We start from the raw sequence: 55,705 nt of genomic DNA, 5'->3' as shown, positions 1-55,705 counted from the left end.
CTTGTCGCGCTTGAGCGCCTTGAAGCGGCCCAGGTCGGAGAACACTTTTTCTTGCGCTTTTTCGCGCACCGAGCAGGTGTTCAGCAGGATGACATCGGCGTCTTCGGGCGAGTCGGTACGGACCAGTCCATCGGATGCGCCGAGGACGTCCGCCATCTTGTCCGAATCGTATTCGTTCATCTGGCAGCCGAAGGTCTTGATGAATACTTTTTTCTGCATAAAGTGCTGTGCTAAAAGGGGAGCTAGTGCTTTGACAAAAGACGTGTCCAGTTTACCGTAAATCGCCATGCGGCCTTGGAATGGGCCTGTGCGCAGCATATTTCAATGCTTACTGGAATGATAAATTTCTTAACTTAAAGTCGTTGCCAAGCTGCTCAGATTGTTAAATGATGGAGAGCAAAGAAAAGTGTTCGATCCATTGAAGATAGTCACAACGGAATCGAGTCTTTCTTCTTGTAAATCAATGGGTTCTGCTCAACTTCTAACTAGGAAAATTTATTGCAGAAATCTCTTGCGTGCGCCACAAATAATCCCCATGTGCTGAAATGCCTATGTGACAAGCTTTCCGCACGATAGCTTGATTTCTGACAATGAGTCACATGCGCCGCTCGGATGTACTGTGGACGTATGAGCCTGATAATTTGTTTGAAAGACAAGTACGCATGCGGAGAGGGTACGCGGGAGCATGCAATCCGGTACGTTTCTTAAGGAGATCTTCAGGCTCGACCTGTTTAATTTCCAGACGTTAGTCCGGGAACTTATGTTAACGAAATGTAGTCTTTAACAAAAGTTCGTAAAGGAACTATTTTAACCAAACTGAAGAGGTAAACATCATGGCACAACAGCATCATGCTCTGTCTTCGCAAGAAAGCTACAACCCGAACCATCTGCTGGACATCCTGCTCGGTAAAATGCAGCTGAAGAATGACGCCGCGCTGTCGCGCATGCTCGAAGTTGCGCCGCCAGTCATCAGCAAGATCCGTCACCACCGCCTGCCGGTCGGCGCTTCGCTGCTGATCCGCATGCACGAGGTGACCGGTATGAGCATTCGCGACCTGCGCGACCTGATGGGCGACCGCCGCACCAAGTATCGCCTCTCGGACGCACAAGGCCGCCCGAAGCCAGAAGAGAAGGCAGCCCAGGCAGCCGCCGCAGCGGCAGCCCAGCAGCAACAGCAGCAACCTCAGCAACAGCAGCAAGGTAACGAAGCAAATCCGTCGACCGGCAATTATGCTCACTGATGCCGTAGGCATGGCAGCCGCGCCTGTCATGCCTTCGGTACCAGCGGGCTGCGGCGCCGCGTGCTGAACGCAGTGCCGCACCGGTTCGGCCGTGCCGGTTCGTCCGGTATCCTTCCTGCGCATCTCGGCTGCGCAGACTTTTCCTTCCTTTAGGCCATCAGGATGGCCGACATCTCTCCATACTGCAGCTCGGTTTCGTGGAAGACCTGGAGCCATGCTTCTTCGCCCATGCCCAGTGCCGTCCAGGCTACCGACGATACGCGCGGCACCAGCTCGTCCGGATTGCCGGCCAGGTCCAGCGCATGCACGATCGCGCTCGCCACGTGCACGATCGTCGCCAGGAAACCGGCGCCGGCCGCTTCCGGCGCGTGATGCCAGGCGATCGCCTGGCGCATGGTGTCCGAAAAATTCCAGTGCTCCGCCAATGCCACGCCGGCGTCGACATGGTCCACGCCCAGCAGGGCGCGTTCGGCATCGATCAGTTCGCCGTCATGCTTGTCGCGCAGCGACAGCACCGCCTGGTAGCGCTCGGGGAAGCGCGCCACCAGTACCAGCCGCCCGATGTCGTGCAGCAGGCCGGCGGTGAACGCGTAGTCCGCATTGAAGCGCACGCGCCGGGCCAGCGCACGGGCACAGGCGGCGGTGGCGATCGAATGGCGCCAGAAAGCCTTGTCGTTGAAGCCCGGGCAGCGGCCTGCCGGGAAGCAGCCGGTCAGTGCCGCCGCCGTGATCAGGTTGCGCGTGGCCTCGAAGCCGAGGTAGGTCATGGCCTGCTGGATCGTGGTCGCCTTCACCTGCAGGCCGAAGGCCGAGGAGTTCGCCAGACGCAGGGTCTTGGCAGTCAGTGCCGGATCGCTCGACACTTTTTTCGCCAGCACGGCGATGTCGATGTCCTCCTGGTCGATGCTGCCAAGCAGTTCCATCACGACGGCCGGCAGCGAGGGCAGGTCCTCGACGCCGCCGAGGATGTCCGTCGGGTCGTTCCTGTCAATCTTTCCAGCATCTGCGTTCATGGCGCCACCTCGCGCCGCAGGCGGTAATCCTCGACGTAGCGGCGCAGCAGGCCGGTGGCCCAGTCCGCATGGTCGTCACGGTCGTTGCGGCGGAACAGACGGTCGAGGCGTGCCTGGACCACGGACGAATCGGGCTGGTCCCGGGGGGCGGTGCGGCGAATCGGGGCTGCACCAACGCCATGCCGGGACAGCGACAGGAGCGCCGCCTCGCTCAGTACCGTGCCTTCGGCCAGCAGCACGTTGCCGCGCGCGTCGAGCAGCGCATCGGCGAGCACCATGCCTGGATACAGGTGCGCCAGCGGCACCAGCTCGTAGCTATCGCTCATTCTTCCTCCACTCATTTCTTCACATAATTGCTTGGCGATCTTAACACCCATGACTTCGTGCGGCTCGGTCTTGCACAGGAACCGTGGTGTTCATGCCGCGGCGCAAAAGAAATGTTGTACTCTTGCAATCTTGCGACGCGATCGCCCCTGATTCAAGAAAGGATAAGCATGAAACTGTATGTCAGCCCTGGCGCCTGTTCCCTGGCCCCGCACATTGCCCTGATTGCCGCCGGCCTGCCGTTTACGATCGAACGCGTGAGCATCAAGACCAAAGCCATCGCCAGCGGCGGCGACTTCCGCGACATCAATGACAAGGGTTCGATCCCAGCCCTGCAACTGGACGACGGCAAGGTGCTGACCGAAGCCGCGGTCCTGCTGCAATACATCGCCGACCAGGCGCCCGGCGCCAACCTGGCCCCGGCGGCAGGGACCTTCGAACGCTACCAGGTCATGGAATGGCTGAACTACATCGCCACCGAAGTGCACAAGCGCTTCACGCCACTCTTCACCCCGGGCTGTACCGAGGAAGGCCGCGCCGCCGCCTGGGCGGCGCTGGCGCGTCCGCTGGATTACCTGGCCGGCAAGCTGGCAAGCCGTGAGTTCCTGGTGGGCAGTGGGTTCACCATCGCCGACGCCTATTTGTTCACCGTGCTGAACTGGGCGCTGTTCGCCAAGTTCAAGCTGAACGATTGGCCGGTCCTGCAGGCCTACCAGGCGCGCATCGGCGCCATCCCGGCCGTGCAGGAAGCGATGCGCGCCGAAGGCCTCGCCTGAGCTGCCCAGGGCAACACGAGCAATGCGCCACGCCGGGCCCGCCTCGGGTAGGATCGCGCCCATGAACAGCCGGTACTACGTCGCACTTTTACGAGGAGTTAACGTCGGGCGCGCCAAGCGCATTGCCATGGCCGACCTGCGTATGCTGGTCGAGGGCCTGGGCTATACCGGCGTGCGCAGTGTGCTCAACAGCGGCAATGTCGTGTTCCAAGCAACCGGCACCACGGCGCAGGAAGCCGCCCGGGCGATCGAGGACGCCCTCGTGCTCAAGCTCGGCGTGGCGGCGCGTGTCTTCGTGCTCGGCCGCAAGGAGCTGGGCGCGATCATTGACGGCAACCCGCTGCTCGAGGTCGCCACCGACTACTCGCGCCTGATTGTGTTCCTGCTGGGTACGGAAAGCCAGCGCGACGGGCTGGCCGCGCTCCACGGCCGGGACTGGGGCTGCGAGCGGCTCGCATTGGGCGAGCGTGCCGCCTATGTCTGGTGTCCGGAAGGGATGTTGGATAGTGCTGCGGCTACGTCTCTTGGGAAACTACTTGGAGACGGGAGCACGTCCCGTAACTGGAATACGCTGCTGAAGCTGCACGCCCTGTGCGATGAAGCCTGATGGGCCATTGTCCAGTTAGCCTAGACAATGGCACCGCCAACGACGCGCCGACTACTTGAATTTCTCGCTGCTGTCGCGCCCCGCCTTGTAGCCGATCAGGATCAGCCCCAGCAACATCATTGCGAACACCTCCGGCTCGGGCAGTTCCGACATGTTCGACGGCGGCGCCACGATATCCTGGCGCTGGGTAACCGACAGGTTGCGTACCGGCGGTTGTACGCGTACCACGGCATTGCTGGTGGTGACAAGATCGATCAGGGCAGCTTGCGCGGGACTGCCGACGCAGAACGCCAGTGCTGCTGCCAATGCGTATCTATTCATAGCCGTTCCTCTTGCAGTTGCTCGTTTTGTTGCGTGCTGTTGCTTGCGCTTCGACTTGCATCCGGGCGCGGCAACCTCATATGGATAAGGTCACACTGGACGGAATCAGCATATCAAAAGCGGGCAAATTGCTGCGCTCAATTGAATTGCTGAGTTGCACAAAGAAGTCAACAGTTTGATGACAGAAGGGTGCATGTTGCGATCAATCAAAGAGTTCTCGCTGTCGCAAATTAGCCTCGCACCGCTCCTGGCATTATTGCAAGCCGATGCTTGATATGACATGCCGTTATTGCAATAAAATCGACTATATTTAAAAGTTAGATAATTTTTCCTGATAATCTGACAACGATTTTCATTATTAATATATTCACTATCGTTGTGATCGCTATTTTTTTCGTCGCACGGTATACACCTCGGTTTTTTTTGCAGGTATAGTCTTCTTATCCCATTGCCTTCGGGCATCAAAACAATACCAAACGTACATGTTTGGACACGGCGTGTAACGCCACATAGCGGCCGCCATGCGCCGCACCGCCGATCCCGCGAGAGACCACGCCGGCACGGCATCCAGAAGTACCTGCTGTCCGACAACTTTGCTAAAGATCAAACGATGCCGAATTTCGCCCAACTTCAGGTTGCATTCAAGAACGCATTCAAGAGCACGACCGTCCGCCTTTCCCTGGCGGCACTGATCGGTGTAATCGTCGCAATCGCAATCTGGAAATCGACCGTGCCGCAGGATCCGACTCCTGTCGTGCAGTCGCAAAATATTGCCGAGATCACCGAACTGGCCGCCCAGAAGGGCCGCCTGGAATACCTCCTGATCGCCAAGCCGCTGTCGGAGACGCCGCGCTACGTCTACAAGTTCAAGGACGCGAACGCGATCCACGTGGTCAAGGTGCCGAGCACCTCGCACCTGTCGCTCGAGCGCGAAGTGCTGCTGAAGAATGCCATTCCGTACTCGATCGCCAAGGACGACTACCTGGCCAGCCACAAGGCCGTGATGGACGATGGCGCGAGCGCCCTCGACACCGCCGGTACCTTCCTGAAGAACCATGGCCTGACCATCGCCGTGCTGGTGCTGGTGCTCTACCTGCTGAAGTTCGGCGTGCCGGGCATGGGCGCAAGCGCCTCGGTCATCACCCCGGACAAGCTCAAGGGCAGCATGGACGACCTGATCGGCATGGAGGACATCAAGCAGGAAGTCCTGCACCTGGAAGACATGATCCGTAACCGCGACGAATACCAGTCGCACAACATCGACAAGCCGTTCAACGTGATGCTGACCGGTCCGGCCGGTACCGGCAAGACCAAGCTGGTCGGCTACCTGGCCAAGCGCCTCGACATGCCGCTGATCTCGGCTTCGGGTTCGGCACTGGAGTCGGGCTACGTCGGCGGCGGCTCGAAGGCGCTGAACGCGCTGTACAAGAAGGCCTGCGCCAAGGGCAAGTGCATCATTTTCCTGGATGAGGCCCAGACCCTGTTCATGCCGCGCGGCCGCAGCGAAAAGAAGTGGGAAGACGACACCGCCAACACCCTGCTGGGCCTGCTGGACGGCGTGAAGAGCGACAAGGGCCAGGGCGTGATCTGGGTGGTTGCCTCGAACTTCGACGACTCGAACACCGAGATGGACGAAGCAATGCTGCGCCGCTTCTCGGTCAAGATCAATTTCCGCCTGCCGAACAAGGGCGAGCGCAAGGAATTGCTGCGCAGCTTCCTGGCGCGCAAGAAGGAGGGGCTGGTCGACTGGAGCGACACCAACCTGGACCAGGTCGCGGAAATCACCCAGAACCTGAGCCCGGCGCTGCTGGAAACCGTGGTCGAGCGCGCCAGCATGATCTCGATCCAGGAAAAGTCGATCATCAACACCAACCTGCTGTTTCGTGCCTACGAGCGCGCCACCATCGGCCTGACCGACCGCGCGACCACGGCCGAGAAGACCAAGCAGCGCGAGCGCATCGCCCTGCACGAGCTGGGTCACTTCTTCATGCAGATCGATCCCTACCTGCGCGCCGGCATGAGCCTGGCCGAAGTGAAGGAAAAGTCGCACCTGCTGAAGATCAGCACCGAAGCGGTGTCGAAGATCGGCGCGCTGGGCTACGTGCTGCAGTCGGGCCAGGACATGTCGCTGCGCACCCTGGAAGAGCTGGAGCGCGACGTGATCGGCCTGTACGGCGGCGTGGCGGCGGAAGAGCTGTTCTACGGCCCGCGCGGCATCTCGGTGGGCAGCCAGAACGACATCGAGAAGATCACCAAGATGCTGAACCTGATGGTCGGCCGCCTGTCGATGTACTCGCGCTCGAAGCTGGACTACAGCCAGTTGCAGAAGGACATGGGCGGCGAGCACACGCTGCGCCTGGTGGAAGAGAAGGCAGACGAGCTGTACAGCTACACCCTGAACGCGATCCGCGACTACAAGCTGGTGATCGAATCGCTCAAGGACACCCTGATGGAAGAGTATGTGCTGTCGAAGGATGCGGTGTTCGCGCTGCTGGAAGAACGCAGCGAGCTGATCCACTCGCAGCTGCACGGCCGCCATGCGAACCTCAAGCTGTGCGTCGAGGAAGTGGTTGCCGCTTAGGCTTTAACGTTTTTTCCTTGCTGTTCTTCAACCCGCCAGGTGCAAGCCCGGCGGGTTTTTTTATGGCTGGCGTGGGTGTCGAAGGGGGGCGGCTCGTGATTCGGGCCACCGGCCCGAATTACCCCACGCGGTGGTAGGCAGTAGTTGATCTGCTGCGGTAGTGCTGGCGACAGTTGACCGCGTGGGCAGGAAATCTGCCCACCCTACAAAACCGATAGCCTGCTTAGTGCGTAGCCGCCCGCTCCTTGAGCGTCTCCAGCACGTGCCGCGTCATGCTCGCGGCCAGTTCCTGCTCGCCGACGAACACCTTGCCGCCGGTATCCTCGCGCAGCAGCGCCGCCTCGCTCTCGTTGTGCGTGCGCACCACGACCTTGACCGAGGGGTTGAGCATGCGCGCGATCTCCACCATCCGGCGCACGTGGAAGGTATCCGGCGTCGCGATCACCAGGAGCGCCGCATGCGTGATGTGCGCCTGGATCAGCACCGCCGGCTCGGCCGCGTTGCCCACCACCGCCGGGATGCCGCGCCCGCGCAGCCCCTCGACGATCTCGCGGTTCTGTTCCGCCACCACGAAGTGCACGCCGCGCGCCACCAGGTCGTCGGCGATGCGGCGGCCAACGCGGCCGAAGCCCACCAGCACCACTTGGCCGCTGAGTTTTTCGTGCGCCGTTTCCATCGGCAGCTCGGCCAGCGGGTCGGCCGGGCGTTCCAGCCTGCGCGCCAGTTCGGGCTTGGAACGCAGCCACTTTTCCAGCGGCGCGGCCAGGCTGAACATCAGCGGGTTGACCGCGATCGAGATGATGGCGCCGGCCAGGATCAGGTTCTGGCCCAGCACCGGCAGCAGTTCGAGCTGCATGCCCAGCGCCGCCAGGATAAAGGAGAATTCGCCGATCTGCGCCAGGCTGGCCGACACCGTGACCGCCGTATTGATCGGATAGCGCAGCGCCAGCACCAGGACGAAGGCTGCCAGCGATTTACCGAACAGGATGATCGCCACGGTCGCCAGCACCTCCAGCGGATACTGCACCAGCACCATCGGGTCGAACAGCATGCCGACCGACACGAAGAACAGCACCGAGAACGCGTCGCGCAGCGGCAGCGATTCCTCGGCGGCGCGGTGGCTCAGCTCCGACTCGCGCAGCACCATGCCGGCGAAGAAGGCGCCCAGCGCGAACGACACCCCGAACAGCGCCGACGAGCCGTAGGCGATACCGACCGCAGCGGCGATCACGGACAGCGTGAACAGCTCGCGCGAGTTGGTCTTGGCCACGCGCCAGAGGAACCAGGGGAAGACCTTGCGCCCGATGATCAGCATGAAGGCGACGAAGGCGCCGACCTGCAGCAGGGTCTTGCCCAGCGCCGGCCACAGCTCGGCGCCGGCGTCGCCACGCCCGCCGAGCGGACCGCTGAGTGCCGGCAGCATCACCAGCACCAGCACCATCACCAGGTCCTCGACCACCAGCCAGCCCACCGCGATGCGGCCGTTCAAGGAATCGAGCACGCCGCGCGCCTCGAGCGCGCGCAGCAGCACCACGGTACTGGCCACCGACAGCGCCAGGCCGAATACAAGGCCCGCCCCCAGGCTCCAGCCCCACCAATACGCCAGGCCGATGCCCATGGCCGTGGCCACGCCGATCTGCAGCAGCGCGCCGGGCAGGGCGATCTTCTTCACGTCAAGCAGGTCGCCCAGCGAGAAGTGCAGGCCGACGCCGAACATCAGCAGCATCACACCGATCTCCGCCAATTGGGAAGCCAGCTGCACGTCGGCGACGAAGCCTGGCGTTGCAGGCCCGATCAGGACGCCTGCAGCAAGGTAGCCGACCAGCGCGGGCAGTCTGAGGCGAATGGCGAGCATGCCGAACAGGAGGCCAAGGCCCAGTGCGGCGGCAATGGTGGTGATCAGGCTGATTTCATGGTGCATCCGTGCGGCCTCCGTGACAGGTTGACAAGCCTACGAGTATAAGCGACGGATGCCTGCCCATCGGCATTTTAATTGTCGACTTTACGTCAATTGGCGGCAAATCACAGCACGGTCGCGAGCGATAGCAGTACTTTGTGCAGAGATGCGCGCACCGCCGCGTATTGTTCCGGACGGGCATGGCGGTCGAGGCGGAACAGCATCAGCCCCTGGATCTGCGCCACGATCAGCACCGCGCGCTCCATGCACAGGTCGTCGTCGATGGCCGGGTTCAGGCCCTGGATCAGGCCATAGACGGCCTTGCGCTCCCGTCCCATCATCTTGCCCATCAGGCTGGAAGCGAAGGGATGGCGCGAGGCCAGCGCCCAGATCTCGAAGAAGATCGCATGCATGGTCGGTTCGGTGATTTCGTCGAGGAACATGTCGACCGTGGTGAGGAAGCGCTCCACCTGCGGCCGGCCCGCCATCGCCACTGCGATCCGGTCCATCTTGGCCTGGAACTCGTCCATCGTGGTCAGGAGCAGGGCTTCGAGCAGCTGCTCCTTGCTGCCGTAGTAGTGCTGCAGGTTCGACAGGCTCATGCCGGACGCCGAGGCCACGCGCCGCATCGACAGCCCCGCATAGCCCTCGGCGGCCAACAGGCGGCGCGCGGCCAGCAGGATGTCGGCCGCGCGCCCGAACCCTTTTTCGGTCGTGGTCGAGGCCTTGTTGCGCAGGGAGCGCGGCGGCTTGGCAGGGGAGTTGTCGGAAATGCGGGCCATTGCACGATTATCGCAGAGGCATACACTAAATAGTACGGCTGACCTATAATCGGCCAATAGTAGGTCGCTCGACCTAGTCAAGAATACGGAGACAGGACGATGAGGAAGGTATACGTCAGCGGCGTGGGAATGATCCCCTTCGCGAAGCCGGGCGCGAGCCGCCCCTACCACGAGATGGGCGCGCAGGCGGCGCGCGCCGCACTGGAGGATGCCGGCCGCGACGGCGGACCGGTGCCCTACGACCTGGTGGAACAGGCCTATGCGGGTTACGTCTACGGCGACTCGACCAGCGGCCAGAAGGCCCTGTACGCGGTCGGCATGACCGGCATCCCGATCGTCAACGTCAACAACAACTGCTCGACCGGCTCGACCGCGCTGTTCCTCGGCCGCCAGGCGATCGCCAGCGGCGCCGCCGAGTGCGTGCTGGTGCTGGGCTTCGAGCAGATGAGCCCGGGCGCGCTCGGCTCGGTCTTCACCGACCGCCCGACCCCATTCGACGCCTTCGACGAGGTCACCGATCGCCTGGTCGGCAAGCCGGACATCCCGCTGGCGCTGCGCTACTTCGGCGGCGCCGGCCTGGCCCACATGAACAAGTACGGCACGCCCCTGGAAGCCTTCGCCCGCATCCGCGCCAAGGCCAGCCGCCATGCCGCCAACAATCCGCTGGCCCTGTTCCGCAAGGAGGTCACGGCGCAGGACGTGCTCGACGCGCCCGAGATCTGGCCGGGCGTGATGACCCGCCTGATGGCCTGCCCGCCGACCTGCGGCGCTAGCGCGGCGCTGCTGGTGTCGGGCGAATTCGCGCTGCGCCACGGCCTGCGTCACGATGTCCACATCGCCGCGCAGGCGATGACCACCGACCGCCCCGACACCTTCGAGGCCGGCGACATGATGCGCCTGGTCGGCTACGACATGAGCCGCGCCGCCGCGCAGAAGGTCTACGAGCAGTCCGGCCTGGGGCCGGAAGACCTGGACGTGGTCGAGCTGCACGACTGCTTCGCGCACAACGAACTGATCACCTACGAAGCCCTGGGCCTGTGCCCGGAAGGGGGCGCCGACCGCTTCATCCGCGAGGGCGACAACACCTATGGCGGACGCGTGGTCACCAATCCGTCCGGCGGCCTGCTCTCGAAAGGGCACCCGCTGGGCGCGACCGGCCTGGCCCAGTGCTACGAACTGACCCAGCAGCTGCGCGGCAGTGCCGAGGCGCGCCAGGTCGAGGGCGCACGGGTGGCGCTGCAGCACAACCTGGGCCTGGGCGGCGCCTGCGTCGTGACCATGTATCGAAACAACTGAGGCAAGGGCCGAGGAGGAACGCGTGGAACTCACCTCACCTTGGATGAACGAGGAACTGGCCGCTTTCCGCGACGCCGTACGCCGCTTCGTGGCGGGCGAGATCACGCCGCACCAGGATAAATGGCGCAAGCAGCAGCACGTCGACCGCGAGCTGTGGCACAAGGCCGGCGCGATGGGCCTGCTGCTGGCCGACATCCCGGAAGCATACGGCGGCGCCGGCGGCAGCTTCGCCCACATGGCGGTCGTGTTCGAAGAGCTGTCCTACGGCGGCGACACCGCCTTCGGCATCCACGTCCATGCCATCGTCGCGCACTACCTGCTGAACCAGGGCACCGCGGAGCAGAAGAAAAAATACCTGCCGCGCCTGGCGAGCGGCGAGATGATCGCGGCCATCGCCATGAGCGAACCGGGCGCCGGTTCCGACCTGAAAGGCATCCGCACCACGGCCGTGCGCGGGCGAGAAGGCTACCGCGTGAGCGGCTCCAAGACCTTCATCTCGAACGGCTACATGGCCGACCTGGTCCTGGTGGTGGCCAAGACCGACCCGGCGGCCGGCGCCAAGGGCGTGTCCCTGCTGCTGCTGGAAACGAGGGACAACCCGGGCTTTCGCGTCGGCCGCATCCTGGAGAAGGTGGGGCAGAAGGGGCAGGACACCTGCGAGCTGTTCTTCGACGAGGCACACGTCCCGCTGGAGAACGTGCTGGGAGGCGAGGAGGGCAGGGGCTTCGCCCAGCTCATGACCGAGCTGCCCTACGAGCGCACCATCCTCGGGGTGTGCGGCGTGGCCGCCATCGAGCGCGCCCTCCAGCTGACGGTCGAGCACACGCGCGAGCGCAAGGCCTTCGGCCAGGCCCTCATCGAGATGCAGAACACCCGCTTCGTGCTGGCCGAGATCAAGACCGAGGCGACGGTCGCGCGCATCTTCATCGACCGCTGCATCGAGGACATGATTGCCGGGCGCATGGACACCGTGCGCGCCTCGATGGCCAAGTACTGGATCTCGGACCTGCAGTGCAAGGTGGTGGACCAGTGCGTGCAGCTGTTCGGCGGCTACGGCTACATGCTGGAATACCCGATCGCCCAGATGTACGTGGATGCCCGGGTCCAGCGCATCTATGGCGGCGCCAACGAGATCATGAAAGAGATCATCGCCCGTTCGCTGTAAAGGAGCTTCAGGAATGGCAGGACCATTGGCAGGAGTGCGGGTCGTCGAGATGGTGGGCATCGGCCCGTGCCCGTTCGCGGCGATGATGCTGGCGGACATGGGAGCGGAGGTGATCCGCATCGACCGCAAGGGCAATCCGGGCGCGGACAGTCCGTATCCGGTGCTGGGTACCCGCCACGACGTGATGGCACGCGGACGCCGCTCCCTGGCGCTCGACCTCAAGCAGCCGGCCGGGCGCTGCGCCGCGATGCGGCTGATCGAGCAGGCCGACGTGCTGCTCGAAGGCTTCCGGCCGGGCGTGATGGAACGCCTGGGACTCGGCCCGGACGATTGCCTGGAGTGCAATCCGAAGCTGGTCTACGGCCGCGTCACCGGCTGGGGCCAGAGCGGGCCGCTGGCGCAGGCGGCGGGACACGACATCAATTACGTGGCCCTGTCGGGCATGCTGTACTCGACCGGTCGCGCCGACAGCCCGCCGCCGCCGCCGCTGAACCTGGTGGGCGACTTCGGCGGCGGCGGCATGATGCTGGCCTTCGGCGTGGTCTGCGCGGTGCTGGAGGCGCGCAAGTCGGGGCAGGGCCAGGTGGTGGACGCCGCCATGACCGATGGCGCGGCCCTGCTCGGCGCCATGATGTACGGCTTGCGCGGCGCCGGCAGCTGGAGCGGCCAGCGCGAAGGCAACCTGCTGGACGGCGGCGCCCCCTTCTACGACACCTATGCCTGCAGCGACGGCAAGTTCGTTGCGATCGGCGCCATCGAGCCGCAGTTCTTCGCCACGCTGCTCACCCTCACCGGCCAGAGCGATCCGCTGTTCATGAAGCGCTGGAACAAGGCGCACTGGCCAGAACTGCACGAACGTTTCGCGGCGCTGTTTGCCACCAGGACGCGCGACGAATGGTGCCGCCTGCTGGAAGGCACCGAGGTGTGCTTCGCGCCCGTGCTCGACCTGGAAGAAGCGCCGCGCCATCCGCACAACGCGGCCCGCCGCACCTTCGTCGAGATCGACGGCGTCACCCAGCCGGCGCCGGCGCCCCGCTTCAGCCGCACGGCGCCCGCCACCCCTGGCGTGCCGAGCAGCCCCGGGGCGGACAGCGAAGCGGTCCTGGCCGACTGGGGCTTTACGGCCGAGTCAATCGAAGCGCTGAGAAACGGCGAAGTCATATAGCATTTGTAGGGTGGGCGGCTATGCCGCCCACGCGGTGATAGTTTGCGGATGCCTCACGCAACACGATGATCTCACCGCTGGTTGAGCGCGTGGGCAAGGAACTTGCCCACCCTACAAACCCCAGGAGCCTATGACGAAAGAAGCCGAACTGCGGCAATCGAAAATGCTCGCGCTCGCGTTTTTCGCGGGCGCGGCCTCGCTGTTCGTGCTGACCCTGTTCCTGCCCCAGAACTGGTGGACCGGCCTGCTGCGCGCCTTTTCCGAAGCCGCCATGGTCGGCGCCCTGGCCGACTGGTTCGCGGTGGTGGCCCTGTTCAGGCGCGTGCCGATCCCCATCGTCTCGCGCCACACCGAGATCATCCCGAAGAACAAGGAACGCATTGCCGACAACCTGGCGCTGTTCGTGCACGAGAAGTTCCTCGACACCGAATCGATCATCCGCCTGATCCAGCGCCACGACCCGGTGCAGAAGGTGGCCGACTGGCTGGTCAAGCCTGCCAATACCGAGCTGCTGGGCCAGCACCTGGTGCGGGTCGGCATCTGGATGCTCGACTTCATCGAGGACAGTGCGGTGCAGGGCTTCATCCGCCGTGCGGTGCACGCGATGGTGAACAGTGTCGACCTGTCGAAGTCGGCCGGCACCATCCTGGAGAGCCTGACCCGCGACGGGCGCCACCAGGAACTGCTCAACGAAGGCATCACCCAGCTGGCGCGCCTGCTCGACAACGCCGACACCCAGGCCACGATCTCGCAGGGCATCGTCGACTGGCTCAAGGAGGACTATGCCTTCATCGAAAGCATGCTGCCGTCGGAACTCATTGGCCGCAAGGGGGCCGGCCTGGCGGTGCGGCTGGCATCCAGCATCCTGAACAAGGTGGCGGCCGACCCTCAGCATCCGCTGCGGCAGCGCTTCGATGTGTTTACCCAGGAATTCATCGAGCGCCTGAAGGCCGACCCCGCGTTTGCCGCCAGGGCGGACGAGATCAAGGCCTACCTGCTGGGCGACGAGACGCTCAACGGCTACCTGGCCTCGCTGTGGGGCGAGCTGAAAGGCTGGGTGAAGAAGGACTTGCACAGCGAGGAGTCGAGCCTGCGCCGGCGGCTGGTGGCGACCGGCGCCTGGGTCGGCAAGGTACTGGCCGAGGATCCCCAGCTGCGCGCTTCGCTGAACGACAACCTGGAATCGGCGGTGCGCGGCGTCGCTCCGGAATTTGCGGGCTTCCTGACCCGCCACATCGCCGATACGGTGAAACAGTGGGACGATCGCGAGATGTCCGAGCAAATCGAACTCAACATCGGCAAGGACTTGCAGTACATTCGCATCAACGGCACCATCGTCGGCGGCCTCATTGGGGTTACCCTGTACCTGCTGTCGCAGGCGCCTGCGCTGTTTTGACCGGGCAGTAAAATTTGCCAAGAGAGGCTCGCATGGAACAACTCGCACTGAATGCCTGGCTGGCAGCGAACCCGGACGTCGTCCAGATTCCCGGCCGCGACCTGTTCGTCATCGCCAAATACCTGATTCCCATGGACGCGACGCTGGCCCAGGGCTGCCTGGTTGCGGCCGGCATCCCGGCCGTGCTGGCGGATGCGCACCTGATGCAGACCGACCTGCTGCTGGCGCCGGCATTGGGCGGCGTGCGCATCCTGGTGCCGTCGGAATACCTGCAACAGGCCGGCGCCGTCCTGGCGGGGCTGGCACGTGGCGATTATGCGCTGGACGAGTCTTTTACTGCTGAGTAGAACGTCTCTTTGCGTAAGATACCGAACATTACAGAAGCAGGCAGGAGCGTAGGCTGAGGGCGGTGGACCATCCCGCCATCGAAAGGAGAACCATCATGCCTCAAGGTGATAAATCGTCCTACACGGACAAGCAGAAACGCCAGGCCAAGCACATCGAGGAAGGCTACGAGAAGAAGGGCTTGTCGAAAGAGGAAGCAAAACGGCGCGCCTGGGCGACCGAGAACAAGATCTCGGGCGGTGGCAAGAAGCATTGAGTACGCATGGCAGTCCAGCATTGGCCGGGTTTGCAAGAACCCGGTCATTGTTGCATTTGCGTATTAAAAAATTTCACAATTGGCGATTATTGCTCGCCGGTCGACCGAAGGACGGTAGAATGGATAGTCAACCGGACATTTGCGGTTCAGTTTGCTTGTAGAAGCGATACATCGTCCGCATCCGCTCTTCCCACCCTTAATCAATTGATTCGTTTATGAAACAGTTATCCTTGGCCGGAACCGAGATGGAACATTTCCATGTTTGCGCGTTCTTCGACAGCCGTGAACAGGAATATGATGTCCTGGCACCATTCTTCCGCGAGGGACTGGAGCAGGGCGAGAAGGTGTTGCACATTGTCGATCCGAACGTGATGGACGAGCACCGCGCGCGCCTGTCGGAGAACGGCATCGATGTCGACCATTGCGAAGCCTGCGGCCAGCTGGAACTGACCTCGTGGTATGGCGCCTACCTGGACGACGAATGCCGTTTCGACCGCGAGCGCATGCTCGCGACGCTCCAGCAGGTGTGCCGCGACGCGGCCGAGGCCGGTTACGGACGCGTACGCATCATGGGCAATATGGACTGGACTCTCTCGAATACCGGTCTCGAGCGTGAGCTGCTGGCCTATGAAGCCGAAGTCAACGAAGTCCTGTCGCAGCACCGCCAGCCGGCGATCTGCGTATACGACACCGCCAAGTTGTCGGGCGCCATGATGATGGACCTGCTGCGCACCCACCCGCTCACCCTGGTCAACGGCGTGGTACAGGAAAACCCCTTCTATATCCCGGCTTCCTCGATGCTCGCCGAGCTCGAGCGTCGCGAGCTTGCGCGCGCCGGCCAGGCTGCCTGAGACGGCCGTAGAAGCACCAGCCGATCCAGTGAAGAACGACATGCCGCCCCGGACTGATGCGCCGGTCCAGGACAGCGCCGAGCAGGGCGTGCGCGACCTGATGGGCCTGCTTGCATTGCCGGCCTTGTGGGCCGGCCGCGACGGCGAAACCATCCTGCAGCTGATGCTGCAGGCGGTCGAGCGCGTCGTGCCGCTGCGCCTGTCCTACCTCGAGACCGTGGGGCTGCCTGAGGACCCGAGGATCGTCCGCATGAACATCGATGGCCTGCCGGTGCAGCCGGCAACCCAGGCGCAGTTGGCAGCAGCCTGTGAAGCCTTGCTGCGCACGCCCGTGGCGGACGGTCGCGTGTTCGAGGCCGAGACGCCGCTGGGACCGATGCGCCTGCTGCGCCTGAGCATGGGCTATGGCCAGCTGGGTGGGAAGATCCTGTTCGGAGCGGCCGACCCGCAGTTCCCGAACTTCAACCAGATGGCCTTCCTGCGTGGCGCCACCTCGCTCGCCGTGACCGGCCTGCATGCGGCGCGCGCGAACCACGAGCGCGAGCAGGCCAGCCGCGCGAAAGACGAATTCCTGGCCATGCTCGCGCACGAACTGCGCAATCCCCTGGCGCCGATCAGCGCGGCGGCCGACCTGTTGTCGATGATGGCCAACAGCGAGTCGGTCAAGCGTGCGAGCGGCGTCATCACGCGCCAGGTGCGCCACATGACGGGCCTGATCGACGACCTGCTGGACGTGTCGCGCGTGACGCGCGGCCTGGCGACGCTGGACCGGACCAGTCTCGACGTGAAGCACCTGGTCGCGCTGGCGCTGGAACAGGCCCAGCCCTTGATGGAAGCAAAGCGCCACCAGGTCAGCGTCGAGCTGCCGCCGGAGCCCGCTTGTGTGGACGGCGATGCCAAGCGGCTGGTGCAGGTACTGGTCAACCTCTTGAACAATGCTGCCAAATACACCCCCGATGGCGGCCGGGTCGCGGTCCAGGTGGCGACCACGCCGGACACGGTGGCGATCGACGTTGTCGACAACGGCATCGGCATGGATCCCGGCCTGATACGGCGCGCGTTCGAACTGTTCGTGCAGGCCGAGCGCACGCCGGACCGCAGCCAGGGCGGCCTCGGCCTGGGACTTCCGCTCGTCCGGAGCCTGGTGGAGCTGCATGGCGGAAAGGTCAGTGCGCATAGCGAGGGCAGTGGCCGCGGCAGCCGCCTGCGGGTGCTGTTGCCGCGCATCGCGTCGCCGCAGCAGAAGCAGCCCCGGGCGCGCGGCACGGATGTTCCACCTCCGGTACGCAGCCTGCAGACCCTGGTCGTGGACGACAACGTCGATGCCGCCACAACCCTGGCCATGTATCTCGAAGCCAGGGGGCACGTCGTCACCGTCGAGCACGATCCGGTACGCGCCGCCGCGACTGCAGAGAAGGGCCCATTCGATGTCTTTCTGCTCGATCTCGGCCTGCCGGGCATGGACGGTTACGAGCTGGCCCGCCGCATCCGCGGACGGCCGGGCGGTGCGCCGGCCTATATCATCGCGATTACCGGTTACGGCAGTGCAAGCGACCGCGAACGCAGTGCCGCGGCCGGCTTCGACCATCACTTCGTGAAGCCGGTCGACATGGACCGGTTGGCGGCCTTGCTGTCGCAGTTGCACGACGTCAGGCGCGCGCCCGCCGTGGACTAGGCTGACTTCGCCAGTACAAAGAAAAACGGCCCGGTTCGTGAGAACCGGGCCGTTTCCGTCTGGTGGTGATAGGTGGACTTGAACCACCGACCCCAGCATTATGAGTGCTGTGCTCTAACCAGCTGAGCTATATCACCGAAAAAGTGCACCGCAGGGCGGTAAAACAAAATGGCCTGACTGCGCGAGCCAAGCCATCCGTTTGGAATTCTGTGGTGGTGATAGGTGGACTTGAACCACCGACCCCAGCATTATGAGTGCTGTGCTCTAACCAGCTGAGCTATATCACCGCAACGGCAGGCATTATCGGGGGCGGCGCGTCGCCTGTCAAGGCTGGACTACCTTCCGTGACGCAAAAATCTCGCGCCAATGTCATTTTTTCAACTGGTTCAGCCGATCCATCAGCTCGCCCGTCGGGTCCGTACCGAGGCAGTCTATCACGATCCGCTCCGGCATCGCGCGCAGCCAGGTGATCTGGCGCTTGGCCAGCTGGCGCGTGGCGATGATGCCCAGTTCGCGCAGCTCGGCGCGGTCGATCTTGCCGTCCAGGTAATCCCAGGTCTGGCGGTAGCCGACGCAGCGGATCGAGGGCAGGCTTGGGGAGAGGTCGCCGCGCGCACGCAGGCGCGCCACTTCGGCCACCAGGCCCTCGTCGTCGCGCTCGCCCAGCATCTGGTCGAAGCGCAGCGCAATGCGCCGGTGCAGCACGGCGCGGTCGGAAGGCTCCAATGCGAACGAGATCAACTCGAACGGCAGCTCGGGCTTCTCGCGCTTGCCCAGCAGTTCGGACATCGGCTTGCCGGTCAGGGCAATGATCTCGAGCGCGCGGTTGATGCGCTGCGCGTCGTTGGGCTTGAGGCGCTCGGCGGTCACCGGGTCGAGCGTGCGCAGTTTGGCGTGCATGCCGGGCCAGCCGATCTGCGCCGCCTCGGCATCGATCTGTGCGCGTACTGCCTGGTCGGCGGTCGGCAGCTCGTCCAGGCTGTCGGTCAGGCCCTTAAAATACATCATCGTGCCGCCGACCAGCAGCGGCAGGGCGCCGCGCGCGCTGATCTCGCCCACCAGGCGAATCGCATCCTCGCGGAACTGCATCACCGAATAGCTTTCCAACGGGTCGATGATGTCGATCAGGTGGTGCGGCACGGCCGCCAATTCTTCTGGATTCGGCTTGGCGGTGCCGATGTCCATGCCGCGGTAGACCAGGGCCGAGTCGACCGAGATGATCTCGACCGGACGGGTCCTGGCGATCGCCAGCGCGGCCGCGGTCTTGCCGGACGCGGTCGGACCCATGATGGCCACGGCCATCGGTTTCTTGCTGTTCATCGTCATGCTTACTGGCCGCGCAGGAAAAGCTTGTCGAGCGCGGCAATCTCGAGCTGGACCCAGGTCGGGCGCCCGTGGTTGCACTGGTCGGAGCGTTCGGTGATTTCCATCTGGCGCAGCAGCGCATTCATCTCCTGCACCGAAAGGATGCGGTTGGCGCGCACCGCCGTGTGGCAGGCGAGGGTGCCGAGCAGCTCGTTGCGGCGCTCGACCAGCACGCGCGAGCCGCCGTATTCGCGCACGTCGCGCAGCACGTCGCGCGCCAGCGTCTGGGCGTCGGCGTTCTTGAGCAGGGTCGGCACGGTGCGCACCGCCAGGGTGGTCGGCGACAGCGCGGCGATGTCGAAGCCGAGGGTCTTCAGGGTCTCCCCATGGTCCTGGGCGGTCGCCACTTCGATGGCGTCGGCGTAGAAGGTCACCGGGATCAGGAGTTGCTGCACCTGCAGCTCTGCGCCGTCGGCACGCGCATCGAGCGCGTTCTTGATTTGCTCGTAGAGGATGCGCTCATGGGCGGCGTGCATGTCGACCAGCACCAGGCCCTTGGTGTTCTGCGCCAGGATGTAGATGCCGTGCAGCTGGGCCAGCGCGAAGCCGAGCGGGAAGTCGTCGTTCGACAGCGGGCGCTCAAGGGCGGACAGGGGCACGCCCACGGGCGCCTCGGCCTTGGCCGGGCCGCCAGCGGCGAACAGGGCGCCGTAGGCTTCGGTACGCTGTGCCACGCCGCCGGTGGACGCGCCGTTGATCGGACCGGGGCGCGGATCGTCCCAGCGGCTGCCCGGCGCGAACGGCGACGGCGAGAAGCTCGGCGCCAGCTGCGCACCGAAGGAAGTCTGCTCGTGCGGGCGCGGCGCCCACACCGGCGTACCAGTCGGCTTCACTTCGGCGGCGGAAATCGGCGCCGGCGCGCTGCCATGCGCGGTCGCCGAGGTTTGCGCCAGGGTGCGCTGCACCGCATGGAACACGAACTGGTGCACCGCGCGGCTGTCGCGGAAGCGCACCTCGATCTTGGACGGGTGGACGTTGACGTCGACCAGCGCCGGATCGAGCTCGAGCGACAGCACGTAGCAGGGGAAGCGGTCGCCGTGCAGCACGTCCTGGTAGGCGGCGCGCACCGCGTGCACCAGCAGCTTGTCGCGCACGAAACGCCCGTTGACGTAGAAGAACTGGCCGTCGGCGCGCGCCTTGGAGGCGGTCGGCAGGCCGACGTAGCCGTGCAGGCGCAGCGGGCCGGCCGCTTCGTCCAGGGGCAGGCGCGCTTCGGCGAAATCGTTGCCGAGGATCTGGGCGCTGCGCTTGGCGGCCTCGCTCACGTTCCAATGGTCGATGGTGCGGCCGTTGTGCGTGAGGCTGAAGGAAACGTCCGGGCGCGCCAGGGCAATGCGGCGCACGACCTCGGCGCAGTGGCCGTATTCGGTCTGCTCGGACTTCAGGAACTTGCGGCGCGCCGGGGTGTTGAAATACAGGTCCTGCACGTCGATGGTGGTGCCGAAGGTGCCCGACGAAGGCGCCACCGTGCCCTCGTGCGAGCCGACGATCTCCCAGGCGTGCGGCGCGCCCGGCGTGCGCGAAGTGATGCGCACCGCGGCCACCGAGGCGATCGAGGCCAGCGCCTCGCCGCGGAAGCCCAGCGTGCCGACGTGCTCGAGGTCGTGCAGCGAGGCGATCTTGGACGTGGCGTGGCGCGCCAGGGCCAGCGGCAGCTGGTCCGGCTCGATGCCGCGGCCGTTGTCGGTGATGGCGATGCGCTTGACGCCGCCTTCTTCCAGGCGCACGGTGATCTGGGTCGCGCCCGCGTCGAGTGCGTTTTCCAGAAGTTCCTTGACCACGGCAGATGGCCGCTCGACCACTTCGCCGGCGGCGATCTGGGAGATGAGCTGGTCAGGGAGCTGTTGGATGGGACGGTGGGTCGGGGCGGGCGCGTTCATGTGCAGATTATAGCCCGGCGCTTTTCTGTAGGGTGGGCGGGTTCCCCGCCCACCCTGCAAGGACGAGGTCCTTACTTTTGTTCACGCACCGGGATCGGTGCATTGCACAGGTCGATCTTGCCGGCCGCGACCTTGGTCCATGGCCCGCCGCGGTTGCGCTGCGCCTCCACCACGGCCTGGTAGGTGGCGCTGTCGGTACGCATCACTTCAAAACGGCTGCGCTCGGCTTCGGGCATGTCAGCCATCATGCGCACCAGCTTGAGCGGCATGCGCTGCTCCGGTTTCTCGTAGAAGCCGGCGGCGCCGGTGCCGCGCGGCTGGCTGGAGAGCAGCGGCATGCCGTGCACGACCCGGCCGACCACGGTGATGTTGCGGTCGAGGTGGCGCGGCGCGTGACCGGTGACCACGTACAGTTGCGAGCCATTGCCGCTGTCGGCGCCCGTATCGCGCGCCACGCCGATCATGGCGGGGCAGTGCACCAGCCAGGCCTGGCCGCTGGCAGGGTCGCGCGCAGCCGGGAAGCCATTCACGTGGCCGACCTGCGGCGCGTAGACGTCGCCATCCTTCAACCGGGTGAAGCTGCCGACCGACTTGGCCGGCACGGTGAATTCGGCCTTGATGGTCTTGGCAGCCTTGAACGGCTTCGGGTTTTCCTCGTCCGGGTCGCCCCACTGCACCACGAAGCCGTCCTGCGAGCGGATGATGAACAGGTCGTCGAAATACTTCTCGCGCACCAGGGCGCGGATGTTGGCGGCGGTGTTCGGTGCGAACGCGGGCGCCAGTTCGATGATGACGCGGCCGGTCGGCAGGTCCATGACCATCGTGTTTTCCGGGTCGAGCGGGCGCCAGTCGCCCGGCTTGGAGGCCTTGACCACGTCGGCCATCGAGGGCTTTGGCGGCAGTTCCTTCTCTGGTTTGGCAGCGGCGGCGCAAGCGGCGCCGGCAGTCAGCATGGCAAGGACGGCGACGGCCAGGCTGGATGTTGTGAATGATGCGGTCATGCAGTCTCCAGGTTGTTATCCGGTCGATTGTGCGGGAATGTGGTCGGAAGGTAAAGCCAGGCCCGCTCTGCCGGGATGGTGACTGGTGGTATGATGCACGGCTAACCCTCTAGGAAGATGATGGATCTGATGCAGTTATTCGACATGCTGCTGCATGTCGACAGGACGCTGGGCGCGCTCCTGGCCCAGTACGGAACCTATGTGTACATCGTGCTCTTCGCGATCGTGTTCTGCGAAACCGGGCTCGTCCTGTTCTTCTTCCTTCCGGGCGACACCCTGCTGTTCATCGCGGGCGCCTTCTGCGCCACCGGCCAGATGAACTTGGCGCTCCTGATGGCCCTCCTGATCACGGCCGCGGTGACGGGCAATACCGTGAACTACTACGTCGGGCGGGCCATCGGCCACCGCGTGTTCACGCACAATTACCGGTGGATCAACAAGGATGCGCTGCGCCGCACCCACGATTTCTTCGAGAAGCACGGCGGCAAGACCATCATCGTGGCCCGCTTCGTGCCGGTGGTGCGCAGCTTCGCCCCCCTCGTGGCCGGCGTGTCCGAGATGACGCTGGCCCGCTTCCAGCTGTTCAACGTGACCGGTGCGGTCTTGTGGGTGGCCAGCCTGGTCACTGCGGGTTACCTATTCGGCAATGTCCCGGTGGTCAAGGAACACCTGACCGAGATCGTGCTGGTCGGCATCTCGGCGGCGATGGTGCCGCTGGCGATCGGCGGGCTGGTCAAATTCGGCCGCAACATGCTGAGCCGGTAAACACAGCTGTTGCCGTCCTTGCAGCGCCCCGAACTTTTCGGGGCGTTCTTGTTTTAGCGCACTCAAGTTTGCGGCGCTTATTGCCGATAAGCATGAAGACAGACACTCCCTGGATTCTCATGCGCCACCTCATCGCCCTGTTAGCTTGCAGCCTTGTCATGGCGTCCGCAAGCGCGAGCGACCCCGCTCCGAAGTCATCCGCCGACAAAGCGACCGATGGCAAGACGGCTACCGTCAAGGCCATCCTCGAAGGCAAGCCCGTTGCCGCCAAGACGGACATCAAGGCCCTGGCCGCCGCGGCCGATACGCGCACCGCTGCCGCTGCTGCCCGTCCTGCGCCAGCGGCCGCGAATTCGTCCGCGGGCGAAGAGCAGTCCGAAGTCGAGCTCTCGGTGCGCATCGCCGAACGCCTGGCCCAGCTGCGCGAGCAGCAGGCGGCCCGCGCCGCCGCAGCCGCCAAGGCGCGCAAAGCCGCCGAGGCGAAGCGCCGCAAGGAAGCCGAGGCCGCGATCGCCGCCGCCAGCAAGCCGAAGAACGGCACCCACTGGACCTACGAAGGCGAGTACGGCCCGGCCAACTGGTCGAACATCAATTCCGCCTGGGCCAAGTGCAATACCGGCAACCGCCAGTCGCCGATCGATCTGCGCGACGGCATCAAGGTCGACCTCGAGCACATCGCCTTCGACTACCGTCCGAGCTCGTTCAGCGAGATCGACAATGGCCACACCATCCAGGTGACGGTGGGCGGCGGCAACTTCCTCACGGTCGGCAACATGACCTACGAGCTGCAGCAGTTCCACTTCCACCGCCCGTCGGAAGAGCGCATCAACGGCAAGGGCACGGAGATGGTGATCCACTTCGTGCACCGCAGCTACGAGGGCAAGCTGCTGGTGCTGGCCGTGCTGCTCGAGCGCGGCAAGGCCAATCCGCTGATCCAGACGGTGTGGAACAACCTGCCGCTCGAAAAGCACCAGGCCGTGTCGCCGTCGATCCTGCTCGATCCGAGCGAGGCCCTGCCGGAGAAGCGCGAATACTTCACCTACATGGGTTCGCTGACCGAGCCGCCCTGTACCGAGGATGTGCTGTGGATCGTCATGAAGCAGACCATGCAGGCCTCGCCGGCGCAGATGGCGCTGTTCTCGCGCTTGTATCCGCTGAATGCGCGGCCGATTCAGCCGAGCAACGGCAGGATGATCAAAGAGTCCCACTGATCCGCAGGGTGGTCGGCGAAGCCGACCACCCTGCGGCTTTTTCATCAGCTGACGCGGTAGGTACCGGTCCAGCTTTCGCCCGCCTCCAGTGTCACCGGATCGAGCACGGCCGGCTCGATGCACACGAAGCGCTTGTACTCGTCGTTCTCCATGTCGGACAGCGCCGCCGCATCCACCGCGCCCGGGTTCCACACCACCGCATCCGTAAAGCCGGACTGCTCCAGCACCAGCGTCCCCGCACTCGTCGCCAGCTGGGCCCGTCCCGCCACGTGCGGATAGACCTCGTCCAGCTTGTCGATGATCGAGATCTCGTCCGAGGAAATGCCTTCGATGCGCACCTCGCACACGTCCGGCACCAGGTGGTAAGTGTGCAGCGCCGCCAAGAAGGGGAAGGGCGCCGCGCCCAGGTTGCGCACGGTGAGCGTCATGCTCAGTTCATTCGCGCGCACCGCCACGCGCAGGCACAGGGCGAAGGTATGGGGCCAGGCGTCGGCGACGCTGGTGGGCAGGTCGCCCGCCGCCAGGTCGAAGTTCGCCCAGGCCGCACCGTCTTCCAGCCCGCTGTCCCCCAGGCGCCAGTTGCTCACGCGCGCGAAGCCGTGGCGCATCCCCTTGCCGCGTTCCGCGAACTGCGGAAAGATCACCGGCACGCCGCCGCGGATGGCCTTGCTACCGTCGAGTACCGACTTCCCGCTCATGAACATGCGCTCCTTGCCGTCCGCCCCCTTCCACGACACCAGGTGGGCGCCGTACAAGGTGATGGTGGCTTGGGCGCCGTCCGGAGCCTCGATGCGGATCGCGGGCAGCTGCCCGATGGTGGTGTGGGTGGCCAGGGTCATGGTTGAAGAATGGTAAAGAGGCTCAGGTCTGACGGCTCTTGGCCATCGGCGGGTTGTCGGCGAAGTAGCGCTTGATGCCCTTGGTGATGGCGTCGGCCAGCTGGTTCTGGTAACCGTCGTCCTTCAGCTTGGCTTCTTCGTCGGGATTCGAGATGAATGCAGTTTCCACCAGAATCGAGGGAATGTCAGGCGCCTTCAGCACTGCGAAGCCGGCCTGCTCGACCGCGGCCTTGTGCAGGCGGTTGATGCCGCCGATCTCGCTCAGGACGGCCTTGCCGAGCTTGAGGCTGTCGTTGATCTGGGCCGTCGTCGACAGGTCGAGCAGCACGCTCGCGATCTGCTTGTCCTGCACCGCGAAGTTGGCGCCGCCGATCAGGTCGGCCTTGTTCTGGCCGTCCGCCAGCCAGCGCGCCGCGCTCGAGCTGGCGCCTTTTTCGGACAGCGCGAACACCGAGGAGCCGCGCGCGGTCGGCGAGATCCAGGCATCCGCGTGGATCGACACGAACAGGTCGGCCTGCACCTTGCGCGCCTTCTGCACGCGCTGGCCGAGCGGCACGAAGTAGTCGCCGTCGCGGGTGAGCATGACGCGGGTGTTCGGCAGCTGCTCGAGCTTGGCCTTCAGGCGCTTGGCCACGGCCAGCACGATGTCCTTCTCGCGCGCGCCGGAGGCGCCGATGGCGCCGGGGTCTTCGCCGCCATGGCCCGGGTCGAGCGCGATGGTGACCATGCGTACCACTTTCGGTGAAGCCGGTTTGGCTTCGCCCTTGGACGGCGTCGGCTGCACCGGCTGCGGCGGCGGGGTGCCGTTCAGGGCCGACATCTCGGACTCGAGCTTGGCAATGGCATCCGTGCCCGCTTCGGTCTGGGCCGGCGGCGTGGCGGGCAGGGGCGAGGCCGGGTTGGCGCTGCTTGCCGCCGCGGCCGGCCGGCTGCCGAACCAGTCGCCTTTTTCGATGAGCGCGGCGATCGGATCCACCGGGCGGGTGGGGTAGAGGTCGAAGATCAGGCGGTGCCGGTAGCCCGCCACCGGCGCCAGCGTGAACACTTCCGGCTTGATCTCCTCCTTCAGGTCGAACACCAGGCGCACCACGTTCGGGCGGTTCTGGCCGACCCGCACCTGCTTGATGTAGGGGTCGTTCGGCTCGATCTTGGCGACCAGGCTCCTCAAGGTGTTGTTCAAGCCGAGCCCGTCGATGTCCACCACCAGCCGCGGCGGGTCGGGCACGAGGAAGTGCTGGGTCTTCAGTTCGCTGTCGTTTTCAAGCGTGACCCGCGTGTAGTCGGGCGCAGGCCAGACACGGACGGCCATGATCTGCGCGGCGCCGGCGGGCAGCGGAGCGACCACGGACAGCAGCAGCGTGCCGCCGGCCTTGAGCAGGGTGCGGCGGCGCGCGGCGGCGGGACGCGCAGGAATCAGGGAGTCGGTGGAGGGTAGGCGAGGCGGTCGAGACATAGCAGGCCTGGTTGAGTCAACGCTTGCAATTCTACCTCACGGCCGAGACCGCTGACGTTAAGCAACACGCGGACGTCGGGTGCCGGCAACACCGGCTCGCCTTTTTCCGGCCATTCGACGATGCAGACATTCCTGCCGTCGAAATCTTCGCGGAAGCCTGCGTCGAGGAATTCCTCCGGGCTCGACATCCGGTAGAGGTCGTAGTGAATGATGTTGACAGCCTGATCATCGATCTCCACCCGGTAGGGCTCGGACAGCGTGTAGGTCGGGCTCTTGACCGTGCCCCTGTGCCCGGCCGCCTGGATCAGGGCCCGGGTGAGCGCCGTCTTGCCTGCGCCGAGGTCGCCGTGCAGGTAGATCACCAGGCCGGGCCGGAGCGCGCGAGACAGTGCCGCACCCAATGCGGCGGTGGCGGATTCGTCGGGGAGATAGGCTTTGAAGGGCTGCATCGAATAAAATACGGGGTTGATTTGCGCTTTGCGCCGCATTGTTCCATCCTGCCATGTTGACATCCCCACCAGACCTGCACGAGCTTGCACGCACCATCAAGACATGGGGCGCGGAACTCGGTTTCGCCGACGTGCGCATCGCGGACGTCGACCTGGCGCATGCGGAAGCCGGGTTGCAGGCCTGGCTGGATGCCGGCTGCCATGGCGAGATGGATTATATGGCAAGCCACGGGATGAAGCGTGCGCGTCCTGGCGAACTGGTGCCGGGCACGGTGCGCGCCATCGTGGCCCGCATGGACTACCTGCCGATGTCGCGCGGGGAGGATTGGCGTTCCGAAGAGCAGGCACGCCAGCTGGAACCCGGCGCCGCCGTGGTCTCGGTGTATGCGCGCGGACGCGACTACCACAAGGTGCTGCGCAACCGCCTGCAGCAATTGGCCGAGCGCGTGAAGCTTGCTGTCGGCGAGCTGGGCTACCGCGTGTTCACCGATTCGGCGCCGGTAATGGAACTGCCGCTGGCGGAAAAGGCCGGCCTGGGCTGGCGCGGCAAGCACACGCTGCTGCTGTCGCGCGCGGCCGGCTCCACCTTCTTCATCGGCGAAATCCTGGTCGATTTGCCGCTGCCGGTCGATCCGCCCACGGGCGCCCATTGCGGGCAATGCCAGGCCTGCATCGAGGTCTGCCCGACCCAGGCCATCCTCGGCCCCGGCCGGCTGGATGCGCGGCGCTGCATTTCCTACCTGACCATCGAGCTCAAGGGCAGCATCCCGGAGGAGCTGCGTCCGCTGATCGGCAACCGCATCTACGGCTGCGACGACTGCCAGCTGGCCTGCCCGTGGAACAAGTTCGCGCAGCGCGCGTCCTTGCCCGACTTCGACGAAAGGAATGGCCTCGGCGATTCCGGAATGGTCGAACTGTTCGGATGGGAAGAGGAGGAGTTCAACCGCCGGATGGAAGGCAGTCCGATCCGGCGTATCGGCCACGAGCGCTGGCTGCGCAACCTGGCGGTGGGGCTGGGGAATGCCGCCGCCAGTGCGGCCGGCAAGGGCGATGCGGCGATCGTGGCGGCCTTGCGCGCCCGTGCCGACCACACCTCAGCCCTGGTGCGCGAGCATGTGGCCTGGGCGCTCAGCCGCCACGAGCAAGCGGCTTAGACCTCGATGCGCTTGAGGCGCAGGCCGGACCAGTCGCCGTCGATCGAGATCATCGCCACGGCGGTGATGCCGTTTTCCTTGGCATAGGCGTTGATCGAATCGCGGTGGATGTCGGTGGCCTTGGATGCGGTCTGCTTGAGATAGGCGATCCACAAGGAACCCTTCTCGCCCAGGCGTTCCTTGGCGATCGGCAGGTACTGCTCGAGCTCCTTGCGGTTGAGCGCGAACATCAGGATCACGTCGAAGGGACCGTCGCCTTCCTTGACGAGGTGCTGGGGCATCTGGGCCACGACACCGGGGTTGGCCTGGCCGTTAAGGATCAGCATCGATTTCGCCGTCCTCAGGAACATCTTGTCTGCAACTGTCTTTTCGTTCATGAGAATTCCTAAATGCAATAGCTCCGCGACCGCTACAGAATGCGGAGGTCACGAGGCGTTCCGGTTCATTTTACAAGGCTTCCTTCAAATCGCAGGGACGCTTGCCGCGCGAAAAAGAAGGAGAACGGAGGGCAATTGAGGGCAGTTCAGGAAGTTCCAAGTGGCCGCTTATTTCAGCAGCCCGGCGAGCTCGACGGCCGTCTTCACCTGCATCTTGTCGAAGATGTGCGCCCGGTGCACCTCCACCGTGCGCATGCTGATGCCGAGCTTGTCCGCCACGACCTTGTTCATCATGCCTGCCAGGATCAGGTCCAGCACTTCGCGCTCGCGTGCCGACAGGGTCGCCAGGCGCGCCTGCACGACGGCGCCCTCGAGCGCCTTGCGCGAGGCCGCCAGCGCTTCCTCGACGCGGTCCATCAGCACGTTGTCGTTGAAGGGCTTCTCGAAGAAGTCGAAGGCGCCGCGCTTGAGCGAGTCGACCGCCATCGGCACGTCGCCGTGGCCGGTCAGGAAGATCACGGGCAGGCGCGCGCTCAGGCCATTCTTGACCAGTTGGTCAAAAACGGCGACGCCGTTCATGCCGGGCATGCGCACGTCCAGCAGTACGCAGTCGCCCTGGGCGTCCTGCGCACCCTGCGTACCGTTCGCGGCGGGAGCGACGGACGAGCCGACGGCGGCGAGAAATGCTTCCCCGCTCGCGTAGCCGCGCGCTTCCAGCCCGCGCGATTGCGCCAGCCAGGCGAGCGCGTCGCGGATGACGTCTTCATCGTCGACGATGTGCAGCATGTAATGGGTCTCCGGGGCGTGCTTGTTCTGTTGATCGTTCGGCCGCAAGGGCCGTACCCGGATTTTAGCCCAGCGCCCCGCTCGCCGCTTGCGCAGGCAAGGTGAAAGTAAAGATGGTGCCGCCGCCCGGGTTCGGCGCATGGGTCAGGGTACCGCCATGGAACTCGATCGCCGTGCGGCAGATCGACAGGCCCATGCCCATGCCGTCAAGCTTGGTCGAGTAGAAGGGCGAGAACAGCCCGGCCGCCACGTCGGGTGCGATGCCGTGGCCGCGGTCGATCACCGACACCGAGAGCGTGCTGTCCTCGCTCCCAGTGCCATGCTCGGCCGTAATGCGCAGCACGCGCTGGTCCAGCCCGGTGTCGACCATTGCTTCGATGCCGTTGCGGGTCAGGTTGAGCAGCACCTGTTCCAGCATCACGCGGTCGGCCAGTACCGAGGGCAGGGCCGGCGGCAGCTCGACGCGCAAGGTCACGCCGGCCTGGCGCGCCTGCAGCTCGATCAGCGCGCGCACGCCCTCGACCACGCTATGGATCGTGACCGGCTCGCGGCGCGGCTCGCGTTTTTTCACGAACTCGTGCACGCTGCGGATGATCTGGCCCGCGCGCTGCGCCTGCTGGCGCGCCTGCTCCAGCGCATGCCTGAGCATGCCCGCCATTTTCACATCGTCGGCGTCCCCGGACTTGCCAGTGCGCTCGAGGACATTCAGGGCGCCCACCGTATAGCTGGAGATGGCCGCCAGCGGCTGGTTCAGTTCGTGCGCCAGCATCGACGACATCTCTCCCATGGTGGCCAGGCGCGCGCTGGTTTCCAGCTTTTCCTGCTGCTGGCGGTTGAGTTCTTCGGCGCGCTTGCGGTCGGTGATGTCCTGGATCGAACTCATCCAGCCGGTCTGGCGGCCGTCGGCATCCACCAGCGGCGCCTCGTACACCAGCACCGGAACGCGTGTGCCGTCCGGGCGCTGGAACACGGTCTCGAACTGGGGCGTGATGTTCCCCGACAGGACGCCGCGGAAGCGTTCCTCGTACTCAAGCATGACTTCCGGCGCCCAGTAGGGCATGGGCGGTTTCTTGCCGACCAGTTCTTCTGCCGGCAGGCCGACGATCTCGCAGAAGGCGCGGTTCACGTAGGTCACGCGGCCTTCCAGGTCGCGCGCGCGCAAACCGGTGATCAGCGAGTTCTCCATGGCCGTGCGGAAAGCCATCTGCTGGCGCAGTGCCCGTTCCGCCGCGAGCGTGCGCGAGATGTGGCGCCACAGCGAGGCGAGGCTCAGCACCAGGCCCAGGGCCAGCACGATGACCGAGCCCACCAGCAGGTTCGGCAGCAGCTCGGGCGCGCGCTTGACGCTGTCGGTGGACAGCACCACCAGCGCACCCGGCAGGTCGAGCTCGCGCCGGTGGGTGTAGATGCCGCGGCCGGGGCCGCCGGCAGCGCGCCGCGCGACGGGACGGTCGTCGCGGTCGAGCAGGGTCAGCGCGTTGTCCTGCGCGAACCACCAGGGCACGGTTTCGTCGAGCAGCACCTGCAGGCTGTAGGTGGCGACCAGGCTGCCCGCAGGCTTGCCGCCGGCGTACAGCGGCAGGTAGTAGTCGAGCAGGCCCGGGGTGGCTTCGCTGGCGCCGTAGGCTTCGCTGTAGCGGCCGCGCCGGGAGGGGATGGCCACGCTGGCCGCCAACCGGGTCGGCGCGGGCAGGGCGCCGGGTGGCTCCAGGCCATGGCTGGCCCGCACCGTGCCGTCGGCGCCGTACCAGACGATGCGCACCAGTTCGGGGCCGTTCTCGAACATCTGCCGGAAGCGCGCCTGCAAGGCTTGCGCCGAAGGTGGACGCGATGCGAGATCGCTGCCCAGCCCGGCCAACGCCTCTTCGCTGCGCGCCAGCTCGAAGCGCAGGGTCTGTTCGACCCAGAGCGTATCCGCGATCAGCTGTTCCTGGCGTTCGGTCGCTTCCATCTGGCGCGCCTGCCATGGCAGCCAGATCAGCACGGCCAGGAACAGCAGCACCAGCAGCACCGGCACCAGCCAGCGCCAGGAGCGGGCGCGCTGGGCGTCTGGCTGCTGGGCGAAAGGAAATTTCATTAATGCTCCGTACTTCGTTACACTGTCGGCCAACGTACTCGACAAGAAATAAACGTGAGTCTTGGCGCGCAGAACCGGAGGTGCGGCTTGCCGATGCTGTGCAAGGCGGCGAGTGCGCCGCTCATGGCAGCCAAAACACATGTATTTCTGGGCGAGTATCTATTATTGTGGAAGTCCACGATGGCGCTGCAGGCGCCTGCCGCGCAGACTGGTCTTACCCATCATATTCTCTTCAATCAGCAGGATGAACCGAACCGCCTTCCCGATCCGCGCCGTACAGGTCCGATTCTTCGCCGCCGTGCTGCTTGCCGCCGCAGGCAATGCCGCATGGGCGCAGGCGCCGATCGTCATCAAGTTCAGTCATGTGGTCGCGCCGGATACGCCCAAGGGGCGCGCCGCGGAGCGCTTCAAAGCGTTAGCCGAACAGATGACCGGCGGCCGGGTGAAGGTGCAAGTCTACCCGAACAGCCAGCTCTACAAGGACCGCGAGGAGCTCGAAGCCCTGCAGCTGGGCGCGGTGCAGATGCTCGCGCCCTCGCTGGCGAAGTTCTCGCCGCTGGGCGTGAAGGAATTCGAGGCTTTCGACCTGCCCTACATCTTCCCATCCAAGGCGGCGCTGTACGCGGTGACGGAGGGGCGCATCGGGCGCGGCCTGCTGCGCAAGCTGGAGTCGAAGGGCATCACCGGCCTGGCCTACTGGGACAATGGTTTCAAGGTGATGTCGGCCAACAAGCCGCTGCTGCAGCCGCAGGACTTCCGCGGCCTGCGCATGCGCATCCAGGCATCCAAGGTACTGGACGCGCAGATGCGCGCCTTGGGCGCCCAGCCGGTGGCGCTGGCCTTCTCGGAAACCGCCCCGGCCCTGCGCGACGGCGTGGTGGAGGGCACCGAAAACCCGCCCTCGAACATGTTCACCCAACGGATGCACGAGTCGCAGAAGCACCTGACGGTGTCGCACCACGGCTACCTGGGCTATGCCGTCATCGTCAACAAGAAGTTCTGGGACGGCCTGCCTGGCGGCATCCGCAGGCAGCTGGAGCGGGCGATGCGCGAGGCCACCGCCTACGAAAAAACCATTGCCCAGCGTACCAATGACGAGGCCCTGGAGGCGATCCGACGCGCGGGCACCACCACGATCCATACGCTCAGCCCGCAACAGCAGGCCGAATGGCGGCGCGCGATGCAGCCCGTATATGCACAGATGGAAGCGCGCATCGGCAAGGATGTGGTGCAGGCGATCCGGCGCGAGGTCGCCAACTGATGGCCAATCCATGGCCAACAATGCAGCTACCTATGACAGCTGCATGACACGATTGCGAACGCTCATGCGTTTACTTCATATCTAAAAATAATTTTTTGTAATGTGGTCAAAAAGATACGCTTGTAGGGAAAGCTTGCGTTATGATGGGGCCTCGACGCACTCACATGGTGCGTACGCGAACAGAACACATACGGTTTTGGGGAGCATAGAGAAAATCACGGTAATCCATACCGGAGAACAATCGAGGAGACACACGTTTTACAGAAGCCGTTAGCACAGCTAAACGGCCGGGGACGTGACCCGAATTGGAGCGCACCTTGGGGTGCGCTTTTTTTTGTCCTTGTGCGCGTTTTTTTCGCCGAGGCCCGCCGCAAAAGCTGGCAGGGGCGCATCCCAGCGGTTAAGATGCGGGGATGAAGACTGACCAGGCAAGCACTTTGTTCAACGCCATTGTTCCGGCGGCATTTGGCGCCATCGGGATCCGCACCCTCGATGGCCGTGTCCGTGAACTGGTCTACCTGCCGCCCTCGTTCGAGGAAAAAACCGGCGACAGCGAGGTGGCCGAGCGGGCCGCCCGGCAGGTCGCGCACTACCTGCAGGACCCCGATTTCCGCTTCGACCTGCCGCTGGTCGAGGCCGGCACCGAGTTCCAGCGCCGCGTCTGGTCCGAGATTTCCGCGATACCGCGCGGCAGCGTCAAGACCTATGGACTACTGGCGAAGACGATCGGCTCGGCCCCGCGCGCGGTGGGCCAGGCCTGCGGCGCCAATTGGTTCCCGCTCATCATTCCCTGCCACCGCGTGACGGCATCCGGCGGCCTGGGCGGCTTCTCGAACCAGGACGACGAAAACGGTTTCCACCTCTCGGTCAAGCGCTGGTTGTTGCGCCACGAAGGCGCCACCGCATCCCCATGGCAGCAGCAATCGATCTGGGACTGATCGACGAGTTCTGCGACACCCTCTGGCTGGAACAGGGGCTGGCCAAAAATTCGCTCGACGCCTACCGCCGCGACCTCAAGCTCTTTGCCGGCTGGCTGGAAGCCAAGCGCCCGCAGCGCGCCAGCCTGCTCGCCGTGCAGCCCGAGGACATCGCCGCTTATTTCGCCGAGCGCCATCCCGAGACCCGGCCCAGCTCGGCGAACCGGCGCCTGTCGGTACTCAAGCGCTTCTACGGGCTCGCGCTGCGCCGCAACCAGATCCCGCACGACCCCTGCCTGAAGATGGCCTCGGCCAAGCAGCCGGTCCGCTTCGTCCATACCCTCACCGAAGGCCAGGTGGAGGCGCTGCTGGCGGCGCCGGACGTGTCCACGCCGCTGGGCCTGCGCGAACGCACCATGCTCGAGCTGATGTACGCGAGCGGGCTGCGGGTGTCGGAACTGGTGGCATTGAAACTGGTCGAAGTAAGCCTGAACGACGGTGTGTTGCGCATCACAGGCAAGGGCAGCAAGACCCGCCTGGTGCCCTTCGGACAGGAGGCGCGCACCTGGCTGGAACGCTACCTGAAAGATGCACGCGGCATCATCCTCAACGGGCAGGTCGACGACGCCCTGTTCGTTACCGGCCGCGGCGCAGCAATGACCCGGCAGATGTTCTGGATCCTGATCAAGAAACATGCGCAAAAGGCCGGCATCAAGGGGCCGTTGTCGCCGCATACGCTGCGCCATGCCTTTGCCACCCACTTGTTGAACCATGGCGCCGACCTGCGCGTGGTACAACTGCTGTTGGGCCACGCCGACATTTCGACCACACAGATCTATACGCATGTTGCGCGCGAGCGCCTCAAGCACCTGCACGCCCAGCATCACCCGCGGGGTTAATTCAAGCCGCCGCGCAAGCAGTGGGCCATAATGGGCCAGCACCAGCGATGATGCAGCACCGCAGTACCGCAGTACTCTCCACATCCACAGGCAACGAGGTGAACATGGCACGGACGAACTTCCAGTACGAAAAGCGGCAGCGTGAACTCGAGAAGAAGCGCAAGGCGGAAGAGAAGGCAAGGCGCAAGCAGGATGCCAAGCGCGAGGCGGTCGAAGGCGCTCCCGCCGCGACCGCGGCCGGGGAGGACGAAGCCGATACGCAGGAAGAACCGGCCCCGCAGGACGCCGCCTGAAGGGGCGACCGCAGGGCCGGCACGGAATTCTTCGCGCGCGGGCTCCGTCCTGGCGATGAGGGTGGAGCTCCTTGCGCATGATGCCAATATAGCCAGGCGTCCCCCTCGCCTCCAGCCGGATGCGACGGGCGGTCGAACGGCGGGTCTGGAATGCGCCAAAGGCGTGGTGAAATGCAGGCGGCCCCGGCCTTTGCGTGTCCGCAAACGCCCAACTGGCAGGGCGGGGAAGAATGATGGGATTGTCATGGAACCCATGACTATTTCCGTTATAAAGGATTCTTCCGTGAGCGAACAAGCGCAAGACCCGACCGGCTGGCTCAGCGGGCCGCGCGTGCCGGACTTGCCCCCCGATCCTGTGCGCCACGCCCAGGAGCGGCTCCTGCAATCCCCTGCGCCACCCGGCCAGGCCGGCGCCGCTCCTGAACCCGTCGAGCTCGACGGCCCCGGCCGGCAGGCGCTCGACTGGCTGTACCGTTTCGTGACGGCGATCGAACTGGCGCCGGCTGTCGCCGTGCACTCGAGCGATGCCGCCGGTATCGTGCGCTTCTGGAACCATGCTTGCACCCAACTGTTCGGCATCCCGTCCAGCCATGCCCTCGGCAAGCCTTTCCGCGACCTGGTCTCCCACCTGGACCAGCAGGCCGAGTTCGAACGCACCATCGCCGGCATCTGGCGCGACGGCATTGCCCCGGCGTCGCGCGACTGGCGGGTCGAGACCGCCGCGGGCAAGCGCCTGTGGCTGCATTCGAACCACTTTCCCGTCAAGCGCGACGGCGTCACCCAGCAGGTGTTCTGCATGGAGGTGGACATCACCGCCCGCAAGCAGGTCGAAGACAACCTGAGCCAGGCGGCGCGCGTATTCGAGAACGCGCACGAAGCCATCATCGTCATGGATGCCGAATACCGGGTGCAGGCGGTCAACCAGGCCTTCACCGCCATCACCGGCTTCGGCGCGGACGACATCATCGGCGCGACCCTGGCCAGCCTGCCCTGGGGCGAAGACGACGACGGCGGGGGCGGCTTCTACGACACCATCTGGTCCCAGCTCGACGGTAATGACCGCTGGCAGGGCGAGTTGTCCGCCATGCGCAAGGACGGCGGGCACTACACGGCCTGGGTGGCGCTGACCACCATCCGCGACCCGCATGGCGCAGCCAGCGGCTACATGGCGACGCTGTCCGACATCAGCGAGCGCAAGCGCGCCGAAGCGCGGGTACGCCACCAGGCCGAGCACGACCCCCTCACCGGCCTGCCGAACCGCGCCCTGTTCCTCGACCGCATGCACCAGGCGCTGGCCACCTGGCGCCGCCAGCGCGACAGCTTCGCCGTCATGTTCCTCGACCTCGACCGCTTCAAGGCCATCAACGACAACAACGGCCACCAGACCGGCGACGCGGTGCTGCGCGAGGTCGCGGCGCGCCTGCGCGGCTGCGTGCGCCGGGTCGATACCATCAGCCGCCTCGGCGGCGACGAATTCGTCGTGCTGCTGGCCGACATCGGCGGGGTCGACCAGGCCGCGCACGTGGCCAATGCCGTGATGCAGGCGGTGTCCCGCCCCATCGAGGTGGCGGGGCAGCAGCTGACGCTGTCGGCCTCGATCGGGGTCGCGATCTGTCCCACGGACGGCAGCGACGTCGACACCCTGATGCACCATGCCGATGTGGCCATGTACCACGCCAAGCAGAATGGCCGCAACAGCTTCCGCTTCTTCAGCCCCGAGATGAATGCACGCGTGTTCGAGCGCGGCGAACTGGAAAAGCGCCTGCGCCAGGCGCTCGAACGCGGCGAATTCGTGCTCGAGTACCAGCCCGAGCTCGACGTCGGTTCCGGCAAGGTGATCGGCATGGAAGCGCTGATCCGCTGGCGCCATCCCGAGCGCGGCTTGCTGCTGCCGCAAGAATTCCTGCCGGTGGCCGAGGAATGCGGCCTGATCGTCCCGATCGGCGAATGGGTGCTGCGCGAGGCCTGCACCCAGGCCCGCAGCTGGCGCGACGCCGGCCACGCGGCGAGGGTGGCGGTGAACCTCTCCGACATCCAGTTCCTGCACGGCCACCTGCTCGACAACGTGGACGCCGCGCTCGCGCAGTCGGGGCTGGCGCCGGCCTGGCTCGACCTGGAGATCACCGAGGGCGCCATCATGCGCGGCGACCACGGGCTCGACGACACCGTGAAATCCCTGCGCGAACGCGGGGTGCAACTGACCATCGACCGCTTCGGCACCGGGCTCTCCAGCCTGTCGTCGCTGCGCCGCTTTCCCCTGTCGAAGCTCAAGATCGACCGCAGCTTCGTGAGCGACATCGAGCACGACCCGCTTGACGCGGCCCTGATCCCGGCGATCATCGCGATGGCGCGCAGCCTGCGCCTGCGCGTGGTGGCCGAGGGCGTGGAAACCGAAGAACAGCTGCGCTTCCTGCGCCAGCACGGCTGCGACGAGTACCAGGGATTTTATGCGGCGAGGGCGAGCAGCCGGCCGGATTTCAATCCGGCGGTGCGTTGATTAGAAACGTACCGGAATGGGCCACGATTCCATCCGGTCCGCGATCTTCCTGACAGCCCGGCGCACCAGCAGCGCCCGGAACAGCAGGGGAGCCAGTGGTGCCATGATCATGAATGCGGAGGGGACCAGCCTGACACCGAGCACCGTCGGCTCGATGGCGTACACCAGCGCGAGCGCCACGATCCATGCCGCCACGATCAGCATGAACCAGGGGGACGATCCGACTGCCAGCGTTGCCTTGCGTACGATCTCCGACTGCAGCCCCTGCGGCAGATGGCGCATGCTGCGGCACTGGTAGAGAGGCGGTACCGGCATGCCGGACGGGTCCGTGAACCCGAACCTGCTGGCGCGGGCCTGCTCGAGCAATTCATCGGCAATGCGGTTGGCCTGGTCTTTCGACAACACCTGCTCCTCCTCTGTAACTGTTCCGGGAGAAGAAGTCTAGCGGCTCGGTGCCGGCAATAATGCGCGAAATGTAACGGCCGTGGCAGGAGGCCGGTCAGTCCACGCCGTAATGTCCCGCCTGCGGATACAGGCGGATCCGCGCCAGCACCTGCCCATGGTCCGAAGCTTCCGGCAGGCCGAGGTTCAGGTGGTCGTTCAGGTACACCACATCCACCACCTCGCCGATCGCGTTCGGCAGCACCGGGTTGAATTCCTGCGACACCAGGATATGGTCGATGGTCGAGTGCCGGCTTTCGTGCACGATCGAGAAGCCGACGCTGCGCAGGTTGTCCTGGTGCATGTGCAGGCGGGCGGCGTCGAACATGCGCTCGCCCAGCGGGGCGCCTTCGCCCAGCACGATCTCGGTGGTCACCGAATCGGCGACGTCGTTGAAATCGCCCAGCACGATGCGCGGGCGCTGCTTCTCGCGCGCCATGTCGGTCAGCAAGACGCGCAGCGCGGTGGCCTCGGTGCCGCGCCGGATCAGCGAGCGCAGGCAGGCGAGGGCGTACAGGTTCGGGTCTTCGCCGGTGTCGCTGCTGCGGTAGTCGGGGCGGCGCGACTTCAGGTGCACGACGATCACGTCGATGACGATCCCCGGCGCCAGTTCGACCTCGGCATGCAGCGGCGCGCGCGTGAAACGGTCCGGGTCGCGGCTGCCCGGCGGCATCGATACGTTGTCCGGGAACATGGCGATTGCGCGCGGGTGGCTCAGCACCGGCAGGCGCGAGACCAGGGCTACGCTCGGTGTCAGGCGCGGCGCTTCCGGGTCGGGATCGAAGCCCAGGTGGACCGCTTCGCGAAAGCGGCGGGTTCGCGACAATACCTCCCTCAGCGTGGCCTGCGAGAAGATCTCCTGGAAGCCGATCACGTCGGCGTTGAGCAGGTCGATCTGGTGCGCGGTCCAGTCCAGCTTGGCCTCGTATTCCTCCGGCGTGCAGGGCGCCAGGTTCTCGTAGCAGCGCATGCCCGGCGGGGCCAGGTTGAAGGTGTTGAAGGTGGCAAAGCGAATTTCTTGCTGCATAATAGAAACCCCTTATATTCGTCTTAAGCGTACCACGCATGGCCAAGAAAGAGCACGTTTCTGAGACACCCGCGACGCAGTTCCTGCGCAAGCATGGCGTGGCTTTTACCGAGCATCCCTACGAGTACGAAGAGCATGGCGGCACCGCCGTTTCTTCGCGTGAACTGGGCGTTCCGGAGCACAATGTCGTCAAGACCCTGGTGATGCAGGACGAAGCGGCGCGGCCCCTGATCGTCCTGATGCATGGCGACTGCAAGGTGTCGACCAAGAACCTGGCGCGCGCGATTCCCTGCAAGTCGGTCGAGCCTTGCCGCCCCGAAGTGGCGCAGCGCCATTCCGGCTACCTGGTCGGCGGCACCTCGCCCTTCGGCGTGCGCAAGGCGATGCCGGTATATGTCGAGGAATCGATCCTGGCGCTGGACAAGATCTACATCAACGGCGGCCGTCGCGGTTACCTGGTCGGCATGGCGCCATCCGTCCTGACGCAGACGCTGGGCGCCAAACCGGTGCAGTGCGCGTTGCTTGACTGACTTGCCAAAGGGCATGGTCGATGGTGTATAGTCCGTGCGCCCGACATCTGGTCCGACATCAGCAAGAAAGAGACATGAACACCCTGATCGCCACCATTGCCGCCTACCTGGTCGGCTCGATTTCCTTTGCCGTCGTGATGAGCCGCGCCTTCGGCCTGTCCGACCCCCGCACCTACGGTTCCAAGAATCCGGGCGCCACCAATGTGCTGCGCAGCGGCAGCAAGAAAGCCGCCATCGCGACCCTGGTCGGCGACGCCGCCAAGGGCTGGCTCGCGGTCTGGCTGGCGGTCAAGTTCGGCCCGCAGTATGGCCTCGATGACGGCGGTATCGCCCTGGTCGCGATCGCCGTGTTCCTGGGCCACCTGTGGCCGGTGTTCTTCAAATTCGTGGGCGGCAAGGGCGTGGCCACCGCGCTCGGCGTGCTGCTCGGGATAAATGTCTGGCTGGGGCTGGCGACACTGGCGACCTGGCTGATCGTGGCCTATGCCTTCCGCTATTCCTCGCTGGCGGCGCTGATCGCCTCGATCTTTGCGCCGTTCTACTACGGACTGCTGTTCGGGGCGGACGAGATCCTGTTCGCAGTGGCGGCGATGAGCATGCTGCTCCTGTGGCGGCACAGCAGCAATATCGCGAATCTGATGGCGGGGAAAGAGTCGAAGATCGGCAGCAAGGCGAAGGGGGCGGCCAAGAAATAAGGCTGCCGGCCTGTCGGCAAGAGGGGAGAACATGCACGCGCATCGTTCCCCTATTTTCATGGCGCACCGAAAAATCCGCCTCCGCCACGCCGCGGCATACATCGCGTTACCATATCGCCCACCAGGCACCTGCGGTGCCGCAACGAACCTGAAAGGTGGCACCCCATGGCAAAGCAACTTCGCATCGATTTCGTCTCGGACGTCTCCTGCCCCTGGTGCGCAATCGGCCTGAGCTCGCTGGAGCTGGCGCTCGCCCGCGTCAAGACCGCGGTGGCGGCCGACATCCATTTCCAACCCTTCGAGCTGAACCCGGACATGGGGCCGGACGGGCAGGACATCGTCGAGCACATCACCGAAAAATACGGCGCCACCGCCGAGCAGCAGGCGAACAGCCGCGAGATGATCCGCCAGCGCGGCCTCGATGTCGGCTTCACTTTCGACATGGAGAAGCGCGGCCGCATCTACAACACCTTCGATGCCCACCGCCTGCTGTCCTGGGCCGAAGAAGAAGGCCGCCAGCGCGACCTCAAGATGGCCCTGTTCGAAGCCTACTTCACCCACTGCCAGGACCCCAGCTGCCACGACGTGCTGCTGGATGTCGTCGAGCGCGTCGGCCTGGACCGGGAGCGGGCCCAGCGCATCTTGGAATCCGATGAATACGCCGACGAGGTGCGCGAGCGCGAGCAGTTCTTCCAGCGCGCCGGCATCCACTCGGTACCGGCCATCGTCATCAACCAGCGCCACCTGATCTCGGGCGGCCAGCCGCCGGAAGTGTTCGAGCAGGCGCTGCGCGAGATCGCGTCGCGCGACGACGCGGCACCCCGGCAGTAAGCCTTATTTCAGATCGAGTACGATCGGCTGGTGGTCCGAGGCGGCCGTCTCGGACTGCACGTCGACCGTCGCCACGCGCGGCGCCAGGTCGTCGGTGACGAAGAAGTAATCGTAGCAGTCCGGCCTGTCCGGCCACGGATAGCCGTGCAGGCCCGTGGTCGGCGCACGGGCCACGCCGCCGTGGGCGACGCGCCAGGCGTCCAGGAAGGCAGGGGCGCCGTCGACCGGCGCCAGCATGGCCTGATAGCCCTCGGAATCCGGCGTGAAATTGAAGTCGCCGCACAGGATGCTGGATGCCGGACGGAAGCCCAGCTGGAAGGGCGCGTCCAGGCTCGGGTCCGGCTGGAAGATGCGGGCGCGCGCAGCGGCTTCCTGGTGCAGCTCGCGGATGCGCCGCACCTGCGCCATGCGCTGCAGCGCAGAGTAATACTCGAGGTGGGTGGTCATCAGGCGCAGCTTGCCGCTGGGCGCATCGATGACGGTTTCCATCAGGCCGCGCGGCATGCCGGCCGGGTTTTCCGGGTCGGCCGGCCAGGGCAGCAGGTGGCGGTGCACCTGCGAGATGCGGTAGCGCGAGAGGATCAGGTTGCCGAACAGGCGGGGTGAGTTGTTCTTGTAGAGTTCGCTTGGGGCATGTTCCATCAGGTGGTAGCCGCCGAAGGCGCCGCCCAGTTGCTTGAACTGGTTGGCGGTGGCGCTGCCTTCCAGTTCCGAGTGATTGGCCGCCACTTCCTGCAGGCAAACGACATCCGGATTCAGCCGTCGCAAGACATCGATGATCGCATGGATGCGAATCCGCCCGTCCTTGCCACAACCCCAACGAATGTTCCAACTTACAACGCGCATCGCAAACCCTCCAAAAACTTAACCGTCGGATATTGCCACCGTTTGGCAAGGGGCGGTCACACGGTAGGATCGATGTCAGGCTTGCAAGTTCAATGTTGAAAACAAGTGTAAAACCCCTTGTCAGGCGGCTTCCAGCTCGTCCAAAGGCCAGCGCGGACGCACGTTGAAAGCGTAGTCGCGCTGGGCCAGAGCCGGGTTGCGTTCGAGGCGCATGGCGCCGGCAAAGGCGATCATGGCGCCGTTGTCGGTGCAGAATTCCAGCTCCGGGTAATAGACCTTGAACTTGCGCTTGGCGGCTGCGGCATTCAGCGATTCGCGCAGCTGGCGGTTGGCGCCGACGCCGCCGGCGATCACCAGGCGCTTCAGTCCCGTGTGCTTCAGCGCGTTCACGCACTTGGCGGTCAGCACCTCGACGATGGCGTCGACGAAGCCGCGCGCAATGTTGGCCTTGTCCTGCTCGCAGATGTTGGCCACGACCTTTTCTTCGTGGTTCTTCACCACCGTGAGCACCGCCGTCTTCAGGCCCGAGAAGCTGAAGTTGAAATCCTTCGAGTGCAGCATCGGGCGCGGCAGCGTGTAGGCGGTCGGGTCGCCGAATTCCGCCAGGCGCGAGATCGCCGGTCCACCCGGATAGCCCAGGCCCAGCAGCTTGGCCGACTTGTCGAAGGCTTCGCCGGCGGCATCGTCCAGGGTCTCGCCCAGCAGGGTGTAGCGGCCGACGCCGTCCACCCGCATCAGCTGGGTGTGGCCGCCCGAGACCAGCAGGGCGAGGAAGGGGAATTCCGGGCGCTCGCTGGCCAGCAGCGGCGACAGCAGGTGGCCCTCCAGGTGGTGCACGCCCAGCACCGGCTTGTCGAGCGCCAGCGCCAGCGAGCAGGCCACCGAGGAGCCGACCAGCAGGGCGCCGGCCAGGCCCGGGCCCTGGGTGTAGGCGATGGCGTCGATGTCCGAAGCCGGGATGCCGGCGCGTTTCAGCACCTCTTCCAGCAGCGGCAGGGCGCGGCGGATGTGGTCGCGCGAGGCGAGCTCGGGCACCACGCCGCCGTACTCTTCGTGCATGGCGACCTGCGAATGCAGGGCATGGGACAGCAGGCCGCGCTCGGTGTCGTACAGAGCCAGGCCGGTTTCATCGCAGGAGGATTCGACGCCGAGAACAATCATGGGAGGAAAAGGTAAAGCGGAATCCGCCATTGTACCGTAGGGTGGGCGGATTTCCCGCCCACGCGGTGATAGTGATCAGCCAGATCATCCGGCACGAGAGCGGAGCCGCATGCGATCACCGCGTGGGTGGGAGGGGCCCGCCCACCCTACGAAAGGCGTCAAGGCCTTTGCAACAGTTCCTTGTGCGCACTGCGCAGCATCGCCTCGGTCTCTTCCCAGCCGATGCAGCCATCCGTCACCGAGCAGCCATACTTCAGCTGCGACAGATCTTCCGGAATCGCCTGGCTGCCGCTGACGATGTTCGATTCGATCATCACGCCCACCAGCGAGCGGTTGCCGTGCTTGATCTGCTGGATCACGTCCGACATCACGAGCGGTTGCAGTTCCGGCTTCTTGTAGCTGTTGGCGTGCGAGCAATCCACCACCAGGTTGGCCGGCAGCCCGGCCTTCTGCAGCGCCTGCTCGGCGATCGCCACCGACACCGAATCGTAGTTCGGACGGCCGCCGCCGCCGCGCAGCACCACGTGGCCGTAGGCGTTGCCGCTGGTGCGCACGATCGACACCGTGCCCTGGCCGTTGATGCCCAGGAAGGCGTGCGGGTTGGCCGAGGACAGCACCGCATTGATGGCGATCGAGACGTCGCCGTCGGTGCCGTTCTTGAAACCGACCGGGGTCGACAGGCCGGAAGACATCTCGCGGTGGGTCTGCGATTCGGTGGTCCTGGCGCCAATGGCGGTCCAGGCGATCAAATCGCCCAGGTATTGCGGCGAGATCGGGTCGAGCGCTTCGGTGGCGGTGGGCAGGCCCAGTTCGCAGACGTCGAGCAGGAAGCGCCGGGCACGTTCCATGCCGACGTCGACGCGGAAGGAGTCGTCCATGAACGGGTCGTTGATATAGCCCTTCCAGCCGGTGGTGGTGCGCGGCTTCTCGAAATACACGCGCATCACCAGCACCATCGTGTCGGCCACCTCGGCCTGCAAGGCCTTGAGGCGGCGCGCATAGTCCAGGCCGGCTTCGGGATCGTGGATCGAGCAGGGCCCGACGACCACGAACAGGCGCTTGTCCTTGCGGTCGAGGATGTTGCGAAGGGTTTCGCGGCCCCCCATGACGGTGGCAAAAGCCTTGTCGGACAGCGGCAAGGTGGCGTGAAGCTCGGTCGGGGTCGGCATCTGCCCGAACGAACTGACGTTGGTATTTTCAATGGCAGGCGTGTTGATCATGGCGCTATGATTTCTAAAGGGAATATCCAGTGTAGACCGAAAATGCTGCACTTGCACAAGGACGCCCAAAAACTCGCTTCGGCGCGCACGGGCCGCGCACAGGCGTTGTATGCTTGCATGATGAATAAAAACACGGACATGAACACCGAACGATTCGCCGCCGCCCCCTTCATCAAGGAGATCGGCCGTGGCGTGAAAGGCGCGCGCAGCATGTCGCGCGAGGATGCCCGCGCGCTCTACGCGGCCATGCTGGAAGGACGCGTCTCCGACCTCGAACTGGGCGCCATCCTGCTGGCGATGCGCATCAAGGGCGAGTCCGTGGAAGAGCTGGCCGGTTTCATGGATGCGGCGGAAAGCGCGTTCGCGCCGCTGCCCAGCCCGCCCGGAGAGTATGCCCCGGTCCTGATCCCGAGCTACAACGGCGCCCGCAAGCTGGCCAACCTGACCCCGCTGCTGGCCCTGTTGCTGGCGCGCGAGGGCGTGCCGGTGCTGGTGCACGGCGTGCGCCACGATCCGGGCCGCATCACGACCAGCGAGATCCTGCTTGAACTCGGCCTGGCCGAAGCGGGCACGAGCGCCGACATCCTGGATGCGGCCGCCAGCCGGCGCCCGGCCTTCATCGCGATCGACGGGCTGGCCCCGAGCCTGGCCCACATGCTGTCGCTGCGCCGGATCCTCGGCGTGCGCAATTCGACGCACACGCTGGTCAAGATCCTGCAGCCCTTCGAGGGCCCGGCGCTGCGCCTCGTGTCCTACACCCATCCCGAATACCTCGAGACGCTGGGCGAGTACTTCACGACGGCTGCCCCGCCCGAGCGTGGCGATGCCTTCCTGATGCGCGGGACCGAGGGCGAGACCGTCGCCAACCCGCATCGCGCCCAGAGAATCGACTGGTTCCACGGCGGCCAGCGCAGCCTGCTGGTCGAGCGCGACGCGCCCACCGACTTGCTGGCCGAGGCGCCGGAGGCGCGCGATGCCGCCACCACCGCGGCATGGATCGCGGCTGCCCTGCGTGGTGACGTTCCGATCCCGCCGCCGATCGCGGCCCAGGCTGCACATTGCCAGCGCGTGGCACGCGCGCTGGCGCGGGACTGAACAAGAGCCTGGGCAGCTACGGGCCCGGCATCAGCGGCTTCCATGCCAACCGCCATGATTACGGGCTGGGGATGCAGTTCTTCATGGCGATGGGACTGGCGCCGCGCAGCGCCCGCGTGATGACCGACGCCCAGCCGATGGCGGCCATGGGCGCCGCCTCGATCCGCGTGTTCCTCGACAAGGACCTGAACGGCGTCATGGACGGCAGCGACGAAGCCATCGGCGGTGCGGGCTTCATCGGCGCGCGCATCGTGCCGCGTCGCGGGGGCGGCTTTCCGCCATACCCCTGAACCGTATACAATGGCCGGTTTGGCGATCTATAGGCAACGGCGGGGCAACCGGCGAGGCACGGCAGGACATGGCAAAACACTATGATGTAGCAGTAATCGGCGCAGGTGCCGCCGGCATGATGTGCGCGGCGGTGGCAGGCCAGCGCGGCAAGCGCGTGGTGCTGCTCGACCATGCCACGCGCCTGGCCGAAAAGATCCGCATTTCCGGCGGCGGCCGCTGCAATTTCACCAACATCGGCGCCGGGCCGGCCAACTTCCTGTCGCAGAATCCGCATTTCTGCCGCAGCGCGCTGTCGCGCTACACGGCGCAGGACTTCCTCGCCCTGGTCAAGAAGTACCGCATCGGCTACCACGAGAAGCACAAGGGCCAGCTGTTCTGCGACGATTCCTCCGAACAGATCATCGGGATGCTGCGCGCCGAATGCGAACTGGGCGAGGTCAGCTGGCGCATGCCATGCCGGATCGGCAGCATCGAAAAGCTGGAAGCCGGCTTTCACATCACGGCGGAAGGCGGCGACATCGCCTGCGACAGTGTGGTGATCGCCACCGGCGGCCTGTCGATCCCGAAGATCGGCGCCACCGACCTCGGCTACCGCATCGCGAAGCAGTTCGACCTGCAGATCGTCGAGCCGCGCCCGGGCCTGGTGCCGCTGACCTTCGACGGTCCCAGCTGGGAAGCGTTTGCGCCGCTGGCCGGCATCGCGCTCGAAGTGGAAGTGAGCACCGGCGGCAGCGGCAAGGGTAAAGGCAAGATCCAGCGTGGGCACTTCCGCGAAGACCTGCTGTTCACCCACCGCGGCCTGTCCGGCCCGGCGATCCTGCAGATCTCGAGCTACTGGCAGCCGGGCACCCCGATCGTGCTCGACCTGCTGCCCGAGATGGACGTGGCCGAGGAGCTGATCTCCTCCAAGACCACGGTCAAGAAGCAGTTGGGCAACGTACTGGCGCAATGGCTGCCAGCGCGCCTGGCCGACGGCCTGCTGGTGGCCAACGGCTTCGCGCCGGATGCGCGCCTGGCCGACATGGCCGACGCCAGGCTGCGCAAGCTGGGCGACGCCATCAACCGCTGGGGCATCAATCCGACCGGCTCGGAAGGCTACAAGAAGGCCGAGGTGACGCTGGGCGGCGTGGACACCCGCGAACTGTCGCAGCAGACCATGATGGCCAATAAAGTGCCGGGTTTGTACTTCATCGGCGAAACGGTCGACGTGACCGGCTGGCTGGGCGGGTATAACTTCCAGTGGGCGTGGGCCTCGGGCTATGCCGCCGGCACCAGCGTATAAGCGGTGTGGCAATTGTGGAACACGTTGCTAAAAGCTTCCACTGATCCGCAAATGGTGCTACACTTTCGTTCTTCCTAAATCCAACGGTTTCATTTTTACATGACCACTATCCGCCTTAAAGAAAACGAGCCGTTCGAAGTCGCTATGCGTCGCTTCAAGCGCACTATCGAAAAAACCGGTCTGCTGACCGAACTGCGCGCTCGCGAGTTCTACGAGAAGCCGACTGCAGAGCGCAAGCGCAAGCTGGCCGCCGCAGTGAAGCGTCACTACAAGCGCATCCGCAGCCAGCAGCTGCCGAAGAAGCTGTACTAATCAGACTGCATTGACGGCTTGCCCCGGTGACAGCATTGTCCCGGCGAGTCGCTGAGCGTCCGCAGGCCCGCTCCGGTTTTACCGCGGCGGGTTTTGTCGTTTATACCTATTCACCCAGCTCTACCAGACGGAGAAAAACATGAGCCTGAAAGCCCAAATCACCGAGGACATGAAAGCCGCGATGCGCGCCAAGGAAAGCGCCCGCCTGGCCACCATCCGCCTGATCCTTGCGGAAATCAAGCGCAAGGAAGTCGACGAGCAGATCGAGCTGGACGACGCCCAGACCCTGGCCATCGTCGAAAAGATGATCAAGCAGCGCAAGGATTCGATCACCCAGTTCGAAGCCGGCGGCCGCGCCGACCTGGCCGATATCGAGAAAGCCGAACTGGCGATCCTGTCGACCTACATGCCGGCCGGTCTGTCGGACGAGGAAATCGCCGCCGAAGTGACTGCCGCCATGGCATCGACCGGCGCGGCCGGTCCGCAGGACATGGGCAAGGTGATGGGTGTGCTCAAGCCGAAGCTGGCGGGACGCGCGGACATGACCGTGGTGTCGGGGCTGGTCAAAAAGGCACTCAGCGGCGGCTGATCAGGCTGCAGTTGAACGCGCGGGCGTAATTCAGACCACTGGTCTGAATTACCCTGCCTACTCTACAACGCTTTCACGTAGGGTGGGCGGGTCTCCCGCCCACGCGGTCAACCAGCTTTAGAATGGCCGCGACGCGCGCTTTCCACAAGCGACCCCATCCAAACGGATGACTTGTCATAAATCAATTTGCAGTCACCGCTGCGGTATAGTCTGAGTTGAGACAAACACTGAGTACCTCCTAGTGATTCCGCAATCCTTCATTACCGATTTGCTCAATCGTGTCGACATCGTCGACATCGTCGGCCGCTACGTCCAGCTGAAAAAGGGCGGGGCCAACTACATGGGCCTGTGCCCATTCCACAACGAAAAGTCCCCCAGCTTCACCGTCAGCCCGACCAAGCAGTTCTACCACTGCTTCGGCTGCGGCGCCCACGGCACCGCGATCGGCTTCCTGATCGAATACTCCGGCATGGGCTTCGTCGATGCCGTCAAGGACCTGGCCCAGAATGTGGGCATGGTGGTCCCCGACCAGGACGACAAGATCCCGCCCCAGCAGCGCGCCGCCCAGCAGGCCCAGTCGCTGGCGATGACCGAAGCGCTCACCCAGGCCTGCGCCTACTACCGCGCCCAGCTGCGCGAGGCGCCCAACGCCATCGCCTATCTGAAGAGCCGCGGCCTGACCGGCGAGATCGCCGCCCGCTTCGGCATGGGCTACGCTCCCGGCGGCTGGGACAACCTGCGCTCGGTCTTCCCCGACTACGACGCCCTGGCCCTGGTGGAGTCCGGCCTGGTGATCGACAAGGTCGACGAGGACGGCAACAACAAGAAACGCTACGACCGCTTCCGCGAGCGCGTCATGTTCCCGATCCGGAATACCAAGGGCCAGGTGATCGGCTTCGGCGGCCGCGTGCTCGACGGCGGCGAACCCAAGTACCTGAACTCCCCCGAAACGCCGCTGTTCCAGAAAGGCCTGGAACTGTACGGCCTGTTCGAGGCGCGCCAAGCCATCCGCGACGCCGGCTACGTGCTGGTGACGGAAGGCTACATGGACGTCGTCGCCCTGGCCCAGCTCGGCTTCCCGCAGGCCGTGGCGACGCTCGGCACCGCCTGCACCAGCACCCACGTGCAAAAGCTGCTGCGCCAGACCGACACCGTGATCTTCAGCTTCGACGGCGACAAGGCCGGCCGCCGCGCCGCCAGGCGCGCCCTCGAGGCCTGCCTGCCGCAGGTGACGGACGACAAGACCATCAAGTTCCTGTTCCTGCCGCAGGAGCACGACCCGGACAGCTTCGTGCGCGAGCGCGGCGCCGAGGCCTTCGAGCAGGAGATCCACGACGCGATGCCGCTGTCGCAATTCCTGCTGCGCGAAGTGACTCTTGAACACGACCTGGACACGCCGGAGGGCAGGGCGCATGCCCAGCACGAGGCCAAGGCCATGCTGCAGGCGATGGCGCCGACCGCGCTGCGCCTGCAGATCGTACGCGGGCTGGCGAACCTGACGCAATCGACGCCGGCCGAGATCGAATCGCTGTTCGAGTTGTCCAAGCCGGTATCGGTGGTGCGCCGCGCGCCGCCGCGCCAGGGCCGGCCGAAGCCGGTGGGGCTGGAGCTGCAGATGCTGCGCATCCTCGTGTCGCATCCGCATCTGGCCCATTTGTTAAATGATGAGGCGCTGGCCTCGTTCGACTATTTTGGCCAGGAAGCCGCCGACGCGCTGCGCCACCTGGTGCACCTGGCCCAGAGCCTGGGCGAATACGGCACCTTTGCCGCCCTGTCACAACAGTTAAAGGAAGTGACGGCAGAATACGACAGTTTGATCTCGGAAATCGCCGCCGAGCCGGAGTCAGACGTTGAGGCAGATCGCATTTGGCTGCTTAGTGCTGTGCGCCAGATCAAGATGGATGCGTTGAAACAAGAGCTTAACCAGTTGTTTTCTTCCGGGCTGACCCCAGATCAGGTGAGTACTCGCTATCGCGAAATCGTTGCCCAACAGGAGCTCTTGTCTCGTGAAGATGCCGCGGCAATGACACCCCGTTAATGACCGCCGGCAAACTGGCTTGTGATCATTTGTGCAACTTGGAAAAACAGGGGTGCGTGCTATAATAAAACGCTAACTATTGCAACTGTTGAAACCATTTTTTGTTTCAATCGCGGCGTGGAGTTTCAGTTAGCGAGGCAACTGATCGTTGCCTGCAGGGTGATGTAAGGTAACAAAAAACTTTATCTTTAACCATCGTAAAGTTAGTCGTTGTGACTTCGAAAGCGCCTGTGCCAACCAAGAAACCCGAAACCAAAGTGGCTGCAAAGACCACCAGAGCGTCCGCCAAGGTGGACAAAGGCCAAGACCAGGCCGAGGTTCGTACGGCGAGCCCGGCACCGGTCAACGCGACGACCGATGCGGCCGCACTGGCCGCCATCGACACGTCCGGTTACGTCCTGCCATCCGTCAAGGTCCCTGGACGCCGTGGCCGCAAGCCCAAGGAATTCACGCCCGAGAACGATGAGATCGCCGCACTGAACGCGGTCGAGCGCGCCGAACTCAAGGCCGCGGACAAGGCCAAGGCCAAGGACCGCAAGGCCAAGGAAAAAGCGCTGCTGAAGGACGCGTTCTCCTCGGATACCGAAGCGAGCGAGGAAGAGCTCGAGATCCGCCGCAACAAGCTCAAGGCCCTGATCAAGTCGGGCAAGGAGCGCGGCTTCCTCACGTATTCCGAGATCAACGACCACCTGCCGGACAACATCGTCGATCCGGAAGCGATCGAAGGCATCATCGGCACCTTCAACGACATGGGCATTGCCGTCTACGAGCACGCCCCTGACGCCGAAACCCTGCTGCTGTCCGACAACGTCGCCACCGTCACCAGCGATGACGAAGCCGAAGCGGCCGCCGAGGCGGCGCTGTCGACCGTCGACTCCGACTTCGGCCGCACCACCGACCCGGTGCGCATGTACATGCGCGAGATGGGCTCGGTCGAGCTGCTGACCCGTGAGGGCGAGATCGAGATCGCCAAGCGCATCGAAGACGGCCTGAAGGACATGATCCAGGCCATCTCGGCCTGCCCGGTGACCATCGCCGAGATCATCGACGCGGCCAGCAAGATCGAGAAGGACGAGATCAAGATCGACGAGATCGTCGACGGCATGGTCGACCCGGACGAAGACGAGAACACGTCGCCCACCGCGGTGGCCCCCACCACGACCGACGACGAGGACGAGGACGAGGACGAAGCGGAAGAAGCCGAGGAAGAGGAAGAAGAAGGCGGCGCCGCATCCGGCGCGGCCGGCTACTCGGCCGAGCAGCTCGAAGCCCTGAAGCAGGCCGCTCTCGGCAAGTTCAACAACATCGCCGACCAGTTCGACAAGATGCGCAAGGCCTTCGAGAAGGACGGCTACAACAGCAAGTCCTACGTGAAGGCGCAGGAAGCGATCTCCAACGAACTGCTGGGCATCCGCTTCACGGCCAAGGTGGTCGAGAAGCTGTGCGACACCCTGCGCGGCCAGGTCGACGAAGTGCGCCACATCGAGAAGCAGATCCTCGACGTGGCGGTGAACCGCTGCGGCATGCCGCGCGCCCACTTCATCAAGGTCTTCCCGGGCAACGAGACCAACCTGGAATGGGTCGACGGCGAAGTGAACGCCGGCCACGCCTACAGCGCCATCCTGGGCCGCAACATCCCGACCATCAAGGAACTGCAGCAGCGCCTGATCGACCTGCAGGCCCGTGTGGTGCTGCCGCTGCCGGACCTGCGCAACATCAACCGCCAGATGGCGGCCGGTGAAATGAAGGCGCGCAAGGCCAAGCGCGAGATGACCGAGGCCAACCTGCGCCTGGTGATCTCGATCGCCAAGAAGTACACCAACCGCGGCCTGCAGTTCCTCGACCTGATCCAGGAAGGCAACATCGGCCTGATGAAGGCGGTGGACAAGTTCGAATACCGCCGCGGTTATAAATTCTCGACCTATGCGACGTGGTGGATCCGCCAGGCCATCACCCGCTCGATCGCGGACCAGGCGCGCACCATCCGTATTCCGGTGCACATGATCGAGACGATCAACAAGATGAACCGGATCTCGCGCCAGATCCTGCAGGAGACCGGCGCCGAACCGGATCCGGCCACCCTCGCCATCAAGATGGAGATGCCGGAAGATAAGATTCGCAAGATCATGAAGATCGCGAAGGAACCGATTTCGATGGAGACGCCGATCGGCGACGACGACGATTCGCACCTGGGCGACTTCATCGAGGACAACAACACGCTGGCGCCCTCGGACGCCGCGCTGCACGCCTCGATGCGCGGCGTGGTGAAGGACGTGCTCGATTCGCTGACCCCGCGCGAAGCCAAGGTGCTGCGCATGCGCTTCGGCATCGAGATGTCGACCGACCACACGCTGGAAGAGGTGGGCAAGCAGTTCGACGTCACCCGCGAGCGCATCCGCCAGATCGAGGCGAAGGCCCTGCGCAAGCTGCGTCACCCGTCGCGCTCGGACAAGCTGAAGAGCTTCCTCGAGGGCAGCAGCTGAATGTTGTAGTCTGAGCTTGACGTAGCTGTACTAAAAGCAATATGCTCTCGCCACTCTGCTTCACGGTACCGCGCCGCTGAAGCGGGTGGCGAGCGTTCTTTCTAGCCACTGTCCCGATTTCTGGGCCTCTAGCTCATGCCTGGTTAGAGCAGCGGACTCATAATCCGTTGGTGCCCGGTTCGACTCCGGGGAGGCCTACCAATAAATCAAGCACTTACGCCGTTTTCCGGACACTTTTTAGTTCCGCAAAATGGCGTGAGCTCCGCAAAAGCAGCAGCGACTGTCTCTTTGCAAGTCAATTGCTCTAAAATCATGTCGCATAGTCTTTCCAACAGAGCCGCTCGAGCGGTCGCTAAGAAGAAACTAACTTATGCATTTTCCAAGTCGACGCCTATACAAAGGGTGGTGCCGCTTTCGTCTTATTCTGCTGGACCCAAACAGCGCTGTCCTTAAGGTCGGGCAGCCGGACCTTGAAGGCGTCAGCTTTCTGCTGGCCGATCAAGTAAGTCAGGTCCATCGCATTCCGAAGCTTTGGGCCCGCACATGTCCACACTAAGTTGTAGATCTCGTTTTCGACGTACACATCGCGCCCGACTTCCTGATAGCCCTTGATGCCAGCGCAGGGTTGGTTAACTTGGTGATTCCTTTGTCTCGAGAGAAATTCCATATGTGTGAGAAGAGTGCCTTCTCACGGTTGGCGCGCACGTGTCAGAGGTTCTTCGGAACGTCCCGGGGCTCCTTGCCCGCCGCTACTCGTTTAATGTTTTCGGCCTTCCGCTTTTCGATTGTCCACTGCACGCGCTAATCCAGGAACTGACGAACGTGCATCGGCTTGATGTTGTCAAGAGCAATCTGCGGGCATCGAAGAACATGTACAGCCCCTCGGTCTCGTTCAGGTTTGGACTAAATTGCCACCCTCATCCGCGTACCAGTAATCGAACACGATGTCACCTTGACTATTGCCCACCAAAGTTCCCTACGGTGGTTATCAAGGTAGCTCCACAAGTAGTCTTATGCCCGTCGTAGGCGACAGCAACGCCGTCAATAACGTGGTCTGGTTCGCCTTCGGCAATGGTGCAGTTGTCATGTCCTTTGATGGGGCAACTGCATACATCCCCGACGCGAGCGACTGGAATGCCGTCAACTGTAAAATAATCCGCGCCGACACTCTCGACCTTGCCGCCATGAGATGTAGGATCGCCAAGACGAATCACATTTCGCATCGCTTAACCTTTCTTCCGAGGTAAGGTCTCGTCGTTCCGGTGGCTTTCGGTTGTGCTGCTTCCAGCGTCTTTGACGGCAAAGTTGTCGGAAGAAACTTGTGCGATTGTTGGCGTCGCCGAAATCGGGTCGACGTGAACTGGTGCGGCGTCATAGCTGACTAATTTCCACATCGTCGCCGTCCGGTAAGTAGGCCTTTCTCCCTTCAGCTTTTGCCATATGGACGGTTCGCCGAGCGATATCACATGCGGCATGCGCTCGCCTGCCTTGATGTGCTGTCGGCGGTCACCCTGAGTATCTTTCGCCTCATCAGGCACCCACCAGCCCGTCTGCGGACATGCGCGCCCAGTTGCCGCAAGCTCGCCGAGTGGAAGCCTGGGGCCAGCGCCCGTTTCGGCCGTCTTGACCGCCGCTGCGCCGGTTGGACGCACGCGGATAGTGCTAGTGATCTTGTCCCAAACCGCGATGGCCTCTTCGTCAGTCAGGCTAGCTTTGGTTGCACCAGCGATGTTGTCGGCAACGCCGGTCTGCATCTGTATTTCTACATAAGGTTTCAACGGGTCCGACGGCACACCTCTGAAATCCATGGCGAAATCATGGATCGAGTGTATTTCCGCCTGTTCCGGGGTACGCGACAGGGCCTCAAAGCCGTTTAGCCACCCGTGGATCTGCCGCTCCCCTCTGCGCAAGTCTTTAGTTTTTATCAGCGGATTGTTGGGATCCTGGGCTTTTTGGTTCTTCTCGAGCTGATTGAGCCGCCATTCCAACGAGTGGCTCTCTTCGTAATGGGGATTCGACGGTCCAACAAAAATCGAGAGATGTGTGTCAGGAAACTCCTTCAACCGAAAACCGATGCGAATGAGTTCTACAGGCGGTTCCTCGTCTGGAGCCCCATTGTCAGGAAGGAAGGCATGTTCGATACAGTTGCCAGCCTCAACTGGAATGTCGTTTTCAGAACGTTGCTTCAGGCGCCGGGCGATGCTTTTGATGAGTGAAACAGTTCCATCTTTGTCGTTCCTTAAAGGGCGTGCATTAATGACAATGCCGTCATTATTCAGCCTGAAATACCCGTTGATCTTGAGCCCGTTGATGGCCTGAAAATCTTCGTAACCGATAACGATTTTGCCTTCAGGCTGGGGCACATGTTCTACCGACAGCAGCAAGGGGACGTCATCGTGGTTGATGGCCTTCTCGCTGTTGAGTTCATCGATAAATTTCTGCGCCAGGTTCTCCACTTCATCTACGCCATTAGGCAGTACGCTTATACCAAGTGACACATCCGTTTCCCCCCATGCTACGGTTGCCGAGGACGGCAAATCGACCATGAATCTGCCAAAGCAGACGGTCTTGGTTTTCTGGAACACTGCCTTAAGGCGGGGCGTAAGTGCGGTCATATTCGGGGTCTTCCATTCTTTTGGAGTGCGATCGCAGGCAGCAAGCATCAAGAGCACGGCGGCAAGAGGAACAATATTAAGACGTGTTATTACACGCATATAAATGTCCTTTTCAGCATTTCCATGTAGCTGTCTGGGCGATGCGCATAATGCTGTACAACGTCGATGCGATTGCCCGAGGATTTCTGTAACTTGCCTGGTGTTCGTAACCGGTCTGGCGGAACACGCCCTTGAACATTCCACTCTTCAGCTGATGATCGGCAGATTTCGCTGGAACGGTCTGGTCGCCTGGTGCCGAAGGCGGAAGGATAGTGGCATATATCGGCTTGGGTACCTCAAAATCGGCAATCTTGAAGGCCTTGCTGTTTAGAGGATCCCATCGAACGAGTTCGACTCGCCCTTGCTTGGTGTCACCAAGGATGGGCCAATCTTGCCAGCCCGTCGGGTCAGCGCAGCTTTTGTCGATTTCCCATATGACTTCGCCGAAGCTCCGGCGCGCTTGGTCGGCACCGTAATGTGCATAACTGTTGGGATGAAACGTTTGATCGATCTTCTGATGGAAACCCTGGGCCTTATCAAGATATTCGCAGGTCCGCTCGAAACTGCCACCGCCTAGTTTTGAAGGCAGTCCTGAGGGATTGATCCATTTTTCCAGAAACAGTGAATACCACTTGCCTCGTACCTTGTAAATCTCACTGTAGGGATCACCTTGTTTCGGCCATGCATCCAGGTCGCGTCCATTGTGTGTCACGCGCAACCAGCGATTGCCATAGGACGCGGTCGGTAATAATTCCAATCCCCCTGGCGCATTCGCCAGAACTGCTGTCACCTCGTCGCCATAATTGCCGGCCACCTTGGCGCCAATACTGTTTTCCGGGCCAAACATCATGCCGGAATCCTCGAACCCGGCCCTCATGCGCCTGTAGGCGGCTGGGGCACCGATGGCCGGCATGACGCCATGGACGATCCCGAGCACCTTGTCCTGCAGATTTCCGTACTTCGGATGGACCAGTGCCCGGCCGACCAGCCCGCCCATGGAGTGGGTTACGACGATCACTTGGTTGCACTCATAGCCTGACTGGTTGAGATCGTCCATCAGCTGGTTGATGCGCTTTGCGATGATTCTGGCGCTGTCCCCATTGGATTGCAGCCAGTTGTACCCGAACGCGTACACAGCAAACCAGCAGCCAGTAGCGAGTTTCTTGAGTTCGCCTTCAGTTAATGCCGACTGCTGCAAGCTGGGATCGCTTCCCCAGACACGAGGATCGACGCCCACGACATCACGCCATTCCTGCCGCAGCTTACCGTCGGAGAATGTATTGTTGAGGCGTGAT

At 64.1% G+C, this 55,705-nt stretch carries 53 protein-coding genes and 3 tRNA genes (1 of these 56 cut by a window edge); 31 read left to right on the top strand and 25 right to left on the bottom strand.

Going from position 1 to position 55,705, the window contains the following annotated elements:
* A protein-coding gene (miaB, locus tag MA09_RS16550; RefSeq protein ID WP_036250883.1) for a tRNA (N6-isopentenyl adenosine(37)-C2)-methylthiotransferase MiaB crosses the window boundary here: on the bottom strand, positions 1-219 show its beginning. The gene continues 1,167 nt to the left of window position 1, outside the view; 219 of the gene's 1,386 nt are visible here — the first part of the coding sequence; its start codon is at positions 217-219; its stop codon lies beyond the left edge, outside the window.
* Between the two features lie 614 nt (positions 220-833).
* On the opposite strand from miaB, the gene MA09_RS16545 reads away from it, so the two are divergent.
* Positions 834-1,241, top strand: a complete 408-nt coding sequence (locus MA09_RS16545; RefSeq protein ID WP_036250880.1) for a hypothetical protein — start codon at positions 834-836, stop codon at positions 1,239-1,241.
* Positions 1,242-1,390: 149 nt separating this feature from the next.
* Here MA09_RS16545 and MA09_RS16540 read toward each other — a convergent pair whose 3' ends face one another.
* A complete protein-coding gene (locus MA09_RS16540; protein WP_051933534.1) occupies positions 1,391-2,254 on the bottom strand; it encodes an HDOD domain-containing protein in 864 nt (287 codons plus the stop codon).
* Positions 2,251-2,580: a hypothetical protein gene (locus MA09_RS16535; RefSeq protein WP_036250878.1), complete on the bottom strand. Its 330-nt coding sequence runs from the start codon at positions 2,578-2,580 to the stop codon at positions 2,251-2,253. Before MA09_RS16535 ends, MA09_RS16540 begins: the two co-directional genes overlap by 4 nt.
* A 168-nt stretch (positions 2,581-2,748) precedes the next feature.
* Between MA09_RS16535 and gstA the strand changes: the two genes are divergently transcribed.
* On the top strand, positions 2,749-3,354 hold the full coding sequence (gstA, locus tag MA09_RS16530; RefSeq protein ID WP_036250876.1) for a glutathione transferase GstA: 606 nt from the start codon (positions 2,749-2,751) through the stop codon (positions 3,352-3,354).
* Positions 3,355-3,415: 61 nt separating this feature from the next.
* Positions 3,416-3,961: a DUF1697 domain-containing protein gene (locus MA09_RS16525; protein ID WP_036251020.1), complete on the top strand. Its 546-nt coding sequence runs from the start codon at positions 3,416-3,418 to the stop codon at positions 3,959-3,961.
* Between the two features lie 51 nt (positions 3,962-4,012).
* Here MA09_RS16525 and MA09_RS16520 read toward each other — a convergent pair whose 3' ends face one another.
* Positions 4,013-4,282: a hypothetical protein gene (locus MA09_RS16520; protein ID WP_036250873.1), complete on the bottom strand. Its 270-nt coding sequence runs from the start codon at positions 4,280-4,282 to the stop codon at positions 4,013-4,015.
* Positions 4,283-4,892: 610 nt separating this feature from the next.
* Here MA09_RS16520 and MA09_RS16515 point away from each other — a divergent pair.
* The gene (locus MA09_RS16515; protein WP_036250871.1) at positions 4,893-6,863 is read left to right on the top strand and encodes an AAA family ATPase; all 1,971 of its coding nucleotides are present in this window, start codon (positions 4,893-4,895) and stop codon (positions 6,861-6,863) included.
* Between the two features lie 223 nt (positions 6,864-7,086).
* Here the strand turns inward: MA09_RS16515 and ybaL are convergent, their stop codons facing one another.
* Positions 7,087-8,784: a YbaL family putative K(+) efflux transporter gene (ybaL, locus tag MA09_RS16510; protein ID WP_036250869.1), complete on the bottom strand. Its 1,698-nt coding sequence runs from the start codon at positions 8,782-8,784 to the stop codon at positions 7,087-7,089.
* 101 nt (positions 8,785-8,885) lie between these two features.
* Positions 8,886-9,542, bottom strand: a complete 657-nt coding sequence (locus MA09_RS16505) for a TetR/AcrR family transcriptional regulator (protein ID WP_051933533.1) — start codon at positions 9,540-9,542, stop codon at positions 8,886-8,888.
* 99 nt (positions 9,543-9,641) lie between these two features.
* On the opposite strand from MA09_RS16505, the gene MA09_RS16500 reads away from it, so the two are divergent.
* The 8 genes from MA09_RS16500 to MA09_RS16465 all read left to right on the top strand — a co-directional run bounded on the left by MA09_RS16500 (position 9,642) and on the right by MA09_RS16465 (position 17,691).
* Positions 9,642-10,838 (top strand): lipid-transfer protein, encoded by a 1,197-nt coding sequence (locus MA09_RS16500; protein WP_036250868.1) that lies wholly within the window; start codon positions 9,642-9,644, stop codon positions 10,836-10,838.
* 43 nt (positions 10,839-10,881) lie between these two features.
* On the top strand, positions 10,882-12,003 hold the full coding sequence (locus MA09_RS16495; protein WP_036250866.1) for an acyl-CoA dehydrogenase family protein: 1,122 nt from the start codon (positions 10,882-10,884) through the stop codon (positions 12,001-12,003).
* Positions 12,004-12,016: 13 nt separating this feature from the next.
* Positions 12,017-13,168 carry a CaiB/BaiF CoA-transferase family protein gene (locus MA09_RS16490; protein WP_036250864.1) on the top strand — a complete coding sequence of 384 codons (1,152 nt, stop codon included), beginning with the start codon at positions 12,017-12,019 and terminating at the stop codon, positions 13,166-13,168.
* A gap of 130 nt (positions 13,169-13,298) precedes the next feature.
* Positions 13,299-14,564 carry a DUF445 domain-containing protein gene (locus tag MA09_RS16485; RefSeq protein ID WP_036250862.1) on the top strand — a complete coding sequence of 422 codons (1,266 nt, stop codon included), beginning with the start codon at positions 13,299-13,301 and terminating at the stop codon, positions 14,562-14,564.
* A 32-nt stretch (positions 14,565-14,596) separates the two neighbouring features.
* Entirely contained in the window at positions 14,597-14,911 is a 315-nt protein-coding gene (locus tag MA09_RS16480; protein WP_036250859.1) for a putative signal transducing protein, read from the top strand.
* A 95-nt stretch (positions 14,912-15,006) separates the two neighbouring features.
* Entirely contained in the window at positions 15,007-15,165 is a 159-nt protein-coding gene (locus tag MA09_RS25070; RefSeq protein WP_036250857.1) for a hypothetical protein, read from the top strand.
* Between the two features lie 245 nt (positions 15,166-15,410).
* On the top strand, positions 15,411-16,016 hold the full coding sequence (locus MA09_RS16470) for an MEDS domain-containing protein (protein WP_229440763.1): 606 nt from the start codon (positions 15,411-15,413) through the stop codon (positions 16,014-16,016).
* A 40-nt stretch (positions 16,017-16,056) separates the two neighbouring features.
* Positions 16,057-17,691: an ATP-binding protein gene (locus tag MA09_RS16465; RefSeq protein ID WP_152594692.1), complete on the top strand. Its 1,635-nt coding sequence runs from the start codon at positions 16,057-16,059 to the stop codon at positions 17,689-17,691.
* 60 nt (positions 17,692-17,751) lie between these two features.
* Here the strand turns inward: MA09_RS16465 and MA09_RS16460 are convergent.
* The 5 genes from MA09_RS16460 to MA09_RS16440 form a co-directional block, all read right to left on the bottom strand.
* Positions 17,752-17,828, bottom strand: a tRNA-Met gene (locus MA09_RS16460).
* Between the two features lie 73 nt (positions 17,829-17,901).
* Positions 17,902-17,978: transfer RNA gene (locus MA09_RS16455), tRNA-Met, on the bottom strand.
* 82 nt (positions 17,979-18,060) lie between these two features.
* A complete protein-coding gene (gene miaA, locus MA09_RS16450; protein WP_036250852.1) occupies positions 18,061-19,017 on the bottom strand; it encodes a tRNA (adenosine(37)-N6)-dimethylallyltransferase MiaA in 957 nt (318 codons plus the stop codon).
* 2 nt (positions 19,018-19,019) lie between these two features.
* Complete coding sequence (gene mutL, locus MA09_RS16445; protein ID WP_036250850.1) at positions 19,020-20,936, bottom strand: DNA mismatch repair endonuclease MutL; 1,917 nt, start codon at positions 20,934-20,936, stop codon at positions 19,020-19,022.
* A gap of 71 nt (positions 20,937-21,007) precedes the next feature.
* Positions 21,008-21,937, bottom strand: coding sequence for a peptidylprolyl isomerase (locus tag MA09_RS16440; RefSeq protein WP_036250848.1), 930 nt, complete (start codon positions 21,935-21,937; stop codon positions 21,008-21,010).
* A 120-nt stretch (positions 21,938-22,057) separates the two neighbouring features.
* Between MA09_RS16440 and MA09_RS16435 the strand changes: the two genes are divergently transcribed.
* Both MA09_RS16435 and MA09_RS16430 read left to right on the top strand, forming a co-directional pair.
* Entirely contained in the window at positions 22,058-22,702 is a 645-nt protein-coding gene (locus MA09_RS16435) for a VTT domain-containing protein (protein WP_036250845.1), read from the top strand.
* A gap of 119 nt (positions 22,703-22,821) precedes the next feature.
* Positions 22,822-23,913 (top strand): carbonic anhydrase, encoded by a 1,092-nt coding sequence (locus tag MA09_RS16430; RefSeq protein ID WP_036250842.1) that lies wholly within the window; start codon positions 22,822-22,824, stop codon positions 23,911-23,913.
* A 44-nt stretch (positions 23,914-23,957) separates the two neighbouring features.
* Here MA09_RS16430 and MA09_RS16425 read toward each other — a convergent pair whose 3' ends face one another.
* From MA09_RS16425 to tsaE, 3 genes are read right to left on the bottom strand one after another with little or no spacing between them, the layout of a single operon-like run.
* Complete coding sequence (locus MA09_RS16425; RefSeq protein WP_036250840.1) at positions 23,958-24,752, bottom strand: D-hexose-6-phosphate mutarotase; 795 nt, start codon at positions 24,750-24,752, stop codon at positions 23,958-23,960.
* 22 nt (positions 24,753-24,774) lie between these two features.
* Entirely contained in the window at positions 24,775-26,205 is a 1,431-nt protein-coding gene (locus MA09_RS16420; protein WP_081897644.1) for an N-acetylmuramoyl-L-alanine amidase, read from the bottom strand.
* Entirely contained in the window at positions 26,166-26,654 is a 489-nt protein-coding gene (gene tsaE, locus MA09_RS16415) for a tRNA (adenosine(37)-N6)-threonylcarbamoyltransferase complex ATPase subunit type 1 TsaE (RefSeq protein WP_036251010.1), read from the bottom strand. The genes MA09_RS16420 and tsaE overlap by 40 nt, the downstream gene beginning before the upstream one ends.
* Before the next feature lie 53 nt (positions 26,655-26,707).
* Between tsaE and queG the strand changes: the two genes are divergently transcribed.
* Positions 26,708-27,808 carry a tRNA epoxyqueuosine(34) reductase QueG gene (gene queG, locus MA09_RS16410; protein ID WP_036251007.1) on the top strand — a complete coding sequence of 367 codons (1,101 nt, stop codon included), beginning with the start codon at positions 26,708-26,710 and terminating at the stop codon, positions 27,806-27,808.
* On the opposite strand, the gene MA09_RS16405 is transcribed toward queG, so the two are convergent.
* The 3 genes from MA09_RS16405 to MA09_RS16395 form a co-directional block, all read right to left on the bottom strand.
* Positions 27,805-28,185, bottom strand: a complete 381-nt coding sequence (locus MA09_RS16405) for a DUF3052 family protein (protein WP_036250838.1) — start codon at positions 28,183-28,185, stop codon at positions 27,805-27,807. The genes queG and MA09_RS16405 overlap by 4 nt on opposite strands.
* Positions 28,186-28,353: 168 nt before the next feature.
* Entirely contained in the window at positions 28,354-28,971 is a 618-nt protein-coding gene (locus MA09_RS16400; RefSeq protein ID WP_036250835.1) for a response regulator transcription factor, read from the bottom strand.
* A 64-nt stretch (positions 28,972-29,035) separates the two neighbouring features.
* On the bottom strand, positions 29,036-31,048 hold the full coding sequence (locus tag MA09_RS16395) for a nitrogen regulation protein NR(II) (RefSeq protein WP_036250833.1): 2,013 nt from the start codon (positions 31,046-31,048) through the stop codon (positions 29,036-29,038).
* A 244-nt stretch (positions 31,049-31,292) separates the two neighbouring features.
* Here MA09_RS16395 and MA09_RS16390 point away from each other — a divergent pair, with 244 nt between their 5' ends.
* The 5 genes from MA09_RS16390 (at position 31,293) to MA09_RS16370 (ending at position 36,915) form a co-directional block, all read left to right on the top strand.
* Positions 31,293-32,309, top strand: coding sequence for a TRAP transporter substrate-binding protein (locus MA09_RS16390; RefSeq protein WP_036250830.1), 1,017 nt, complete (start codon positions 31,293-31,295; stop codon positions 32,307-32,309).
* 413 nt (positions 32,310-32,722) lie between these two features.
* On the top strand, positions 32,723-33,247 hold the full coding sequence (locus MA09_RS16385) for a methylated-DNA--[protein]-cysteine S-methyltransferase (protein ID WP_036250828.1): 525 nt from the start codon (positions 32,723-32,725) through the stop codon (positions 33,245-33,247).
* Entirely contained in the window at positions 33,220-34,125 is a 906-nt protein-coding gene (xerD, locus tag MA09_RS16380; protein WP_036250824.1) for a site-specific tyrosine recombinase XerD, read from the top strand. The genes MA09_RS16385 and xerD overlap by 28 nt, the downstream gene beginning before the upstream one ends.
* Before the next feature lie 104 nt (positions 34,126-34,229).
* On the top strand, positions 34,230-34,418 hold the full coding sequence (locus MA09_RS16375) for a hypothetical protein (protein WP_036251006.1): 189 nt from the start codon (positions 34,230-34,232) through the stop codon (positions 34,416-34,418).
* Between the two features lie 283 nt (positions 34,419-34,701).
* Positions 34,702-36,915 (top strand): bifunctional diguanylate cyclase/phosphodiesterase, encoded by a 2,214-nt coding sequence (locus MA09_RS16370; protein WP_229440762.1) that lies wholly within the window; start codon positions 34,702-34,704, stop codon positions 36,913-36,915.
* Here the strand turns inward: MA09_RS16370 and MA09_RS16365 are convergent, their stop codons facing one another.
* Entirely contained in the window at positions 36,916-37,317 is a 402-nt protein-coding gene (locus MA09_RS16365; RefSeq protein WP_036250822.1) for a hypothetical protein, read from the bottom strand.
* Between the two features lie 97 nt (positions 37,318-37,414).
* Positions 37,415-38,383 carry an endonuclease/exonuclease/phosphatase family protein gene (locus MA09_RS16360; protein ID WP_036250819.1) on the bottom strand — a complete coding sequence of 323 codons (969 nt, stop codon included), beginning with the start codon at positions 38,381-38,383 and terminating at the stop codon, positions 37,415-37,417.
* A 38-nt stretch (positions 38,384-38,421) separates the two neighbouring features.
* Between MA09_RS16360 and MA09_RS16355 the strand changes: the two genes are divergently transcribed.
* The 3 genes from MA09_RS16355 (at position 38,422) to MA09_RS16345 (ending at position 40,439) form a co-directional block, all read left to right on the top strand.
* Positions 38,422-38,913, top strand: coding sequence for an aminoacyl-tRNA deacylase (locus MA09_RS16355; RefSeq protein WP_036250817.1), 492 nt, complete (start codon positions 38,422-38,424; stop codon positions 38,911-38,913).
* A 74-nt stretch (positions 38,914-38,987) separates the two neighbouring features.
* A complete protein-coding gene (plsY, locus tag MA09_RS16350) occupies positions 38,988-39,608 on the top strand; it encodes a glycerol-3-phosphate 1-O-acyltransferase PlsY (protein WP_036250815.1) in 621 nt (206 codons plus the stop codon).
* Between the two features lie 165 nt (positions 39,609-39,773).
* Positions 39,774-40,439, top strand: a complete 666-nt coding sequence (locus MA09_RS16345) for a DsbA family oxidoreductase (RefSeq protein WP_036250812.1) — start codon at positions 39,774-39,776, stop codon at positions 40,437-40,439.
* 3 nt (positions 40,440-40,442) lie between these two features.
* Here the strand turns inward: MA09_RS16345 and MA09_RS16340 are convergent, their stop codons facing one another.
* The 3 genes from MA09_RS16340 to MA09_RS16330 form a co-directional block, all read right to left on the bottom strand.
* Complete coding sequence (locus MA09_RS16340) at positions 40,443-41,285, bottom strand: endonuclease/exonuclease/phosphatase family protein (protein ID WP_036250810.1); 843 nt, start codon at positions 41,283-41,285, stop codon at positions 40,443-40,445.
* A 120-nt stretch (positions 41,286-41,405) separates the two neighbouring features.
* Positions 41,406-42,446, bottom strand: a complete 1,041-nt coding sequence (tsaD, locus tag MA09_RS16335; RefSeq protein WP_036250807.1) for a tRNA (adenosine(37)-N6)-threonylcarbamoyltransferase complex transferase subunit TsaD — start codon at positions 42,444-42,446, stop codon at positions 41,406-41,408.
* A gap of 158 nt (positions 42,447-42,604) precedes the next feature.
* Positions 42,605-43,666, bottom strand: a complete 1,062-nt coding sequence (locus tag MA09_RS16330) for a 3-deoxy-7-phosphoheptulonate synthase (protein ID WP_036250804.1) — start codon at positions 43,664-43,666, stop codon at positions 42,605-42,607.
* Positions 43,667-43,804: 138 nt separating this feature from the next.
* On the opposite strand from MA09_RS16330, the gene ybiB reads away from it, so the two are divergent.
* The 8 genes from ybiB (at position 43,805) to MA09_RS16290 (ending at position 51,957) form a co-directional block, all read left to right on the top strand.
* Positions 43,805-44,761, top strand: coding sequence for a DNA-binding protein YbiB (ybiB, locus tag MA09_RS16325; RefSeq protein WP_036251001.1), 957 nt, complete (start codon positions 43,805-43,807; stop codon positions 44,759-44,761).
* Positions 44,725-45,051 (top strand): hypothetical protein, encoded by a 327-nt coding sequence (locus MA09_RS16320; protein WP_036250801.1) that lies wholly within the window; start codon positions 44,725-44,727, stop codon positions 45,049-45,051. Before ybiB ends, MA09_RS16320 begins: the two co-directional genes overlap by 37 nt.
* Before the next feature lie 68 nt (positions 45,052-45,119).
* Positions 45,120-46,334: an NAD(P)/FAD-dependent oxidoreductase gene (locus tag MA09_RS16315; RefSeq protein WP_036250799.1), complete on the top strand. Its 1,215-nt coding sequence runs from the start codon at positions 45,120-45,122 to the stop codon at positions 46,332-46,334.
* Positions 46,335-46,433: 99 nt separating this feature from the next.
* The gene (gene rpsU / locus MA09_RS16310; RefSeq protein WP_005665410.1) at positions 46,434-46,646 is read left to right on the top strand and encodes a 30S ribosomal protein S21; all 213 of its coding nucleotides are present in this window, start codon (positions 46,434-46,436) and stop codon (positions 46,644-46,646) included.
* Between the two features lie 139 nt (positions 46,647-46,785).
* Positions 46,786-47,235, top strand: a complete 450-nt coding sequence (locus tag MA09_RS16305) for a GatB/YqeY domain-containing protein (protein WP_036250797.1) — start codon at positions 46,786-46,788, stop codon at positions 47,233-47,235.
* A gap of 241 nt (positions 47,236-47,476) precedes the next feature.
* Positions 47,477-49,273 carry a DNA primase gene (gene dnaG / locus MA09_RS16300; RefSeq protein ID WP_036250794.1) on the top strand — a complete coding sequence of 599 codons (1,797 nt, stop codon included), beginning with the start codon at positions 47,477-47,479 and terminating at the stop codon, positions 49,271-49,273.
* A 290-nt stretch (positions 49,274-49,563) separates the two neighbouring features.
* Positions 49,564-51,756 carry an RNA polymerase sigma factor RpoD gene (gene rpoD / locus MA09_RS16295; protein WP_373887851.1) on the top strand — a complete coding sequence of 731 codons (2,193 nt, stop codon included), beginning with the start codon at positions 49,564-49,566 and terminating at the stop codon, positions 51,754-51,756.
* A 122-nt stretch (positions 51,757-51,878) separates the two neighbouring features.
* Positions 51,879-51,957, top strand: a tRNA-Ile gene (locus MA09_RS16290).
* A 755-nt stretch (positions 51,958-52,712) separates the two neighbouring features.
* Here MA09_RS16290 and MA09_RS24210 read toward each other — a convergent pair.
* From MA09_RS24210 to MA09_RS16275, 3 genes are all read right to left on the bottom strand, one after another.
* Positions 52,713-52,979 (bottom strand): PAAR domain-containing protein, encoded by a 267-nt coding sequence (locus MA09_RS24210; RefSeq protein ID WP_081897643.1) that lies wholly within the window; start codon positions 52,977-52,979, stop codon positions 52,713-52,715.
* A 3-nt stretch (positions 52,980-52,982) separates the two neighbouring features.
* Positions 52,983-54,371 (bottom strand): T6SS immunity protein Tli4 family protein, encoded by a 1,389-nt coding sequence (locus tag MA09_RS16280; protein WP_051933529.1) that lies wholly within the window; start codon positions 54,369-54,371, stop codon positions 52,983-52,985.
* A gap of 112 nt (positions 54,372-54,483) precedes the next feature.
* On the bottom strand, positions 54,484-55,705 hold a 1,222-nt coding region (locus MA09_RS16275), incomplete at its 5' end, for a triacylglycerol lipase (RefSeq protein ID WP_036250789.1).

This window comes from Massilia sp. BSC265 (assembly GCF_000740675.1).
Lineage (GTDB): Bacteria > Pseudomonadota > Gammaproteobacteria > Burkholderiales > Burkholderiaceae_D > Telluria.
The sequence above is the reverse complement of the archived record's forward strand: the minus strand, read 5'-3'. Positions and strand labels throughout refer to the sequence as shown.

What these genes read in the sequence shown, in the direction of transcription:
- MA09_RS16535 (WP_036250878.1), bottom strand. Translation starts at nt 2,580, where the DNA reads ATGAGCGATAGCTACGAGCTGGTGCCGCTGGCGCACCTGTATCCAGGC.
- ybiB (WP_036251001.1), top strand. Translation starts at nt 43,805, where the DNA reads ATGAACACCGAACGATTCGCCGCCGCCCCCTTCATCAAGGAGATCGGC.
- MA09_RS16375 (WP_036251006.1), top strand. Translation starts at nt 34,230, where the DNA reads ATGGCACGGACGAACTTCCAGTACGAAAAGCGGCAGCGTGAACTCGAG.
- tsaE (WP_036251010.1), bottom strand. Translation starts at nt 26,654, where the DNA reads ATGCAGCCCTTCAAAGCCTATCTCCCCGACGAATCCGCCACCGCCGCA.
- MA09_RS16395 (WP_036250833.1), bottom strand. Translation starts at nt 31,048, where the DNA reads ATGAAATTTCCTTTCGCCCAGCAGCCAGACGCCCAGCGCGCCCGCTCC.
- rpsU (WP_005665410.1), top strand. Translation starts at nt 46,434, where the DNA reads ATGACCACTATCCGCCTTAAAGAAAACGAGCCGTTCGAAGTCGCTATG.
- MA09_RS16340 (WP_036250810.1), bottom strand. Translation starts at nt 41,285, where the DNA reads ATGCGCGTTGTAAGTTGGAACATTCGTTGGGGTTGTGGCAAGGACGGG.
- MA09_RS16470 (WP_229440763.1), top strand. Translation starts at nt 15,411, where the DNA reads ATGGAACATTTCCATGTTTGCGCGTTCTTCGACAGCCGTGAACAGGAA.
- MA09_RS24210 (WP_081897643.1), bottom strand. Translation starts at nt 52,979, where the DNA reads ATGCGAAATGTGATTCGTCTTGGCGATCCTACATCTCATGGCGGCAAG.
- MA09_RS16305 (WP_036250797.1), top strand. Translation starts at nt 46,786, where the DNA reads ATGAGCCTGAAAGCCCAAATCACCGAGGACATGAAAGCCGCGATGCGC.
- MA09_RS16280 (WP_051933529.1), bottom strand. Translation starts at nt 54,371, where the DNA reads ATGACCGCACTTACGCCCCGCCTTAAGGCAGTGTTCCAGAAAACCAAG.
- MA09_RS16390 (WP_036250830.1), top strand. Translation starts at nt 31,293, where the DNA reads ATGAACCGAACCGCCTTCCCGATCCGCGCCGTACAGGTCCGATTCTTC.
- gstA (WP_036250876.1), top strand. Translation starts at nt 2,749, where the DNA reads ATGAAACTGTATGTCAGCCCTGGCGCCTGTTCCCTGGCCCCGCACATT.
- xerD (WP_036250824.1), top strand. Translation starts at nt 33,220, where the DNA reads ATGGCAGCAGCAATCGATCTGGGACTGATCGACGAGTTCTGCGACACC.
- MA09_RS16500 (WP_036250868.1), top strand. Translation starts at nt 9,642, where the DNA reads ATGAGGAAGGTATACGTCAGCGGCGTGGGAATGATCCCCTTCGCGAAG.
- ybaL (WP_036250869.1), bottom strand. Translation starts at nt 8,784, where the DNA reads ATGCACCATGAAATCAGCCTGATCACCACCATTGCCGCCGCACTGGGC.
- MA09_RS16540 (WP_051933534.1), bottom strand. Translation starts at nt 2,254, where the DNA reads ATGAACGCAGATGCTGGAAAGATTGACAGGAACGACCCGACGGACATC.
- MA09_RS16345 (WP_036250812.1), top strand. Translation starts at nt 39,774, where the DNA reads ATGGCAAAGCAACTTCGCATCGATTTCGTCTCGGACGTCTCCTGCCCC.
- MA09_RS16385 (WP_036250828.1), top strand. Translation starts at nt 32,723, where the DNA reads ATGAAGACTGACCAGGCAAGCACTTTGTTCAACGCCATTGTTCCGGCG.
- MA09_RS16435 (WP_036250845.1), top strand. Translation starts at nt 22,058, where the DNA reads ATGGATCTGATGCAGTTATTCGACATGCTGCTGCATGTCGACAGGACG.
- MA09_RS16355 (WP_036250817.1), top strand. Translation starts at nt 38,422, where the DNA reads ATGGCCAAGAAAGAGCACGTTTCTGAGACACCCGCGACGCAGTTCCTG.
- MA09_RS16420 (WP_081897644.1), bottom strand. Translation starts at nt 26,205, where the DNA reads ATGTCTCGACCGCCTCGCCTACCCTCCACCGACTCCCTGATTCCTGCG.
- MA09_RS16480 (WP_036250859.1), top strand. Translation starts at nt 14,597, where the DNA reads ATGGAACAACTCGCACTGAATGCCTGGCTGGCAGCGAACCCGGACGTC.
- MA09_RS16485 (WP_036250862.1), top strand. Translation starts at nt 13,299, where the DNA reads ATGACGAAAGAAGCCGAACTGCGGCAATCGAAAATGCTCGCGCTCGCG.
- MA09_RS16495 (WP_036250866.1), top strand. Translation starts at nt 10,882, where the DNA reads ATGAACGAGGAACTGGCCGCTTTCCGCGACGCCGTACGCCGCTTCGTG.
- MA09_RS16315 (WP_036250799.1), top strand. Translation starts at nt 45,120, where the DNA reads ATGGCAAAACACTATGATGTAGCAGTAATCGGCGCAGGTGCCGCCGGC.
- queG (WP_036251007.1), top strand. Translation starts at nt 26,708, where the DNA reads ATGTTGACATCCCCACCAGACCTGCACGAGCTTGCACGCACCATCAAG.
- MA09_RS16545 (WP_036250880.1), top strand. Translation starts at nt 834, where the DNA reads ATGGCACAACAGCATCATGCTCTGTCTTCGCAAGAAAGCTACAACCCG.
- MA09_RS16430 (WP_036250842.1), top strand. Translation starts at nt 22,822, where the DNA reads ATGCGCCACCTCATCGCCCTGTTAGCTTGCAGCCTTGTCATGGCGTCC.
- MA09_RS16425 (WP_036250840.1), bottom strand. Translation starts at nt 24,752, where the DNA reads ATGACCCTGGCCACCCACACCACCATCGGGCAGCTGCCCGCGATCCGC.
- MA09_RS16330 (WP_036250804.1), bottom strand. Translation starts at nt 43,666, where the DNA reads ATGATCAACACGCCTGCCATTGAAAATACCAACGTCAGTTCGTTCGGG.
- MA09_RS16525 (WP_036251020.1), top strand. Translation starts at nt 3,416, where the DNA reads ATGAACAGCCGGTACTACGTCGCACTTTTACGAGGAGTTAACGTCGGG.
- MA09_RS16405 (WP_036250838.1), bottom strand. Translation starts at nt 28,185, where the DNA reads ATGAACGAAAAGACAGTTGCAGACAAGATGTTCCTGAGGACGGCGAAA.
- MA09_RS25070 (WP_036250857.1), top strand. Translation starts at nt 15,007, where the DNA reads ATGCCTCAAGGTGATAAATCGTCCTACACGGACAAGCAGAAACGCCAG.
- MA09_RS16490 (WP_036250864.1), top strand. Translation starts at nt 12,017, where the DNA reads ATGGCAGGACCATTGGCAGGAGTGCGGGTCGTCGAGATGGTGGGCATC.
- MA09_RS16465 (WP_152594692.1), top strand. Translation starts at nt 16,057, where the DNA reads ATGCCGCCCCGGACTGATGCGCCGGTCCAGGACAGCGCCGAGCAGGGC.
- plsY (WP_036250815.1), top strand. Translation starts at nt 38,988, where the DNA reads ATGAACACCCTGATCGCCACCATTGCCGCCTACCTGGTCGGCTCGATT.
- tsaD (WP_036250807.1), bottom strand. Translation starts at nt 42,446, where the DNA reads ATGATTGTTCTCGGCGTCGAATCCTCCTGCGATGAAACCGGCCTGGCT.
- MA09_RS16515 (WP_036250871.1), top strand. Translation starts at nt 4,893, where the DNA reads ATGCCGAATTTCGCCCAACTTCAGGTTGCATTCAAGAACGCATTCAAG.
- MA09_RS16400 (WP_036250835.1), bottom strand. Translation starts at nt 28,971, where the DNA reads ATGCTGCACATCGTCGACGATGAAGACGTCATCCGCGACGCGCTCGCC.
- MA09_RS16505 (WP_051933533.1), bottom strand. Translation starts at nt 9,542, where the DNA reads ATGGCCCGCATTTCCGACAACTCCCCTGCCAAGCCGCCGCGCTCCCTG.
- MA09_RS16440 (WP_036250848.1), bottom strand. Translation starts at nt 21,937, where the DNA reads ATGACCGCATCATTCACAACATCCAGCCTGGCCGTCGCCGTCCTTGCC.
- mutL (WP_036250850.1), bottom strand. Translation starts at nt 20,936, where the DNA reads ATGAACGCGCCCGCCCCGACCCACCGTCCCATCCAACAGCTCCCTGAC.
- MA09_RS16520 (WP_036250873.1), bottom strand. Translation starts at nt 4,282, where the DNA reads ATGAATAGATACGCATTGGCAGCAGCACTGGCGTTCTGCGTCGGCAGT.
- miaA (WP_036250852.1), bottom strand. Translation starts at nt 19,017, where the DNA reads ATGACGATGAACAGCAAGAAACCGATGGCCGTGGCCATCATGGGTCCG.
- MA09_RS16360 (WP_036250819.1), bottom strand. Translation starts at nt 38,383, where the DNA reads ATGCAGCAAGAAATTCGCTTTGCCACCTTCAACACCTTCAACCTGGCC.